54 protein-coding genes (2 of these 54 cut by a window edge) are annotated in these 55,682 nt (G+C 69.8%); 28 read left to right on the top strand and 26 right to left on the bottom strand.

The window, feature by feature from the left end; translation table 11 throughout:
- The 3 genes in view from ABD932_RS11220 to ABD932_RS11210 are tightly spaced (at most 15 nt apart) and all read right to left on the bottom strand, a layout consistent with a single transcriptional unit that may run on beyond the window.
- A protein-coding gene (locus ABD932_RS11220) for a hemolysin family protein (RefSeq protein ID WP_345011285.1) crosses the window boundary here: on the bottom strand, window positions 1–1,135 show its 5' portion. It extends 167 nt beyond the left edge of the window; only the first 1,135 of its 1,302 coding nucleotides appear in the window; its start codon is at window positions 1,133–1,135; its stop codon lies off the left edge, out of view.
- Window positions 1,132–1,629, bottom strand: coding sequence for an rRNA maturation RNase YbeY (gene ybeY, locus ABD932_RS11215; RefSeq protein WP_345011283.1), 498 nt, complete (start codon window positions 1,627–1,629; stop codon window positions 1,132–1,134). Before ybeY ends, ABD932_RS11220 begins: the two co-directional genes overlap by 4 nt.
- 15 nt (window positions 1,630–1,644) lie before the next feature.
- Window positions 1,645–2,712 carry a PhoH family protein gene (locus ABD932_RS11210; RefSeq protein WP_345011281.1) on the bottom strand — a complete coding sequence of 356 codons (1,068 nt, stop codon included), beginning with the start codon at window positions 2,710–2,712 and terminating at the stop codon, window positions 1,645–1,647.
- Window positions 2,713–3,165: 453 nt separating this feature from the next.
- Between ABD932_RS11210 and ABD932_RS11205 the strand changes: the two genes are divergently transcribed.
- Window positions 3,166–3,642, top strand: coding sequence for a hypothetical protein (locus ABD932_RS11205; protein WP_126392134.1), 477 nt, complete (start codon window positions 3,166–3,168; stop codon window positions 3,640–3,642).
- Window positions 3,643–3,704: 62 nt separating this feature from the next.
- Here the strand turns inward: ABD932_RS11205 and ABD932_RS11200 are convergent, their stop codons facing one another.
- The gene (locus ABD932_RS11200) at window positions 3,705–4,043 is read right to left on the bottom strand and encodes a P-II family nitrogen regulator (RefSeq protein WP_345011279.1); all 339 of its coding nucleotides are present in this window, start codon (window positions 4,041–4,043) and stop codon (window positions 3,705–3,707) included.
- Between the two features lie 153 nt (window positions 4,044–4,196).
- On the opposite strand from ABD932_RS11200, the gene ABD932_RS11195 reads away from it, so the two are divergent.
- Together ABD932_RS11195 and era are read left to right on the top strand one after the other, a co-directional pair.
- Window positions 4,197–5,390, top strand: coding sequence for an RNA-guided endonuclease InsQ/TnpB family protein (locus ABD932_RS11195; RefSeq protein ID WP_345011277.1), 1,194 nt, complete (start codon window positions 4,197–4,199; stop codon window positions 5,388–5,390).
- 134 nt (window positions 5,391–5,524) lie between these two features.
- On the top strand, window positions 5,525–6,484 hold the full coding sequence (era, locus tag ABD932_RS11190; RefSeq protein WP_175647400.1) for a GTPase Era: 960 nt from the start codon (window positions 5,525–5,527) through the stop codon (window positions 6,482–6,484).
- Window positions 6,485–6,636: 152 nt separating this feature from the next.
- On the opposite strand, the gene ABD932_RS11185 is transcribed toward era, so the two are convergent.
- On the bottom strand, window positions 6,637–7,485 hold the full coding sequence (locus ABD932_RS11185) for a helix-turn-helix transcriptional regulator (protein ID WP_345011274.1): 849 nt from the start codon (window positions 7,483–7,485) through the stop codon (window positions 6,637–6,639).
- A gap of 119 nt (window positions 7,486–7,604) precedes the next feature.
- On the opposite strand from ABD932_RS11185, the gene ABD932_RS11180 reads away from it, so the two are divergent.
- Window positions 7,605–8,459: an NAD-dependent epimerase/dehydratase family protein gene (locus ABD932_RS11180; protein ID WP_345011271.1), complete on the top strand. Its 855-nt coding sequence runs from the start codon at window positions 7,605–7,607 to the stop codon at window positions 8,457–8,459.
- A gap of 16 nt (window positions 8,460–8,475) precedes the next feature.
- Here ABD932_RS11180 and ABD932_RS11175 read toward each other — a convergent pair whose 3' ends face one another.
- From ABD932_RS11175 to ABD932_RS11160, 4 genes are all read right to left on the bottom strand, one after another.
- Complete coding sequence (locus tag ABD932_RS11175) at window positions 8,476–9,726, bottom strand: MFS transporter (protein WP_345011269.1); 1,251 nt, start codon at window positions 9,724–9,726, stop codon at window positions 8,476–8,478.
- Entirely contained in the window at window positions 9,723–11,066 is a 1,344-nt protein-coding gene (locus tag ABD932_RS11170) for a GH1 family beta-glucosidase (protein WP_345011267.1), read from the bottom strand. The genes ABD932_RS11175 and ABD932_RS11170 overlap by 4 nt, the downstream gene beginning before the upstream one ends.
- Window positions 11,067–11,135: 69 nt before the next feature.
- Entirely contained in the window at window positions 11,136–11,402 is a 267-nt protein-coding gene (locus tag ABD932_RS11165) for a protealysin inhibitor emfourin (protein WP_345011265.1), read from the bottom strand.
- A gap of 21 nt (window positions 11,403–11,423) precedes the next feature.
- Window positions 11,424–12,494: a M4 family metallopeptidase gene (locus ABD932_RS11160; RefSeq protein ID WP_345011263.1), complete on the bottom strand. Its 1,071-nt coding sequence runs from the start codon at window positions 12,492–12,494 to the stop codon at window positions 11,424–11,426.
- A 319-nt stretch (window positions 12,495–12,813) separates the two neighbouring features.
- Here ABD932_RS11160 and leuA point away from each other — a divergent pair, with 319 nt between their 5' ends.
- Window positions 12,814–14,535: a 2-isopropylmalate synthase gene (gene leuA, locus ABD932_RS11155; protein ID WP_345011261.1), complete on the top strand. Its 1,722-nt coding sequence runs from the start codon at window positions 12,814–12,816 to the stop codon at window positions 14,533–14,535.
- A gap of 296 nt (window positions 14,536–14,831) precedes the next feature.
- The gene (locus ABD932_RS11150) at window positions 14,832–15,530 is read left to right on the top strand and encodes a TerB family tellurite resistance protein (RefSeq protein ID WP_345011259.1); all 699 of its coding nucleotides are present in this window, start codon (window positions 14,832–14,834) and stop codon (window positions 15,528–15,530) included.
- Between the two features lie 10 nt (window positions 15,531–15,540).
- Here ABD932_RS11150 and ABD932_RS11145 read toward each other — a convergent pair whose 3' ends face one another.
- The gene (locus ABD932_RS11145; RefSeq protein ID WP_345011257.1) at window positions 15,541–15,969 is read right to left on the bottom strand and encodes a DUF6234 family protein; all 429 of its coding nucleotides are present in this window, start codon (window positions 15,967–15,969) and stop codon (window positions 15,541–15,543) included.
- 207 nt (window positions 15,970–16,176) lie between these two features.
- Here ABD932_RS11145 and ABD932_RS11140 point away from each other — a divergent pair, with 207 nt between their 5' ends.
- From ABD932_RS11140 to ABD932_RS11125, 4 genes are all read left to right on the top strand, one after another.
- Window positions 16,177–18,252 (top strand): MMPL family transporter, encoded by a 2,076-nt coding sequence (locus ABD932_RS11140; RefSeq protein WP_345011255.1) that lies wholly within the window; start codon window positions 16,177–16,179, stop codon window positions 18,250–18,252.
- 68 nt (window positions 18,253–18,320) lie between these two features.
- Window positions 18,321–19,550, top strand: coding sequence for a sensor histidine kinase (locus ABD932_RS11135; RefSeq protein ID WP_345011253.1), 1,230 nt, complete (start codon window positions 18,321–18,323; stop codon window positions 19,548–19,550).
- Entirely contained in the window at window positions 19,547–20,206 is a 660-nt protein-coding gene (locus tag ABD932_RS11130) for a response regulator (protein WP_345011251.1), read from the top strand. Before ABD932_RS11135 ends, ABD932_RS11130 begins: the two co-directional genes overlap by 4 nt.
- Before the next feature lie 48 nt (window positions 20,207–20,254).
- Complete coding sequence (locus ABD932_RS11125; RefSeq protein ID WP_345011249.1) at window positions 20,255–21,460, top strand: sialidase family protein; 1,206 nt, start codon at window positions 20,255–20,257, stop codon at window positions 21,458–21,460.
- A gap of 214 nt (window positions 21,461–21,674) precedes the next feature.
- On the opposite strand, the gene ABD932_RS11120 is transcribed toward ABD932_RS11125, so the two are convergent.
- The 5 genes from ABD932_RS11120 to ABD932_RS11100 are packed head-to-tail and all read right to left on the bottom strand — an operon-like array spanning window position 21,675 to window position 28,219.
- A complete protein-coding gene (locus ABD932_RS11120; RefSeq protein WP_345011247.1) occupies window positions 21,675–22,610 on the bottom strand; it encodes a dihydrodipicolinate synthase family protein in 936 nt (311 codons plus the stop codon).
- Window positions 22,610–23,629 (bottom strand): oligopeptide/dipeptide ABC transporter ATP-binding protein, encoded by a 1,020-nt coding sequence (locus ABD932_RS11115; RefSeq protein WP_345011245.1) that lies wholly within the window; start codon window positions 23,627–23,629, stop codon window positions 22,610–22,612. The genes ABD932_RS11120 and ABD932_RS11115 overlap by 1 nt, the downstream gene beginning before the upstream one ends.
- Window positions 23,626–25,617, bottom strand: coding sequence for a dipeptide/oligopeptide/nickel ABC transporter permease/ATP-binding protein (locus ABD932_RS11110; RefSeq protein WP_345011243.1), 1,992 nt, complete (start codon window positions 25,615–25,617; stop codon window positions 23,626–23,628). The genes ABD932_RS11115 and ABD932_RS11110 overlap by 4 nt, the downstream gene beginning before the upstream one ends.
- A complete protein-coding gene (locus tag ABD932_RS11105; protein WP_345011241.1) occupies window positions 25,614–26,573 on the bottom strand; it encodes an ABC transporter permease in 960 nt (319 codons plus the stop codon). The genes ABD932_RS11110 and ABD932_RS11105 overlap by 4 nt, the downstream gene beginning before the upstream one ends.
- 17 nt (window positions 26,574–26,590) lie before the next feature.
- Entirely contained in the window at window positions 26,591–28,219 is a 1,629-nt protein-coding gene (locus ABD932_RS11100; RefSeq protein WP_345011239.1) for an ABC transporter substrate-binding protein, read from the bottom strand.
- Between the two features lie 280 nt (window positions 28,220–28,499).
- Here ABD932_RS11100 and ABD932_RS11095 point away from each other — a divergent pair, with 280 nt between their 5' ends.
- From ABD932_RS11095 to ABD932_RS11080, 4 genes are all read left to right on the top strand, one after another.
- Window positions 28,500–29,216 carry a FadR/GntR family transcriptional regulator gene (locus ABD932_RS11095; RefSeq protein WP_345011237.1) on the top strand — a complete coding sequence of 239 codons (717 nt, stop codon included), beginning with the start codon at window positions 28,500–28,502 and terminating at the stop codon, window positions 29,214–29,216.
- A gap of 293 nt (window positions 29,217–29,509) precedes the next feature.
- Window positions 29,510–29,920, top strand: a complete 411-nt coding sequence (locus ABD932_RS11090) for a VOC family protein (RefSeq protein ID WP_345011235.1) — start codon at window positions 29,510–29,512, stop codon at window positions 29,918–29,920.
- 26 nt (window positions 29,921–29,946) lie between these two features.
- Window positions 29,947–32,346 (top strand): ATP-binding cassette domain-containing protein, encoded by a 2,400-nt coding sequence (locus ABD932_RS11085; RefSeq protein WP_345011233.1) that lies wholly within the window; start codon window positions 29,947–29,949, stop codon window positions 32,344–32,346.
- A 218-nt stretch (window positions 32,347–32,564) separates the two neighbouring features.
- Entirely contained in the window at window positions 32,565–32,975 is a 411-nt protein-coding gene (locus ABD932_RS11080) for a helix-turn-helix transcriptional regulator (protein WP_345011486.1), read from the top strand.
- A 47-nt stretch (window positions 32,976–33,022) separates the two neighbouring features.
- On the opposite strand, the gene ABD932_RS11075 is transcribed toward ABD932_RS11080, so the two are convergent.
- Window positions 33,023–33,964, bottom strand: a complete 942-nt coding sequence (locus tag ABD932_RS11075) for a hypothetical protein (protein WP_345011231.1) — start codon at window positions 33,962–33,964, stop codon at window positions 33,023–33,025.
- Entirely contained in the window at window positions 33,961–34,482 is a 522-nt protein-coding gene (locus tag ABD932_RS11070; protein WP_345011229.1) for a SigE family RNA polymerase sigma factor, read from the bottom strand. The genes ABD932_RS11075 and ABD932_RS11070 overlap by 4 nt, the downstream gene beginning before the upstream one ends.
- Before the next feature lie 82 nt (window positions 34,483–34,564).
- Between ABD932_RS11070 and ABD932_RS11065 the strand changes: the two genes are divergently transcribed.
- A complete protein-coding gene (locus tag ABD932_RS11065) occupies window positions 34,565–35,020 on the top strand; it encodes a protein-tyrosine phosphatase family protein (protein WP_345011227.1) in 456 nt (151 codons plus the stop codon).
- Here ABD932_RS11065 and bla read toward each other — a convergent pair.
- Window positions 35,013–35,891: a class A beta-lactamase gene (bla, locus tag ABD932_RS11060; protein WP_345011225.1), complete on the bottom strand. Its 879-nt coding sequence runs from the start codon at window positions 35,889–35,891 to the stop codon at window positions 35,013–35,015. The two genes, ABD932_RS11065 and bla, sit on opposite strands and share 8 nt — an antisense overlap.
- A 153-nt stretch (window positions 35,892–36,044) precedes the next feature.
- Between bla and ABD932_RS11055 the strand changes: the two genes are divergently transcribed.
- Window positions 36,045–37,187, top strand: coding sequence for a glycoside hydrolase family 113 protein (locus tag ABD932_RS11055; protein ID WP_345011223.1), 1,143 nt, complete (start codon window positions 36,045–36,047; stop codon window positions 37,185–37,187).
- Window positions 37,188–37,266: 79 nt separating this feature from the next.
- Here ABD932_RS11055 and ABD932_RS11050 read toward each other — a convergent pair whose 3' ends face one another.
- Entirely contained in the window at window positions 37,267–38,754 is a 1,488-nt protein-coding gene (locus tag ABD932_RS11050) for an alpha/beta hydrolase (RefSeq protein ID WP_345011221.1), read from the bottom strand.
- 94 nt (window positions 38,755–38,848) lie between these two features.
- Window positions 38,849–39,394: a GNAT family N-acetyltransferase gene (locus ABD932_RS11045; RefSeq protein ID WP_345011219.1), complete on the bottom strand. Its 546-nt coding sequence runs from the start codon at window positions 39,392–39,394 to the stop codon at window positions 38,849–38,851.
- Between the two features lie 181 nt (window positions 39,395–39,575).
- On the opposite strand from ABD932_RS11045, the gene ABD932_RS11040 reads away from it, so the two are divergent.
- The 6 genes from ABD932_RS11040 to ABD932_RS11015 all read left to right on the top strand — a co-directional run bounded on the left by ABD932_RS11040 (window position 39,576) and on the right by ABD932_RS11015 (window position 46,219).
- Window positions 39,576–40,367 carry an SCO2525 family SAM-dependent methyltransferase gene (locus ABD932_RS11040; protein ID WP_345011217.1) on the top strand — a complete coding sequence of 264 codons (792 nt, stop codon included), beginning with the start codon at window positions 39,576–39,578 and terminating at the stop codon, window positions 40,365–40,367.
- Window positions 40,368–40,513: 146 nt separating this feature from the next.
- Window positions 40,514–42,364: an SCO2524 family protein gene (locus tag ABD932_RS11035; RefSeq protein WP_345011215.1), complete on the top strand. Its 1,851-nt coding sequence runs from the start codon at window positions 40,514–40,516 to the stop codon at window positions 42,362–42,364.
- 3 nt (window positions 42,365–42,367) lie between these two features.
- A complete protein-coding gene (locus ABD932_RS11030) occupies window positions 42,368–43,285 on the top strand; it encodes an SCO2523 family variant P-loop protein (protein WP_126392104.1) in 918 nt (305 codons plus the stop codon).
- Window positions 43,282–44,262, top strand: coding sequence for an SCO2522 family protein (locus ABD932_RS11025; RefSeq protein WP_345011213.1), 981 nt, complete (start codon window positions 43,282–43,284; stop codon window positions 44,260–44,262). Before ABD932_RS11030 ends, ABD932_RS11025 begins: the two co-directional genes overlap by 4 nt.
- Window position 44,263: 1 nt before the next feature.
- Window positions 44,264–45,235: an SCO2521 family protein gene (locus ABD932_RS11020; RefSeq protein WP_345011211.1), complete on the top strand. Its 972-nt coding sequence runs from the start codon at window positions 44,264–44,266 to the stop codon at window positions 45,233–45,235.
- A gap of 102 nt (window positions 45,236–45,337) precedes the next feature.
- Entirely contained in the window at window positions 45,338–46,219 is an 882-nt protein-coding gene (locus tag ABD932_RS11015) for a DUF6879 family protein (RefSeq protein ID WP_345011209.1), read from the top strand.
- Here the strand turns inward: ABD932_RS11015 and ABD932_RS11010 are convergent.
- Entirely contained in the window at window positions 46,203–46,397 is a 195-nt protein-coding gene (locus tag ABD932_RS11010; RefSeq protein WP_345011207.1) for a DUF397 domain-containing protein, read from the bottom strand. The genes ABD932_RS11015 and ABD932_RS11010 overlap by 17 nt on opposite strands.
- Window positions 46,379–47,212: a helix-turn-helix domain-containing protein gene (locus ABD932_RS11005; protein WP_345011205.1), complete on the bottom strand. Its 834-nt coding sequence runs from the start codon at window positions 47,210–47,212 to the stop codon at window positions 46,379–46,381. The genes ABD932_RS11010 and ABD932_RS11005 overlap by 19 nt, the downstream gene beginning before the upstream one ends.
- A gap of 317 nt (window positions 47,213–47,529) precedes the next feature.
- Between ABD932_RS11005 and ABD932_RS10995 the strand changes: the two genes are divergently transcribed.
- Genes ABD932_RS10995 through ABD932_RS10980 form a run of 4 tightly spaced genes read left to right on the top strand, consistent with a single transcriptional unit; the run spans window position 47,530 to window position 50,049 of the window.
- Window positions 47,530–47,745, top strand: coding sequence for a hypothetical protein (locus ABD932_RS10995; RefSeq protein ID WP_345011201.1), 216 nt, complete (start codon window positions 47,530–47,532; stop codon window positions 47,743–47,745).
- Window positions 47,746–47,775: 30 nt separating this feature from the next.
- Window positions 47,776–48,399 carry a DUF1266 domain-containing protein gene (locus ABD932_RS10990; RefSeq protein ID WP_345011199.1) on the top strand — a complete coding sequence of 208 codons (624 nt, stop codon included), beginning with the start codon at window positions 47,776–47,778 and terminating at the stop codon, window positions 48,397–48,399.
- A 26-nt stretch (window positions 48,400–48,425) separates the two neighbouring features.
- A complete protein-coding gene (gene recO, locus ABD932_RS10985; RefSeq protein ID WP_126392095.1) occupies window positions 48,426–49,172 on the top strand; it encodes a DNA repair protein RecO in 747 nt (248 codons plus the stop codon).
- 40 nt (window positions 49,173–49,212) lie between these two features.
- Window positions 49,213–50,049 (top strand): isoprenyl transferase, encoded by an 837-nt coding sequence (locus ABD932_RS10980; RefSeq protein ID WP_345011197.1) that lies wholly within the window; start codon window positions 49,213–49,215, stop codon window positions 50,047–50,049.
- 274 nt (window positions 50,050–50,323) lie between these two features.
- Here the strand turns inward: ABD932_RS10980 and ABD932_RS10975 are convergent, their stop codons facing one another.
- From ABD932_RS10975 to ABD932_RS10960, 4 genes are read right to left on the bottom strand one after another with little or no spacing between them, the layout of a single operon-like run.
- Complete coding sequence (locus ABD932_RS10975) at window positions 50,324–50,734, bottom strand: Fur family transcriptional regulator (RefSeq protein ID WP_345011195.1); 411 nt, start codon at window positions 50,732–50,734, stop codon at window positions 50,324–50,326.
- A 58-nt stretch (window positions 50,735–50,792) separates the two neighbouring features.
- Window positions 50,793–51,695 (bottom strand): metal ABC transporter permease, encoded by a 903-nt coding sequence (locus tag ABD932_RS10970; protein ID WP_250093159.1) that lies wholly within the window; start codon window positions 51,693–51,695, stop codon window positions 50,793–50,795.
- Window positions 51,695–52,486 carry a metal ABC transporter ATP-binding protein gene (locus ABD932_RS10965; protein ID WP_345011192.1) on the bottom strand — a complete coding sequence of 264 codons (792 nt, stop codon included), beginning with the start codon at window positions 52,484–52,486 and terminating at the stop codon, window positions 51,695–51,697. Before ABD932_RS10965 ends, ABD932_RS10970 begins: the two co-directional genes overlap by 1 nt.
- Window positions 52,483–53,448, bottom strand: coding sequence for a metal ABC transporter substrate-binding protein (locus ABD932_RS10960; protein ID WP_345011190.1), 966 nt, complete (start codon window positions 53,446–53,448; stop codon window positions 52,483–52,485). The genes ABD932_RS10965 and ABD932_RS10960 overlap by 4 nt, the downstream gene beginning before the upstream one ends.
- A 162-nt stretch (window positions 53,449–53,610) precedes the next feature.
- Here ABD932_RS10960 and ABD932_RS10955 point away from each other — a divergent pair, with 162 nt between their 5' ends.
- Both ABD932_RS10955 and ABD932_RS10950 read left to right on the top strand, forming a co-directional pair.
- Window positions 53,611–54,993, top strand: a complete 1,383-nt coding sequence (locus ABD932_RS10955; RefSeq protein WP_345011188.1) for a glycine--tRNA ligase — start codon at window positions 53,611–53,613, stop codon at window positions 54,991–54,993.
- Window positions 54,994–55,142: 149 nt separating this feature from the next.
- On the top strand, window positions 55,143–55,682 hold the 5' portion of the coding sequence (locus tag ABD932_RS10950) for a DUF4394 domain-containing protein (RefSeq protein WP_345011186.1). 372 nt of this gene lie beyond the right edge of the window; the window shows 540 of its 912 coding nt (coding positions 1–540); its start codon is at window positions 55,143–55,145; the stop codon falls past the right edge of the window.

Below are 55,682 nucleotides of genomic sequence, written 5' to 3'. Positions count from 1 at the left end.
CCTTCGCCAGCAGCCCGCCGACCGTCTCCACGTCCTCGTCGTCGTACTCGTCGAGGCCGTACAGCTCGCCCAGGTCGGTGATGTCCAGCCGGGCGGTGACCCGGTAGCGGTCCTCGGCCAGATCCTCCACCGGCGGCAGCTCACGGTCGTACTCGTCGGTGATCTCGCCGACGATCTCCTCGAGGATGTCCTCGATGGTGACGATGCCGGCGGTGCCGCCGTACTCGTCGATGACCACGGCGACGTGGTTGCGTTCCTTCTGCATCTCGCGCAGCAGGTCGCCGGCGTTCTTGGTGTCGGGCACGAAGAACGCGGGCCGCATCGCCGTCGACACCAGCTCGCTCTCCGCGTCCCGGGAGATGTGCGTCTTGCGGGTCAGGTCCTTCAGATACACCATCCCGACCACGTCGTCCTCGCTCTCCCCGACGACCGGTATGCGCGAGAAGCCGGAGCGCAGGGCGAGGGTGAGGGCCTGGCGGATGGTCTTGTAGCGCTCGATCACGACGAGGTCGGTGCGCGGGACCATGACCTCGCGCACCAGCGTGTCGCCCAGCTCGAAGATCGAGTGCACCATACGGCGCTCCTCGTCCTCGATCAGCGACTCCTTCTCGGCGAGGTCGACCAGTGCGCGCAGCTCCGCCTCGGAGGCGAAGGGGCCGCGGCGGAATCCCTTGCCCGGGGTGAGCGCGTTGCCGATGAGGATCAGCAGATAGGGGATCGGTCCCATGATCCGCGCGAGGGGCAGCAGGACGTACGCCGCCGCGGTCGCCGTGTTCAGCGGGTGCTGGCGGCCGATGGTGCGCGGGGAGACCCCGACGGCGACGTACGACACCAGCACCATGACCGCTATGGCGACCAGGAGCGCCTCGGTGGTGCTGTCGAACTCCTGGAGGCTGGCGTACGTGACGATCGCGGCGGCGGCCATCTCGCAGGCCACCCGGACCAGCAGCGCGACGTTCAGATAGCGGGTCGGATCGGCGGCGACCAACGCGAGCTTCTCGCTGCCGCGCCGCCCGCTGCGTACGGCCTCCTCGGCGCGGAAGCTGGAGACACGCGCCAGGCCCGCCTCCGCGCAGGCGGCGAGCCAGGCGACGACCACCAGGGCGATCGCGCCGGAGATGAGGGGGACGCTCATGACACGGTCGGGGCGGGGGAGGGCCCGGTCAGGCCCTTCTCCGAGCGCCAGCCGTCCACGATGGCGGCCTGCAGGCCGAACATCTCGGCCTTCTCGTCGGGCTCCTCGTGGTCGTACCCGAGCAGATGCAGCACACCGTGGACGGTGAGCAGTTGGAGCTCCTCGTCCATGGTGTGCTGCGTGGGTGCCTCGGCCCCCTGCTTGGTGGCGACTTCGGGGCACAGCACGATGTCGCCGAGCAGCCCCTGGGGCGGCTCTTCGTCGTCCTTCGACGGCGGACGCAGCTCGTCCATCGGGAAGGACATGACATCGGTGGGCCCGGGCAGGTCCATCCACTGGATGTGCAGTTGCTCCATGGCGTCGGCGTCCACGACGATCACCGAGAGCTCGGAGAGCGGGTGGATGCGCATCCGCGCGAGTGCGTAGCGGGCGATGTCGAGGATCGCCTGCTCGTCGACCTCGGTTCCGGACTCGTTGTTGACGTCGATCGACATGGTCGCGCGTGTTCTCTACTTCCCCTTGTGCCCGGCCTTGCCGCCGCGGCCCTTGTGCGTGCCGTTCTGGGTGCCGTGCTTGCTGTCGTACAACTCGTACGCGTCGACGATACGGCCGACCAGCTTGTGCCGGACGACATCGTGCGAGGAGAGCCGGGAGAAGTGGACGTCGTCCACGCCGTCCAGGATGTCCTGCACCTGCCGCAGACCGGACTTGGTGCCGTCCGGGAGGTCGACCTGGGTCACGTCACCGGTGATGACTATCTTCGAGTCGAAGCCGAGACGGGTGAGGAACATCTTCATCTGCTCGGGGCTGGTGTTCTGGGCCTCGTCGAGAATGATGAAGGCGTCGTTCAGCGTCCGGCCACGCATGTACGCCAGCGGCGCGACCTCGATGGTCCCGGCGGCCATGAGCCTGGGGATGGAGTCGGGGTCGAGCATGTCGTGCAGCGCGTCGTACAGCGGGCGCAGGTACGGGTCGATCTTCTCGTAGAGCGTGCCCGGCAGGAACCCGAGCCGCTCGCCCGCCTCCACCGCGGGGCGGGTCAGGATGATGCGGTTGACCTGCTTGGACTGCAGGGCCTGCACCGCCTTGGCCATGGCGAGGTAGGTCTTGCCCGTACCGGCGGGGCCGATGCCGAAGACGATCGTGTGCTTGTCGATCGCGTCGACGTACCGCTTCTGGTTGAGGGTCTTGGGGCGGATCGTGCGGCCGCGGGAGGAGAGGATGTTCTGGGTGAGGACCTCGGCCGGAGTCTCCTCCGGGCCCTCCCCGTTCTCACTTGCCCTGAGCATCGCGATCGAGCGTTCCACTGCGTCCTCCGTCATCGGTTGTCCGGTGCGGAGCACCAGCATCATCTCGTCGAACAGACGCTGGACAAGGGCGACTTCATGGCTGTCGCCGACCGCGCTGATCTCATTGCCCCGGACATGGATGTCGGTCGCCGGGAAGGCCTTCTCGATCACGCGCAGAAGCGAGTCGCCGGACCCCAGGACGGTCACCATGGGGTGCTGGGCGGGGACGGTGAACTGTGCTCGTGCGTGCCCCTGCGCGGGGGTGTGAGCTGTGGGTGTCTGAGTCATGGGCCGGCTCTGTAGGCCTGCTCATCCTCCTCGATACGACTCGCCTGCCACGTGGGCGGCCTGGCGATTTCAAGAGTACGCCGGGGGACTGACAACGCCGTAGGCCTTTTCTCGGTGGCCGTTTTCACCGGCGGGCCGAGCTTCTCGCGACTCCTCGCGTCCGGTACTCGTCCGGTCACGCTCCGCTGTCCCCTGGCCGCTGTCCCCTGGCCGCTGTCCCCTGGCCGCTGTTCCCGGCGGAGCCTGCCCGAGGGAGAGCGCTTGTTGTCGTCCGGAAATCACCCTTGCCGGGCCCCGCCCCACGCGTATCAATGGAAACAGCAGTTCCGACGGACCGTCAGATTCACCCCCATGCGGCGTCCCGCACCACGCTCGCCTGCGGCCGACGGCCTGCTCATGCACCTCCCGTCCATCCCCACATGGCAGTCCCCCACGGGAAGGGAGCTCATCCCCATGAGACGAACGCGCATCGGAGCAGGTGCGGCGCTGGTGGCCGGTGCCCTCGCGGTCACCGGACTGGCCTTCGCGCCCGCAGCCCTCGCCGTCACCCCCGAAACCGCCACGATCACCGCCGACTGCGGCAGCTTCGGCGGCGGCGAGGCCACCCTCACGGCGACGCAGAACGGCACCGCCGCCACCATCACCGTCAACTCCTCCGCGATCACCGCGCCGATCGCGCTGGGGGAGGACTCGATCTCCTCGACACTGACCCTGGTGAAGGCGAGCGGCGGCACCACCGCCTTCACCGGCACGGAGAACCCGGCGATGGCCGCCGGCGACCCCGTCCAGGTCGGCCCGCTCAGCGGCACCGTCGCCTCCGGGGACAGCCTGGAGGCCTTCGGCGGCTCGCTGCAGATGACCGTCTTCGGCATCACCATCACGTGCACGGCGACCGGGCCGCAGTCGCCGGGCCCGTTCGTGTTCGACTGACACACACGGCGCGCGTGACGCGCTGACGTTCTGAAGGGGGGCGCGGTCCCGGCGCCCGGCGCTTACAGCGCGTCGGGGCCGCGCTCGCCCGTCCGCACCCGTACGACCGTGTCGACCGGCAGCGCCCAGACCTTGCCGTCGCCGATCTTGCCGGTCTGGGCGGCCTTCACGATGGCGTCGATGACGTCGTCGGACGCCGCGTCGTCCACGACGACCTCGATCCGGACCTTCGGCACCAGGTCCACCTGGTACTCCGCGCCGCGGTACACCTCGGTGTGGCCGCGCTGACGGCCGTAGCCGCTCGCCTCGGTCACGGTCAGACCGTGCACACCGATCTCCTGGAGAGCGGTCTTGACCTCGTCGAGCCGGTACGGCTTGACGATCGCGGTGATCAGCTTCATCGGATCCTCCGAGGAAACCCCTGCCCACGGGCGGGGAGGAATCGGACTCCTGCGGAGCAGGACAGAGAGAGTCGAATCGCCGTCGGGGCGATTCGGTGTCCATTGTCGATGATCCGCCACTCACTCACAAGGCTGGATGCTAGTTTGTGAGGCATGCCGACTCACGTGAAGCGGGCGTTCAAGTACCGCTTCTATCCGACAGATGCGCAGGCAGCAGAGCTGTCGCGCACGTTCGGCTGTGTGCGGAAGGTCTACAACATGGCGCTCGCGGCCCGTACGCAGGCGTGGACGCTGCGGGCTGAGCGGGTCAACTACAACGCGACCTCGGCGATGCTGACGGCGTGGAAGAAGACCGAGGAACTCGCGTACCTCAACGATGTCTCCTCCGTCCCGCTCCAGCAGGCGCTGCGGCACTTGCAGATGGCGTTCACGAACTTCTTCGGCAAGCAGGCGAAGTACCCGCGGTTCAAGTCGCGGAAGAAATCCCGCAAGAGCGCCGAGTACACCTCCAGCGCGTTCCGGTTCCGCGACGGCGAATTGACTTTGGCCAAGACGGCGGAGCCGCTGAACATCGTCTGGTCCCGTCCCCTGCCCGAGGGGGCGCAGCCCTCGACGGTGACCGTGTCGCAGGACGCGGCCGGGCGCTGGTTCGTCTCCCTCCTTGTCGAGGATCCTGGCGTGAAGGCGTTTCCCGCCACCGACGCGGCGGTGGGTGTGGATGCCGGGTTGGATCACCTGCTGACGCTGTCCACCGGGGAGAAGGTCGCCAATCCTCGGCACGAGCGGCGGGAACGCGCCCGTCTCGCCAGGGCTCAGCGGGAACTCGCCCGCAAGGCCAAGGGGTCGGCGAACCGGGAGAAAGCGCGCCGGAGGGTCGCCCGCATCCATGCCAGGATCGCCGACCGGCGACGCGACACCTTGCACAAGCTCACCACTCGGCTCGTTCGTGAAAACCAAACGATCGTGATCGAGGACCTCACTGTTCGGAACCTTCTGAAGAACGGCAGGCTCGCTCGCGCCATCAGCGATGCGGCGTGGAGCGACTTCCGCAGCACGCTGGAGTACAAGGCCAGGTGGTACGGCCGCGAGGTGATCGTGGTCGACCGCTGGTTTCCCTCCTCCAGGCTGTGCTCGAACTGCGGAAGCCTGCAGGACAAGATGCCGTTGCACATCCGTACCTGGACGTGCGGCTGTGGCGTCACCCATGACCGCGATGTGAACGCGGCGCGGAACCTTCGGGCCGCCGGGCTGGCGGTATCGGCCTGTGGAGCCGGTGTAAGACCTCAACGGAGCACTCCGGGCGGGCAGCCGGCGATGAAGCAGGAAACCCCACGGCGCAAGCCGTAGGAATCCCCCTCCTTCAGGAGGGGGAGGAAGCCAAGCCTGCTTCTTGACCTTCTTTTCTCCGGAAGCCCACACGGCGGGATCGTGTGGCGGGGTGGTCGCTCCCTTGTGCGGCAGGGCCTTGTGGATCAGGGAGAATGGGCGCCATGAGCGTTCGCCACCAGTCATCCGAGCCGTCCGAGGCCCCCCACCGCGCCGGCTTCGCCTGCTTCGTGGGCCGCCCCAACGCGGGCAAGTCCACCCTTACGAATGCTCTGGTCGGCCAGAAGGTGGCGATCACCGCGAACCAGCCGCAGACGACGCGGCACACGGTGCGCGGGATCGTGCACCGGCCCGACGCCCAGCTGATCCTGGTCGACACCCCGGGCCTGCACAAGCCGCGCACGCTGCTGGGTGAGCGGCTGAACGACGTCGTACGCACCACCTGGGCCGAGGTCGACGTGATCGGCTTCTGCCTGCCCGCGAACGAGAAGCTGGGTCCCGGTGACCGTTTCATCGCGAAGGAACTGGCGTCGATCAAGAAGACGCCGAAGATCGCGATCGTCACGAAGACCGACCTGGTGGATCCGAAGACCCTGGCCGAGCAGTTGATCGCGATCGATCAGCTGGGCAAGGAGCTCGGGTTCGAGTGGGCCGAGATCGTTCCCGTCTCGGCGGTCGGCGACAAGCAGGTGGGTCTGCTGGCCGATCTGATCGTCCCGCTGCTGCCGGAGGGGCCCGCCCTCTATCCCGACGGTGAGCTCACCGACGAGCCCGAGCAGGTCATGATCGCGGAGCTGATCCGTGAGGCCGCGCTGGAGGGTGTGCGCGACGAGCTGCCGCACTCCATCGCCGTCGTGGTGGAGGAGATGCTGCCGCGTGAGGACCGGCCCGCCGACAAGCCGCTCCTCGACATCCACGCCTTCGTCTACATCGAGCGGCCCAGCCAGAAGGGCATCATCATCGGGCCCAAGGGCAAGCGGTTGAAGGAGGTCGGGATCAAGTCGCGGAAGCAGATCGAGGCGTTGTTGGGGACGCCGGTGTTCCTGGACCTTCATGTGAAGGTGGCGAAGGACTGGCAGCGGGATCCTCGGCAGTTGCGGAAGTTGGGGTTCTGAGGGTTTTCTCGCCCCCGCCGCCCCTACCCGTCCCGTCCCTGGGGGCTGCCGCCCCCAGACCCCCGCTTCGGCCCTGAAGGGGCCTCGTCCTCAAACGCCGGACGGGCTGAACTTGCCTGGGCCTGCGTCGAGAAGTGACGGCCCCCGTGCTGTTATTTCCGGCTTGGTGCCATGTCCTGCAGGCCCACCACCCGCAACAATTGCAGCCGCTCGTACGCCTCCGTCCCCGGTCGTGCCGTGTGCACGATCAGGAGGTGGTGGTGCTGGTGGCTGAGCATGACCTCGCAGTCCAGTTCCAGCAGGCCGACCAAGGGGTGCAGGAAGCGCTTCGTGGCGCGGTTGCGCAGGGACACCTGGTGTTCGTCCCAGAGGCGGGCGAACTCCTCGCTGGATGACCTGAGTTCGGCGACCAGGGCGGCCGGTTCCGGGTCGTCCGGGCGCGCGGCGGCCACCGCGCGCAGGCTCGCGACGTGGCCGCGGGCGTGTTCCGCGCGGTCCTCCTCCGGGAACAGGCCGCGTGCGTCCGGGTCCAGGAAGAACAGGCGGGCCAGGTTGCGGTCGCGCGGAGGGCGGGACATCACGTCGCCGACCAACGCCCTGGCCATGGCGTTCTGGGCGAGTACCTCGCCGCAGTCGGTCACCACCTGCGCCGGGGTGTCGTGCAGGCGGTCCAGGATCAGCAGCAACCCGGGACGGACGTGCCCGGACGCCGTCTCGCGGCGCGGCGGCTCCTCGCCGGCCAGGTGAAACAGGTGATCGCTCTCGACGTCGGCGAGGCGCAGCGCCCGGGCCAGCGCCGTCAGCATCTGGCGGGACGGGCGCGGCCCCCGGGACTGCTCCAGCCGCGCGTAGTAGTCCACGGACATCCCGGCCAGCGCCGCCACCTCCTCCCGGCGCAGCCCCGGCGTACGGCGGCGGGTGCCGGCCGTGAGGCCCACGTCGGACGGGTCGAGGCGGGCACGGCCGCGGCGGAGGAAGTCGGCGAGTTCGGCTCGGTTCACCCCTCCAGGCTGCGGCACGCCGCCCGGCTTATCCAGGGACTGCCGATCCCCTGATCAACGGGTCTCTCCCGCGCGCGCCGGCTCCGTCCGAGGGTGGTCGGTGACGAGAGGAGCGGAACATGCTGACTTTGGTGACAGGGACGACGGGTCAGGTCGGGCGGCGCTTCGTGCCGAGGCTGCTGGCGCAGCGGCGGCCGGGGGAGGAGGTACGGGTTCTCGTGCGTGACGCCTCGCGCGGCGAACACTTCGCGGAACTGGGCGCCCAGGTCGTCGTAGGGGATCTGCGGGACTCCGAGGCGCTCGGCAAGGCCGTCGCCGGGGTCGACGCGGTCGTGAACGTCGCCGCGTCCTTCCGCGGGGTGCCCGACGAGGAGGCGTGGGCCGTCAACCGGGACGCGGCCGTGGAACTGGGGCGGGTCGCGCTGGCCGCCGGGGTGGGGAGGTTCGTGCAGGTCAGCACGGGGCTGGTGTACGGCGTCGGACGGGGCCGCCCGCTCACCGAGGACGACGAGACCCGGCCCGGCGGGGCGATGTGGGGTGCGTACCCCGAGTCCAAGGCCGCGGCCGAGCGGGAGCTGCTCGCCCTGGAAGGGCTGGACGTGCGCGTCGCCCGCCTCCCCTTCGTCTACGGCGAGGGCGATCCGCACCTCGCCCAGTCCCTGATGTGGGCCCGGAACTGGGCTGCGACCCAGCGGCTGCAGATGGGTCATCACGCGGACGTCGCCCAGGGGCTGCTGCGGATCCTGCACGCGCCGGGCATCGCCGGCCGGATCTACAACATCGCCGACGACGCCCCCGTCACGGCGGTCGAGCTGCACCAGCTCAACGGAGTCGAGGTTCCCGAGGAGCTGTATGACCGCACCGATCCCGACCCGTGGCTCGTGATCACCTCCACGGAGCGGATCCGCCGTGAGCTGGGGTATCGGCCGCTGTATCCGTCGGTGTACGCCGCGCGGGAGGCCGGAGCGCTCTAACCCCACCCTCGGCTCTCTAGTCCACCCCTCGAATACGGCCCACCAGCACCGCCCCCGCCAACCCGGCCACCGCCGCCACCAGATACAGCACCCGGTATCCCCCCAGGTAGGTGACGATCGGGGCGGCGAGGGCCGGGGCGGCCACCTGGGGCAGGGCGTTCGCCACGTTGATGACGCCGAGGTCCTTGCCCCGGTCCAGCGCCTTCGGCAGCACGTCCGTCATCAACGCGAAGTCGACCGACATGAACACCCCGAGGCCGAGCCCCAGCAGCGCCGCCACGACGATCGCGCTCGGCCAGGTCTGCCAGGCGGCCAGCAGGAGTGTGGCGGCGGCCATCAGCAGCCCGGACCACATCACGAACGGCTTCCGACGCCCCACCCGGTCCGACCAGACGCCGCCCACCACGACCGTGGCCAGCAGGGTCACGCTGTTCACCGCGGTCAGGATGAGCACGCCCTGCTCGGGGTCGTCGTGGTGCAGGCGGTCCCGCAGGTAGTAGAGGAGATAGAGGATCACCAGCGCGTTGCTGAGGTTGATCAGGAAGCGGGTCAGCCAGGCCCAGCCGAAGTCCGGGTAGCGGCGCGGGCTCAGCCAGAAGCCGCGTACGAACGCGCCCCAGGACCAGGCCGGCCGGTCCGCGACCCCCAGCCTCGGATCCCGGTGCCGCAGGACGTACGGCAGCACACCCGCCAGCGCGAACACCGCGCACGCCGCATACCCCGCCGCGATCCCGCCCGTCGCCGTCGCCAGACCCGTACCGGCGACCGCCCCGAGAATCTGCGCCGCTCCCAACCAGCCGCCCACCGCGCCCCGTTGGAGCCGCGGCACCCGGTCCGGTACCGCCGCCGTCACCGCCGCGAAGGCCGCGTTCAGGGTCAGCTGGACCAGGCACCAGCCGGCCACCATGGTCCACAGCCCGCCCGCACCGGCGAGCAGCAGCAGCGACAGCGCGCCGCCCGCCGCACCGGCCACGATCCACGGCCTACGGCGGCCCCAGTGGGCCGTGGTGCGGTCCGACAGCGCGCCGAAGAGCGGGTTCGCGAACAGGGACACCACGGCCCCGACGCCGGTCACCCACGCCAGCAGCGTCTCCTTCGACATGCCCGTGCCGGGCGCGAAGTCCTCCGCCTGCTGGGCCAGCAGGATCTGCAGCGGGCCGTACCAGCCCACCCAGATCGCCACGTTGGCCAGCGAGAGCGCCGCCGTCCAGCCGCCGCCGACCCGGTCGACGGGCTCGGCGAGGGCATGCGGTGGGGCCGCGGTCATCTCTGGGCCCGGAGCAGCTCCTGGAACCAGCCGTACGACGCCTTGGGCGTCCGCGTCAGCGTCGTGGCGTCCTCGAAGTCCACGTGCACCAGCCCGAACCGGCGCGCGTACCCCTCCGCCCACTCGAAGTTGTCGAGCAGCGACCAGACGAAGTACCCGCGGACGTCCACACCCGCCTCCACCGCCCGGTGCAGCGCGCGGAGGTGGCCGTCCAGGTAGGCGATCCGCTCCTGGTCGTCGACGCCCTCGTACGAGCAGCCGTTCTCGGTGATGACGATCGGCGGGAGCCGGTCGCCGTAGCGGTCACGGAAGCCGGTGAGCAGCTCGGTGAGGCCCTCGGGGACGACCGGCCAGCCGAAGTCCGTCGTCGGCACGCCCTCGATCTCCCGCACCGAGAAGGGAAGTTCGGCGGGCATGCTGATCCCGCCGAACTCGATCTCGGTGCCCTGCGGGGCGCCCACGCGGGTCGGCGCGTAGTAGTTGATGCCGTAGAAGTCGAGCGGCTCCCCGATGACCTTGAGGTCCGCCTCGACGTCCCCGGGCATCAACTCGCCGACTCCGTGCGGGTATTCGCCCAGCAGAACCGGGTCGGCGAACAGCCGGTTGAGCAGGAGGTCGTAGAAGTCGGCCGCCTCCACGTCCGCCTGCTCCTCCGAGGCCGGCCATGTCGGCCCGTGCGAGTTGGCGATGCCGATGTCCGTGGCGCCGGCCGCGCGCAGGGCCTGGACGGCCCGGCCGTGGGCCAGCAGCTGGTGGTGGGCGGCGGGGAGGGCGTCGAAGAGGAGCTGCTTGCCGGGGGCGTGGGTGCCGAGGGCGTGGCCGAGGAGGGTGTGTTCGGCGGGTTCGTTGATCGTGATCCACTTCTGGACGCGGTCGCCCAGGCGCTCGGCGACCACCGACACGTACTCGGCGAAACGGGCGGCGGTGTCCCGGTCGAGCCAGTCCAGGGCGACCGGCAGATCCCAGTGGAAGAGCGTCGGCACCGGCCGTACGCCCGCCGCGCACAGCTCGTCGACCAGACGGTCGTAGAAGTCGAGGCCCTTCGGCGCGTTCACCCGGGGCCACGAGATCGAGAAGCGGTACGCGCTCACGCCCAGGTCGGCCAGGAGCGCCACGTCCTCGCGGTAGCGGTGGTAGTGGTCGCAGGCCACCGCGGCCGTGGAGCCGTCCTTCACCTTGCCCGGCTCGGCCGTGAAGGCGTCCCACACGGATGCTCCGCGCTCGTCCGTCGCACCCTCGATCTGGTGGGCCGAGGTCGAGACGCCCCACAGGAAGCCGGCCGGGAACTGCGGTATCGGGTTCGTCGCGCCGCGCGCATCAGTCACCATGCGCCGGATCATCCGTACCGGCGGTAACGGAAGTCAACGCCCCGGCGTGAACTGCCCGTTACCACCCTCCGCGTGAGCCCGTCACGCTCCTTCCTTCAGCACCCTGGAGATCAGCTTGCGCTGCTCGTCCGTGAGCCGGGGATCCGAGCAGTACACCGTCTTGCCGTCGACGGTGATCTGGTAGCTGAAGCCGTCCGGAACCCCGATCGGTGGCGTGCCCCGGCCGGACGCGACCGCGCGCTCGGCCAGGGCGTGCCACTCCTGGGCGTCGGGCCGCCCCGAGGTGTCCACCTCGGCGAGCCGCTCGATGCCCGCGAATCCACCCGTGCGCCGTACCTGAATACGCATGGGTCCCTGTCTAGTACGGACTTACGGGATCCGCACCCCGACCTGCTCCCACGCCTTCGACACGGCCTGGAGCTCCTCGCCGCCGTCGCCGAAGCGCTCGCGCGCGGCCTTGACGGTCAGCGCCGCGAAGTCGGTGAACATGGCCCGGTCCGTCAGCTCGCCGCCGGTCAGGACGTCGTACCAGATCTGTCCCGCCTTCTCCCAGGCGTGGCCGCCGAGCGCGGTGGCGGCCAGGTAGAAGGCGTGGTTGGGGATGCCGGAATTGATGTGGACGCCGCCGTTGTCGCGGCCGGTGCGGACGTAGTCGTCCATGGTCGCGGGCTGCGGGTCCTTGCCGAGCACGTCGTCGTCGTACGCGCTGCCCGGCTCCTTCATGGAGCGCAGGGCCTTGCCGGAGACGCTGGGGGCGAGCAGGCCCGCGCCGATCAGCCAGTCGGCCTCGGCGGCGGTCTGGCCGAGGGTGTACTGCTTGATCAGGGCGCCGAAGACATCCGACATGGACTCGTTCAGGGCGCCGGGCTGGCCGTAGTAGGTCAGGTTGGCCGTGTACTGCGTGACGCCGTGGGTGAGCTCGTGGCCGATGACGTCGATCGGGATGGTGAAGTCGAGGAAGATCTCGCCGTCACCGTCGCCGAACACCATCTGCTCGCCGTTCCAGAAGGCGTTGTTGTAGTTCTCGTCGTAGTGGACGGTGGCGTCCAGGGGCAGGCCGTCGCCGTCGATGGAGTGCCGCTGGTAGGCCTTGAGGAAGAGCTCGAAGGTCGCGCCGAGGCCGGAGTAGGCCCGGTTGACGGTGGCGTCCTGGCCGGGGTCCTGGCCCTCGCCGCGGACCTTGGTGCCGGGCAGGGCGGCCTTGTGCTCGGCGTCGTAGATGGTGCGCAGCGGCTGGTCCGACGGTGCCTTCGCCGTCGGGGCGGCCGCGAGGGCGAACTCGGTCGTGACGCGGCGCCTGCCGCGCAGCTCGCTGTCTCGCATCAAGGTCCGCTGGGCGGGACCGGAGAGTGCGGGGTCGTCGTTCCGGGCCAGCTTGTCGAGGACATGTGGCGGTACGACGGTGCAGAAGACGGGCACGAAGCCCCCGTTGGTCGTCATGCCCGGCACACTTGCACTGAGTTATGCCTCTGTCACTACCCGCAACCATGATTGGTGAAATATGCGGACAGGGAGCCGCACGCTCCGTGACGAAGTGGTATGGCGCACTTTTTGCCCCATTCGTTCCGGGGGTCCCGCATACTGATACGGCGCCCCGCATCCGAAGGGGCTCGGCTAGCATGCGGAGCATCATGCGTTTCGGGCTGCTTCTTCTTAGCTGCCGCGGCGAGGGCCTGTAGTCCAGGTCGACTCCCTCCCCGCGGAGCTTCGCGTTGCGTCGTCGGCCGTCCTTCCGGACATCCTGAGGAGCCCCGCAAACATGGCGAACCGCCAGCAGCCCAGTTCCATGCCGATCCACAAGTACGGCCGCTACGAGCAGGTCGACATCCCGGACCGCACCTGGCCGGACAACCGCGTCACCGTCGCCCCCCGCTGGCTCTCCACCGACCTGCGCGACGGCAACCAGGCCCTGATCGACCCGATGTCGCCCGAGCGCAAGCGCCGGATGTTCGACCAGCTGGTCAAGATGGGCTACAAGGAGATCGAGGTCGGCTTCCCGGCCTCGGGTCAGACGGACTTCGATTTCGTACGGTCGATCATCGAGGAGCCGGGCGCGATCCCCGACGACGTCACCATCTCCGTACTGACCCAGGCCCGCGAGGACCTGATCGAGCGGACCGTCGAATCGCTGAAGGGCGCCAAGCGGGCGACCGTCCACCTGTACAACGCCACTGCGCCGGTCTTCCGCCGGGTCGTCTTCCGCGGCTCCAAGGACGACATCAAGCAGATCGCCGTCGACGGCACGCGCCTGGTCATGGAGTACGCGGAGAAGCTGCTGGGCCCGGAGACCGAGTTCGGCTACCAGTACAGCCCCGAGATCTTCACCGACACCGAGCTGGACTTCGCGCTGGAGGTCTGCGAGGCGGTGATGGACGTCTACCAGCCCGGCCCGGGCCGCGAGATCATCCTCAACCTGCCCGCCACCGTTGAGCGTTCGACGCCGTCCACGCACGCCGACCGCTTCGAGTGGATGAGCCGCAACCTCTCCCGCCGCGAGTACGTCTGCGTCTCCGTCCACCCGCACAACGACCGCGGTACGGCCGTGGCCGCCGCCGAGCTGGCGCTGATGGCCGGCGCCGACCGCGTCGAGGGCTGTCTGTTCGGGCAGGGCGAGCGCACCGGCAACGTCGACCTGGTCACCCTGGGCATGAACCTGTTCTCGCAGGGCGTCGACCCGCAGATCGACTTCTCCGACATCGACGAGATCCGTCGTACGTGGGAGTACTGCAACCAGATGGAGGTCCACCCGCGCCACCCGTACGTGGGCGACCTGGTCTACACGTCCTTCTCCGGCTCCCACCAGGACGCCATCAAGAAGGGCTTCGACGCCATGGAGGCCGACGCGGCCGCCAAGGGTGTGACGGTGGACGACATCGAGTGGGCCGTTCCCTACCTGCCGATCGACCCCAAGGACGTCGGCCGCTCCTACGAGGCGGTCATCCGCGTCAACTCGCAGTCCGGCAAGGGCGGTATCGCGTACGTCCTGAAGAACGACCACAAGCTGGACCTGCCGCGCCGGATGCAGATCGAGTTCTCCAAGATCATCCAGGCGAAGACGGACGCCGAGGGCGGCGAGGTCACCGGCGGTGACATCTGGGCGGTGTTCCAGGACGAGTACCTGCCGAACCCGGAGAACCCGTGGGGTCGTATCCAGGTCAAGAACGGCCAGTCGACGACGGACACGGACGGCGTGGACACGCTGAAGGTGGAGGCGACGGTCGACGGCGTCGACACCGTCCTGTCCGGTACCGGCAACGGTCCGATCTCGGCCTTCTTCGACGCGCTGGACGCCGTGGGTGTGGACGCGCGGCTGCTGGACTACCAGGAGCACACGATGAGCGAGGGCGCGTCCGCGCAGGCCGCGTCGTACATCGAGTGTGCGATCGACGGCAAGGTGCTGTGGGGTATCGGGATCGACGCCAACACGACGCGGGCGTCGCTGAAGGCGGTCGTCTCCGCCGTCAATCGGGCTGCTCGCTGACGGTTCCTTCCACCGAGGGAGGGGCGCGACCACGGAAGTGCCGCGGTGTGTTGTCGGTCGGCTGCGGCGCCGTCGTGGCTGGTCGCGCCCACGCGGCGGAGCCGCAAGTCGACACAGCCCGCGCCCCTGGAGGTTGCCCCGTCCGCCGTTTCTCGGTGGGCGGGGTACCTCTGTTTCCGGCCATTGACCTGTGCAGGTCACGGAAAGGTCTCGTTCGGGGTACTGACTCCGCGTCCGTGATGTGGCTAACATCACGCAAGCGCGGCGATGTTGCCGCGGCGTTACGGAGGTGCGACGTGCTGCCAGGACGGGGACAAGACGGCCGTGCCGCCAGGGTTGCGCGCATCCTGGGCACCCGCACCGCGTGGTCGCCGGTCGGCGACGGCGAGTTCTTCTGCCCCGGATGCGGGGGCGACCGCAACTACCAGCGGCTGACCGGGCACCGCCGCTTCACTCTGCTCGGCGTGCCCGTCCTGCCGCGCGGTGAGACCGCGCCCGTCGTGGAGTGCGCGGCCTGCCGCCGTCACTTCGGCACCGACGTCCTGGACCACCCGACCACGACCCGCTTCTCCGCGATGCTCCGCGACGCCGTGCACACCGTCGCCCTGGCGGTGCTGGCGGCGGGCGGCACCTGCGCCCGTCCGGCCCTGGAGGCCGCGGCGGTCACGGTGCGCGCGGCCGGCTTCGACGACTGCACGGAGGAACAGCTCAACGCCCTCGTCGAGGCGCTGGCGGCGGACACCGGGCGGGTCTTCTCCGAGCCGTGCGGTGCCGGGCTGGCCATAGAGCTCCATGAGGCCCTCGACCCGCTCGCCCCGCATCTCGCCCCGGCCGGCCGCGAGTCCATCCTGCTCCAGGGCGCCCGCATCGCCCTGGCCGACGGCCCGTACACGCCCGCCGAGCGCGACGTTCTCGCGACGGTCGGCGCGGCCCTCACCATCTGCGCCGAGGACGTGACCCGGCTGCTGGCCGCGGCGGCGCGGACGCCTTCCTGAAACGGGACGCTCAGCGGTACGCCGCGGGCGCGGACACGGCCGTGTGGGCCCGGTCCTCGCGCCGCTCGTCGAACTGTGCGCCGCTCACCGCGACGACCAGCACGACCATCCCGACGAGCACCTGAAGCGAGGCGCTGACGAAGGCCCGGAGCAGACACAGCAGCGCGGCGGTCAGCAGCACGATGCCGCCGGCGATGCCCACGTAGAGCCAGTCGGTCGTGAACGTGACGTCGGAGTTGTCCGCGCCCGGGTCGAACGGCTTCCAGTCGCCGCTGACGTCGATGCCGAGCACGAAGGCCAGGACGGCCCCGAGGACGTCCAGGACGAGCAGTCCGACCGCCAGGGCGATGTCCCCCGCGACGGGCAGCCGCCGGCGTCTCCCGGGCGGGGGCGGCACATCGGCGCCGCGGAAGTGTGGGAGGCCGGTCGGGGCAGTCATGGGGGCAAGCCTTCCCGGAAGGCAGCGCCGGTGCCTGAGTACGGATACTCAGGTGCCGCGTCCCGCAGTACTCCCCAGGGAGTAATCGCGGCATCGCACCGCCCCCGGCAGTAGCCCCCAACTCGCCCTTCCGTCCGACGAATCGGCCCCGCCGCGCCGGGAGTCTGGAATCGACCCAGACACCCGGACCGGAGGGAGGCCCGTCAGATGGGGGCCGTAAGGACAGCAGTGCGGCGCAGGCGTGCCGTGCCCTGGCTCGTGCTCGGGCTGTGGATAGCCGTGCTCGCGCTCGCCTCGCCGTTCGCGTCGAAGCTGGCGGACGTCCAGCGTGACCGCGCCATCGACTACCTGCCGGCGAGCGCCGACTCCACGCAGGTCGCCAAGATCCAGGACCGGCTGCCCGGCGGCGAGGCCACCGAGATGGTCGTCGTCTACCACCGCGACGGCGGGCTGACCGCCGCCGACAAGGCCACCGCCGCCGACCAGATCGACCGGATCGCGAGTGCCCACAAGCTCACCGGCGAGCCCCAGGGCATCCCGTCCCGGGACGGCACCACCCTGATGTACCCGGTGGCCAGCACCGAACCGGGCCAGGACGAGGAGGCCCGCGACGAACTGGTCAACGCCGTACGGGACATGGCGAAGGGCGGCGACGGGCTCGGCGTCGACGTCGGCGGCGAGGGCGCGCTGGCCACGGACGCGAGCGAGGTCTACAACTCGCTCGACGGACCGCTGCTCTACACCACCGCCGGCGTCGTCGCCCTGCTGCTGATCCTCATCTACCGCAGCCCGTTCCTGTGGCTCGTGCCGCTCGCCGTCGCGGGCATGGCCGACTATCTGTCGATGGGCGTCGCCTACGGCCTCAACCAGGGGTTCGGGACGTCTGTTTCCGGCCAGAGCTCCGGGATCATGACCATCCTCGTGTTCGGGGCGGGCACCGACTACGCGCTTCTCCTCGTCTCCCGCTACCGCGAGGAGCTACGGCGCATCGAGCGGCCGTACGACGCGATGGTCGCCGCGCTGAAGGGCTGCGGGCCCGCCGTGCTCGCCTCCTCCGGCACCGTCGCCGCCGGGCTGCTGTGCCTGCTCGCCGCCGACCTCAACTCCAGCCGGGGCATGGGCCCGCTCGGCACCGTCGGTGTGCTGTGCGCGCTCGCCGCCATGCTGACCCTGCTGCCCGCGATCCTCGTGCTGCTCGGCCGGCGCGTGTTCTGGCCGCTCGTGCCGCGCTTCGGCAGCACGCCCAAGGCCCGCCGGTCCCTGTTCACCGCGATGGGCAGCTCCGCCGGACGCCGGCCCCTCACCGTCCTCGCGGGCGGCGCCGTCCTGCTCGGCGCACTGGCCCTCGGTGTGCTGAACCTGCCCGGCAGCCTCAAGCAGGAGGACTCCTTCACCAGCAAGCCCGACGCGGTCGCCGCCATGGAGACGCTCGCAAAGGCCTACCCCGAGCGCGGCACCCAGCCCATCAGCGTCATCACGCCGGAAGACCGCGCCGCCGAGACGCTCGCGTCGATCCGCGAAACCCGGGGCGTCGACAGCGCACAGAAGGGACGTACCGGAGACGGCTGGACCGAGATCTCCGTCCTCGCCGCCGCACCACCCCAGTCGACCGGCGAGACGGCCACCATCGAGGCCCTGCGCGACAAGCTCGACGGCTCCTACGTCGGCGGGCCCAGCGCCGAGCAGATCGACCTGAAGGACACCAACGCCCGGGACCGTCTGGTCGTCGTGCCGATCGTGCTGCTGTCCGTGCTGCTCATCCTGGTCGCCCTGCTGCGCTCGCTCGTCGCGCCGCTGATCCTGGTCGCGGCCGTGGTCGCGGTGTGGGGCGCGGCGCTCGGCATCGGCGGGCTCGTCTTCGGGCCGCTCTTCGGCTTCGAGGGCACGGACCCGGGACTCGGCCTGCTGTCCTTCGTGTTCCTGGTGGCCCTCGGCGTCGACTACGGCATCTTCCTGATGCACCGGATGCGCGAGGAGTGCCTGAACGGCGCCGAACCGGCCACGGCCGCGCTCACCGCGCTGCGCACGACGGGCGGCGTCATCGCCTCCGCAGGGCTCGTCCTCGCCGCGACCTTCGCGGTGCTCACCAACATGCCGTTGGTCCCGCTCGTCGAGCTGGGCTTCGTCATCGCGGTGGGCGTGCTGCTCGACACCTTCCTGGTCCGCACCTACCTGGTCACCAGCGCGAGCGTCGCGCTGCGCCGCAAGGTGTGGTGGCCGGGCGGGCTCTCCCGGGCGCCGGAGCCCCCGGTCCGGCGGGAACGCCAGCCGGAGCCGGTGTGAGCCTCCCGCGCACCGTCAGGGCGTCCCTCCTCTCCCGGAGGGGCGCCCGCGTGGCGGAGGATGAGCCGGTGCAGCAGACGACGAAGGCGGCGGGCCGGCCCCGGGTGGGCGAGCGGGTGATGGCGGCGATCAACCGCGACCCCCGCACCGCCCCGCACGCCACCCGCAACGACGCACTGCTGGCCGCGGCGCTGGCCGCCCTCGCCACGGCCTTCGCCCTGGTCGGCGGCAAAGGGCTCCGCCCCGACGCACTCGGCTGGACCCTGCTGTTCGCGGCACATGTGCCCCTCGTATGGCGCCGCCGCCGTCCGCTGCTGGTCCTGCTCGCGGTGCTGGCCTGCATCGCGCCGTACCACGCGCTCGACAACAACCACGTGGCGCCCATCCCCGCCACCATGGTGGTCCTGTACACGGTCGCCGCGACCGGCACGGTCCGCCGCACGCTGCTCACCGGCGCCTCCGTCCTCGGTGTGACGCTGATCCTCAACGCCCTCACCAACCCCGACGGCGTACGCGAACTGCTGCGGATCTCCGGCTGGGTCATCGCGGTCCTCTTCTGCGGCATCGACGTCCGCTACTACCGCCAGTACGTCGCCGCCATCGTCGAACGAGCCGAACGAGCCGAACGCACCCGCGAGGAGGAGGCCCGCCGCCGCGTCGCCGAGGAACGCCTGCGCATCGCCCGGGACCTGCACGACCTGCTCGCCCACAGCATCACGCTCATCGGCGTGCAGACCTCGGTGGCCGCCCATGTCCTGGCCGCCGACCCCGAGCGGCTGGACCGCGAGACCGTCGCGAAGGCCCTGGACGACATCGCCGGGACCTGCCGCACGGCACGCGGCGAACTCCGTACGACGCTGGACGTGCTGCGCGAGCAGGGGGTCGCCGGCGAGGCACGCGGCCCGCTGCCCGGGCTCGACGGCCTGCCGGACCTGGTGGAGGCGGCGCGGCTGGCCGGGGCGCGGGTGGAGTCGGCGGTACGGGTGAGCCAGGCACCGCCCGCCGTGGGCGCGGCCGCGTACCGCATCGTGCAGGAGGCGCTGACGAACGTCGTACGGCACGCGGGGCCCGAACCCGCCGTACGCGTCGAGCTGTACGAGGAGCAGGGCGCCCTGCGCGTGTCGGTCACCGACGAGGGCCCCGAGGGCGCGGACGCGGCCCCCGGCTACGGCCTCGTCGGCATGCGGGAACGGGCCCGCAGTGTGGGTGGCACACTCGACGCCGGACCGCGACGCGAGGGGGGTTTCGAGGTGAGGGCCGTACTGCCCGTCGGAACGGACCGGGAGGGAGAGCGATGATCCGCGTCCTGCTCGCGGACGACCAGACGCTCGTCCGGGAGGCGTTCGCCATGCTGGTCGAGTCGGCCCCGGACATGGAGGTCGTCGGCCAGGCGGGCACCGGCCGCCAGGCCGCGGAACTGGTCCGCAGCTCACGCGCCGACCTCGTCGTGATGGACATCCGCATGCCCGACCTGGACGGCATCGAGGCGACCCGGCTCATCGCGGCCGACGAGGACCTGGCCGGGGTGCGCATCCTGGTCCTCACCACCTACGACACCGACGAGAACATCGTGGACGCGCTGCGCGCCGGCGCCTCCGGATTCCTCGTCAAGGACACCCGGCCCGCCGAACTCCTCGACGCCATCCGCACGGTGGCGGCGGGGGAATCGCTGCTGTCCCCCGGGCCGACCGCACGGCTGATCGAGCGGTTCCTGCGCAGCCCCTCCGCGCCCACTGCCGACGGACCCGAATGCCTGTCCGAACGTGAACGCGAAGTGCTGACGCTGGTCGCGCGCGGCCTCAACAACACGGAGATCGCGGACGCGTTGGGACTGAGCCCGCTGACGGCGAAGACCCACGTCAGCCGGATCATGGGGAAACTGGGGGCGCGGGACCGGGCGCAGTTGGTCATCGTGGCGTATGAGTCAGGGATGGTGACACCGGGGAACCTGTGACGGACAGGTCAATGCTGACACCCCGTCAAGGGAACTCAAGGGAACTCGATGACCATCCTGAGTCGCACACTCAGTCGTACTTTCCTAGTCACCGCAGCACTCCTGACCGCCCCCCTCACCACGGCCGGCCACGCCTCGGCGGGCGACGCCGGCTGCACGTCCTCCGTCCCGTACGTGTCGGGCGAGGGCGGCTACGACACCTACCGCATCCCGGCGGCCGTCACGACCCCGCGCGGCACGGTCCTGGCCTTCGCCGAGGGCCGGCACGACGGTGCGGGGGACACCGGCGACATCGATGTCGTCGTCAGACGTTCCATCGACGGCGGCTGCACCTGGGGCCCGCTGACGCTGGTCGCCGCCGGGGACGGGGACACGCGGGGCAATCCGGCGCCCGTGGTGGATCCGCGCACGGGCACGGTCGTGCTGGTCACCTCCTACAACAGCGGTGCTGTGACGGAGGCGGAGATCATGCGGGGCGAGGCGACGCCGGAGGAGAGCCGGCGGGTGTTCGTCCAACGGAGCCTGGACGACGGTCGGCGCTTCTCCTCACCCCGGGACATCACGCGGCAGGTGAAGCCGGCGAACTGGCGCTGGTACGCGACGGGGCCGGGGCACGCGATCGCCCTCAGGAAGGGGCCGCACGCCGGGCGGCTGGTCGTCCCCTCGAACCACTCTGTGGCGCCGGCGTCCGGCTCGTCCGACACCGGTCAGGAGCCCAAGTACTACGGCGGGCACGCCATTTACAGCGACGACGCCGGGCTCACCTGGCGCACGGGCTTCGTGGACGACTCCTACGACGGTCGCAGCAACGCCAACGAGTCGACGGCGGCCGAACTTCCCGACGGCAGGGTGTACTTCAACTCGCGTGATCAGCTCGGCACGAGTGCGGGGAACCGGCTCGATGCGTACTCCAGCGACGGCGGTGAGACGCTGGACCTCCCGTACGCCGTCCAGCCCTCTCTGAACGACGTCCCCGTGGTGGAGGCGAGTGTCCTCCAACTCCCCGGCCGTGGGGCCCCGTTGCTCTTCTCCGGGCCCTCCGTCCCGACCGCGCGGCAGGCGATGGCCGTGTGGCGGAGCGTGGACGGTGGGGCCACCTTCACGAAGGCGCTGACGCTGTCCCGGCAGCGGGCGGCGTACTCCGATCTGGTGCCGCTCGACCGGCATGCGGTGGGGATTCTGTACGAGACGGGGGTGGCGGGGGCGTACGAGACGATCGAGTTTCGCCGGTTGGCGGTGGCTGATCTGGGATAGCGGGCTCGGGCCGGGAGGTTTTTCGCCCCCGCCGCCCCTACCCGTCCCGTCCCTGGGGGCTGCCGCCCCCAGACCCCCGCTTCGGCCCTTAAGGGGCCTCGTCCTCAAACGCCGGACGGGCTAAGAACCAGCCCCTCCGGCGTTTGAGGAGCGGGGTCTGGGGCGGAGCCCCAGAAGGACGGGAAGGGTAGGGGCGGCGGGGGCGAGAAACGCCTTACAGCAACCCCGCCCCGGCCAGATACTTCCCCACCCGCTCCACCTCCTCCGCCGCCAGCGGCACCTGCGGCTCCGCCGTCGCCGGGCAGTCGATGATCCCCCGCAGATGCAGCGCGGCCTTGAACGCACCCAGCGCCGAAGAACCGCCCCCCATCCGCTCGGGATCGCCCACGGTGACCAGACCGAACAGGGCGCACAGCCGCTCCTGTTCGGACCGCGCCCCCTCCCAGTCGCCGGAACGGCACAGCCGGTCGAGGCGGACGTAGCCGTGCGGATCGACGTTGGCGAGACCCGGCACCGCCCCGTCGGCACCGATCGCGAGCGCCGCGTCGACGACGAGCTCCGAGCCGGTCAGCACGCTGAAGCCCTGCACGTCGGGGCGGGTGCGGGCGCCGGTGACGACCTCGCGGAACCCGGCGAGGTCGCCACTGGAGTCCTTCAGGCCCGCCAGGGCGCCCTCAGCGGCGAGCTCGAGGATCACGTCGGCGGGCAGCTTGGTGTGGACGGCGACCGGGAGGTCGTACGCGATGACCGGCACCGGGGAGCCCGCCGCGATCAGGCGGTAGTGGCGGGCGATCTCGGCACGGTGGGTGCGGGCGTAGAAGGGCGCCGTCGCCACCACCGCGTCCGCACCGGCGGCGGTGACCTCCCGCACATGGTCCAGCACCCTCGGCGTGGTCATGTCGATCACGCCCGCCAGCAGCGGAAGCTGCCCGGCGACATGCCCGGCCACCGCCTCCACCACCAGCCTGCGCTGCCGGTCCGTCAGATACGCCGCCTCCGACGACGAACCCAGCACGAACAGACCGTGCACCCCGCCCTCGACCAGGTGGTCGACCAGTCTGAGCAGTGAGGGGACGTCCACCTCGCGGTCCGGCGTCAGGGGCGTGCAGACGGGCGGGACGACACCGGTGAGCGGGGTGGGGAACGTCATCAAGGCTCCTTGGAAAGGTGACTCTGTCGTACGAGGTCGCGGGTGGCCTCGCCCTCCTCCACTGGATGGTGACACCTGTAACGATGCTCCGGGCGAGACGTGGCCGAGAAGTCCGGCATCACGTCCGCGCACACCCCGTCCGCCTTCCAGCACCGCGTCCGGAACGGGCACCCGCTCGGCGGCCGCGTCGCCGACGGCACCGGGCCGGTCAGCGGGATCGGCTCGATGGGGTCCAGCAGGCCGGGCGTCGCGGAGAAGAGGGCGCGGGTGTACGGGTGCCGGGAGCCGTCGGTGACATCGGCCGCCGGTGCCTCCTCGACGATCCGGCCCAGGTACATCGTGATCACGCGGTCACTCATCCGCCGTACCGTCTGGATGTCGTGCGAGACGAAGACCAGGGCCAGGCCCAGCCGCTCCTTCAGGTCCAGGAGGAGGTTCAGGATCTGGGCGCGGACCGACACGTCCAGCGCGCTCGTCGGCTCGTCGGCCACCACCAGGTCGGGGTCCAGGGCCAACGCCCGCGCGATCGCCACGCGCTGGCGCTGACCGCCCGACAGCTGGCCGGGCAGCGCGTCGGTGAGGGCGCGTGGGAGGCCTACGAGAGACATCAACTCCCTTACGCGATCCTCGCGTTGGCGCTTCGTGCCGCGCTCGTGCACGTCCAGCGGGTCGCGCAGTATCTGCCGGACCGGCAGGCGACGGTTCAGGGCCGTCGACGGGTCCTGGAAGATCATCCCGGTGCCGGCACCCACCGCCGTCCTGCGCTCGGCCGGGGTCATGGTCCACAGGTCGCGTCCGCGGAAGGCCACCGTCCCCGCCGTCGGCCGCTGCACTCCCACCAGCACCTTCGCCAGCGTCGACTTCCCGCACCCCGACTCGCCGACCACGCCCACCGTCTCGCCGGGCGCGATGACGAGATCGGCGCCGGTCAGGGCGTACACCTTGTCCCGGGTGAACAGCCCGCCGCTGCGCGCCTTGTGCACGACGTGCGCGTCGGCCAACTCCACCAGTGCGTTCACTGGACGACCCCGCTTTCGGAGCGGTCGATGGGAGCCAGCACCACCGCCGGGTGATGGCAGGCCGCCGTATGTGTCGGTGTTCCCACCAGGTCCGGTGCCGTCGTCCGGCACTCCTCGCTCGCCAGTGGGCAGCGGTCCGCGAAACGGCAGCCCGCGGGGAAGTCGGCGGGGGAGGGGACCACGCCCTTGATCTGCGTCATCCGCTCCTGGGCCGACTCCAGCGACAGCACGCTGCCCAGCAGGCCGCGTGTGTAGTGGTGCGCGGGTGCCTCCACCAGGTCGGCGGTCACGCCCGTCTCCACGATCTGGCCGCCGTACATCACGACCACCCGGTCGGTGACGTCCGCGATCAGCGCGAGGTCGTGCGAGACCAGGATCAGGGCGAAGCCCAGCTCCTCCCGCAGCCTCAGCAGCAGCTCTATGATCTGCGCCTGCACGGTGACGTCCAGCGCGGTCGTCGGCTCGTCGGCGACGATCAGCCTCGGGTCGCGGGACAGGGCCATGGCGATCAGGACGCGCTGACGCTGGCCGCCGGAGAGTTCGTGCGGGTAGCTGCGCAGGGTGCGTTCGGGGTCGAGGCCGACCAACGTCAGCAGTTCGTGGGGGGAGCGGCGGCCGCCGCGGCGTACGACCTGCTTGAGCTGCGAGCGGATCGTCATCGCCGGGTTCAGGGACGACAGGGCGTCCTGGTAGATCATCGCCATCTCGTGGCCCAGGAGCCGTCGCTTCACGCGCATCGGCTCGCCCACCAACTGCCGCTGGTTGAACCGGACATGGCCGCGCACCCGGGCGCCCTTCGGCTCCAGGCCCATCACCGCCAGGGCCGTCAGCGACTTGCCGCAGCCCGACTCGCCGACCAGGCCCAGCACCTCACCGGGCTGTACCTCGAAGCTGATCCCGTCGACGATGTCCACGCCGCCGTGCCGGCCCTCGAAGCCGATGGCGAGGTTCTCCACCGCCAGCACCGGCTGCCCGGCCCGGTCCGGCAACGGCCGCGCCCTCGACCGCAGCCGCACCGCCGCCTCCGTCAGCCCCGGCAGCTGCAGCACCTCGCCGCTGCCCGGCTCCGGAGCCTCCAGCCGGTCCTCGGCGTCCTGGACGTCGACCTCGCGTGCCGAGGGCGCCGCCCACGCGTCCGACACGCCCTCGGAGAGGATGTTCAGGGAGAGGACGGTCACCAGCATCAGCAGGCCCGGGAAGACGGTCGCCCACCAGCCCCCGGTCAGCACCATGTTCTTGCCGTCCGCGATGACACTGCCCCAGGACGGGTCCGGCGGCCGCACGCCCGCCCCGATGAAGGACAGCGACGCCTCGAAGACGATCGCCTCGGCCACCTGGACCGTGCAGAACACCAGCACCGGGGCGGCGCAGTTGATCGCCACGTGCCGCAGCACGATGTGGGGCGTCCGTGCCCCGATCACCCGCTCCGCCGTCACATAGTCCTCGCCGTACTGGTCGAGGACGTTCGCCCGGACGACCCTCGCCACGGGTGGGGTGAAGAGGAAGGCGATCGCGCAGATCAGGACCGTGATCCCGCCGCCGAAGACCGCGACCAGTACGGCGGCCAGCGCGATGCCCGGGAACGCCATCACCACGTCCAGGCAGCGCATCAGCGTCTCGTCGACCGCCTTGCGGGAGGTCGCCGCGACCGCGCCGATCAGGGCGCCGACGACGAGCGCGAGCCCGGTCGCGCCGAGCCCGATCGCCAGCGACCAGCGGGCGCCGTACATCAGCCGGCTGAGGATGTCCCGGCCGAGGCTGTCCTGGCCCATCCAGTGCTCGGCGGAGGGATGCCCGGTGCCGTCGACGGGGGCCTGCTGGTCGAGCGGGTCGTGCGGCGCGAGCAGGGGCGCGAACAGGGCCATCAGGACCACGACGGCCAGGAAGCAGACGGCCACCTTCGACAGCAGCGGCAGCCTGCGCCAGCCGCGCAGCCGGATGCCGGGCCGGGACAGCGCCTCGGCCAGGCGCTTGCGGTTGAACGTCACGTCGCCTCCCGCAGTCGCGGGTTGACCAGCAGATACAGGATGTCGATGACGAGGTTCACGACCACGAACCCGGTCGCCGTCGTCAGGACGACGCCCTGGACGACCGCCGGGTCACCGTTCTTCACGGCGTCGATCATCAGCTTTCCCATCCCGGGAAGGGAGAAGATCGTCTCGATGACGACCGCGCCGCCGAGGAGATAGCCGACCCGCAGGCCGAGGACGGTCAGCGGGTTGATGAGCGCGTTGCGCAGGACGTTCCGGCCGACGACCACCACCGGCGGCAGCCCGCTGCCGATCGCCGTCCGCACGTAGTCCTTGTCCAGTTCCTCCACCACCGCCGTCCGCACGATCCGCGTCAGCTGCGCCGCCACCGGCAGGGACAGTGCGAAGGCGGGCAGGGTCATGGTCTTCAGCCAGCCGGTGAAGGAGTCCGCCGGGTTGATGTAGCCGCCGGTCGGGAACCAGCCGAGGTCGACGGCGAGGTACTGGATCATCAGCAGCGCCAGCCAGAAGCCGGGGGCGGCGACCCCGGTGAGGGAGACGACGCGGATGATCTGGTCGGGGAGGCGGTCGCGGTAGATGGCCGCCGTGACGCCGCCGAGCAGCGACAGCACGACCGCGATGCCGAGGCCCAGGAAGGTGAGCTGGAGGGTCAGCGGCAGCGCGGTCATGACCTGGTCGACGACCGGCGCCCGGGTCAGGGCGCTGGTGCCCATGTCGCCGTGGATCAGGTCGCCGATGAAGGCGACGTAGCGGACGGGGAGGGGATCCAGCAGGCCGTTCTCCTCGCGGAAGTCGTGCAGCTGCTGGGCGGTGGGGTTGGCGCCCTGGAAGAACGCGGACGCCGGGTCGACGTCCGAGAACCGCATGACCAGGAACACGAACAGCACGATGCCCAGCATCAGCGGCACGAGCAGCGCGACGCGACGGGCCAGGATCCGGACGACGGTGACCACTCAGGGACTCCTGGGGCCTAGGACCACTTGGCCTGGAGGAGGTTGATGCCGGGATACGGCTGCGCCCTTATGCCGGTGAGCTGCTTCGGGTTCCAGGCCGTCATCAGCTCGTTGTGGACGACCGGGTAGAGCACGGCCTGCTCGGCGACGACGTCGATGTAGTCCTGGACCATCGTCCTCTTCTTGTCGGCGTCCGGCTCCTGGGTCGCCCGGTCCATGTCCTTGAAGAGCGCCTTGGCGACGGAGTTGCCGGCCCACCGCGTGTACTGCATCCACAGGTTCTCGGGACCGTAGTTGTAGTGCATGATCAGGTCGGCGTCGAGGCCGAACTGGTTGGGGTTCGAGGCGGCGGCGACGACCTGGTAGTCCTGCTTCTGGTCCATCTTGGTGAAGACGGCCGTGGTCTCCTGCGGGGAGAGGGTGGTCTTGACACCGATCGCGTCCCAGGACGCCTTGACGGTCGGCAGACAGTCGACGATCCAGCTCACGTTCACGGCCAGGATCTCGATCTCCAGCCCGCTGACCCCGGCCTCCTTCAGCAGCGCCTTCGCCTTGTCGGGGTCGTAGTCGTAGACGGTCTTCGCGCGCCGGTAGCTGGGATTGGCCTCGTTGAGGAAGGACGACGACGGCTTTCCGTGCCCCTTGAGCGCGACCTCGATCATCTTCTCGGTGTCGATGGCGTAGTGCAGCGCCTGGCGGACGCGTACGTCGTCGAAGGGCTTGTGCTGGGTGTTGAACATCAGGAAGAGGTTGTTCATCCCGGCGCCGCCCGCGACCGTGAGCCCACCGCTCTCCAGCTGCCCGATGTTGGCGTACGGGATGTTGTCCGCGATCTGGGCGCCGGCACTCGCCCCCGAGATCCTGGCCACGCGCGGCGCCGCGTCCACGATCGTCAGCCAGTTCATCTTCTTGAAGGCCGGCTTGCGCGGGCCGTTGTAGTCGGCGAACGCCTCGAAGGTGGTGTTGGACTTCGGGTGGTGCGCGGTCTGCCGGTACGGCCCCGAGCCGATCGCCTTGCCCTTGATGGCGTCCTCCCAGGCGCCCGGCTGGGAGAAGACGTGCTTCGGCATGATCTTGGCCAGGGTGAGCCGCGAGATCCCGTCCGGGAAGGGGAACTTGAGCACCAGCTCGACGTTCTGCGCGTCGATCTTCCGCACTTCCTTCAGCCAACTCGCGAAGAACCCCTTGGCGAGGGTCTGGGTCTTCGGATCGAGGATCCGGTCGAACACGAAGACCACGTCGTCGGCGGTGACCGGCTTCCCGTCGTGGAACTTGGCGCCGGCGCGCAGGGTGAACTTCCAGGACGTGGCGTTCGGGTCGGCCGGCACCTGGGTGGCGAGCGCGGCGTACGGCTCCCGGGAGATCGGGTCGGTGTCGAGGAGCCCCTCGTAGATGTGGTTGTTGGCGGCCATGCAGAAGGCGGACGCCGTCTGGGTGGGGTCCCAGCTGCCGTCGTTGCCGTAGCCGATCACCGCGGTCAGCGTCCGGTTCTGGCCGCCGCCCCCGCCGGTCTCGTTGGTGGACTCCGGCCCCGACGAACAGGCCGACAGCGACGCGGAGACGGCGGCGGCCGCGCCCAGCGCGCCGGTGTACTTCAGGAACGACCGGCGGTGCAGCGCCGGCACGTCGTGGGTCACGTCGCGCACGGTTCCTCCAGCGAAGAAGAGCTCGGAAAGGGGCTCGGAAGGATCTCGGAAGGATCTCGGAAGGATCTCGGAAGGTCTGAGGAGATACGACGTCCTACGTCCTGACGGTCAGCGCGACCATAGGTGGGGTGGTGGGGGCGGTCAAGGGATCTCACACGAATGGCGCATCTGCCACAGGTCGGACCAATGGCGCTGTGAAATGGCGCGAGTTGACCCCCTGTCAGCTGCGGATCGGGCAGACATGGGATGTGGGACGTCCGCTGCGCGTACCATGCGCCGCATGCCCGGGCAGCCCAGGAACAGCCGTACGTCCGAGGAGTCCAGGAACAGCCGCATCCAGCGCAGGGTCATGCAGCTGATCATCGACCGCAGGCTCCAGGCCGGCGCCCTGCTGCCCACCGAGGCCGAGCTCATGGAGGACCTCGGCGTCAGCCGCAACTCCGTCCGCGAGGCGCTCAAGGCACTCCAGGCCCTGGACATCGTGGAGATCCGGCACGGCTACGGCACGTACGTCGGCCAGGCCTCGCTGACCCCGCTGATCGACGGGCTGACCTTCCGCACGCTCGCCCGGCACGACCACGACGACTCGGGGGCGCTGGCCGAGATCCTCCAGGTGCGGGAGGTGCTGGAGGAGGGGCTGATCCGGCGGGTGGCGGCGACGGTCACCGAGGGGGAGCTGGATCGGCTGGAGGGGGTGGTGGCGAAGATGGAGGAGGCCGGCCGCGCGGGGCGTTCGTTCCCCGAACTGGACCGTGAGTTCCACGAGTTGCTGTACGCCTCGTTGGGCAACGACCTGGTGCCGCAGCTGCTTGCCGCCTTCTGGACGGTCTTCCGGCGTGTCTCGGGCGCCCGCGGCCGGCCCGACGCCCCGTCGCCCGAGCTCACGGCCCGGTGGCACCGCGACATCGTCACCGCGCTGCGGGCGCGTGACGTGGAGGGGGCGCAGCGGGCGATGGCTGTGCATTTTCGGGGGATCGCGGCGCGGGGGGTCGGCTGACGGCTGGGGTCGGGAGGGTTTTCGCCCCCGCCGCCCCTACCCGTCCCGTCCTCCAGGGGCTCCGCCCCTTCGACCCCGCCAGGGGGCTCTGCCCCCTGGACCCCCGCTCCTCAAACGCCGGAGGGGCTGGTTTCAGCCCGTCCGGCGTTTGAGGACGAGGCCCGTTCAGGGCCGAAGCGGGGGTCTGGGGGCGGCAGCCCCCAGGGACGGGACGGGTAGGGGCGGCGGGGGCGAAAAAAGAGCGGTCAGGAATCAAGAAGCGCCGCCCCCCACCCGCCGATAGCGTGACGGCCATGGACATCTCGATTCACGCCAGCTTTCTCCCCCAGGACGATCCGGACGCCGCCCTCGGCTTCTACCGCGACATCCTCGGCTTCGAGGTCAGAAACGACGTCGGCTACGGCGGCATGCGCTGGATCACGGTCGGCCCGGCCGGCCAGCCCGGCACCTCCATCGTGCTGACTCCCCCCGCCGCCGACCCCGGCGTCACCGACGACGAGCGCAAGGTCATCGCCGAGATGATGGCCAAGGGCACCTACGGCGGCATCGTCCTGGCCACCCCCGACGTCGACGCGACGTTCGAGCGCGTGCAGGCCGGCGGCGCCGACGTCGTCCAGGAGCCGATCGACCAGCCGTACGGGGTCCGCGACTGCGCCTTCCGCGACCCCGCGGGCAACATGATCCGAATCCAGCAGCGGGGCTGAGCCACCCACCGGAGGGAGAGCACACGATGAGCAGGGCCAGGGCCACGAGGACGGACGCGCAGTCGCCCGCGCCGCACGCCGCCGACAGCCATGAGCTGATCCGCGTGCACGGCGCGCGCGAGAACAACCTCAAGGACGTCAGCATCGAGATCCCCAAGCGCCGGCTGACGGTCTTCACCGGCGTCTCCGGCTCGGGCAAGAGCTCGCTGGTGTTCGACACGATCGCCGCCGAGTCGCAGCGGCTGATCAACGAGACCTACAGCGCCTTCCTGCAGGGCTTCATGCCGAACGTGGCCCGCCCCGAGGTGGACGTCCTGGACGGCCTCACCACCGCGATCACCGTCGACCAGCAGCGCATGGGCGGCGACCCCCGCTCCACCGTCGGCACCGCCACCGACGCCAACGCGATGCTGCGCATCCTGTTCAGCCGGCTCGGCAAGCCCCACATCGGCCCGCCCAGCGCGTACTCCTTCAACACCGCCTCGGTCCGGGCGAGCGGCGCGATCACCGTGGAGCGCGGCGCGAAGACCAAGGCCCAGAAGGCGACGTTCGAGCGCACCGGCGGCATGTGCAACCGCTGCGAGGGCCGTGGCTCGGTCTCCGACATCGACCTCACCCAGCTCTACGACGACTCCAAGTCGCTGTCCGAGGGCGCGTTCACCATCCCCGGCTGGAAGTCGGACAGCCAGTGGACCGTGCAGCTCTACGCCCAGTCCGGCTTCGTCGACCCGGACAAGCCGATCCGCCGGTACACCAAGAAGGAGATGCACGCCTTCCTCTACGGCGAGCCGACCAAGATCAAGGTCAACGGCATCAACCTCACCTACGAGGGCCTGATCCCCAAGATCCAGAAGTCGTTCCTGTCCAAGGACAAGGAGTCGATGCAGCCCCACATCCGGGCCTTCGTGGAGCGTGCGGTCACCTTCACCACCTGCCCCGAGTGCGACGGCACCCGGCTCAGCGAGGGCGCCCGGTCCTCGAAGATCGGGAAGGTCAGCATCGCGGACGCCTGCTCCATGGAGATCCGCGACCTCGCCGAATGGGTCCGCGGGCTCAAGGAGCCGACCGTGGCGCCGCTGCTCACCGCGCTCCAGCACACCCTCGACTCCTTCACGGAGATCGGCCTCGGGTATCTCTCCCTCGACCGGTCCGCCGGCACCCTGTCCGGCGGCGAGGCGCAGCGCGTGAAAATGATCCGCCACCTCGGCTCCTCGCTCACCGACGTCACCTACGTCTTCGACGAGCCCACCATCGGGCTGCACCCGCACGACATCCAGCGCATGAACGACCTGCTGCTGCGCCTGCGCGACAAGGGCAACACGGTGCTCGTCGTGGAGCACAAGCCGGAGGCCATCGCCATCGCCGACCACGTCGTGGACCTCGGCCCCGGCGCCGGCACGGCGGGCGGCACCGTCTGCTTCGAGGGCACCGTGGAAGGGCTGCGGGCGAGCGACACCGTCACCGGGCGCCACCTCGACGACCGCGCCAGGCTTCGCGACACCGTGCGCAAGGCCACCGGCACGCTGGAGATCCGCGGCGCGACCACGAACAACCTCCAGAGCGTCGACGTCGACATCCCGCTCGGTGTGCTCTGCGTGGTCACCGGCGTCGCCGGCTCCGGCAAGAGCTCCCTCATCCACGGGTCCATCCCGGCGCCGGAGGGCGTGATCTCGGTGGACCAGACGCCGATCCGCGGCTCGCGGCGCAGCAACCCGGCGACGTACACCGGGCTGGCGGACCCGATCCGCAAGGCGTTCGCGAAGGTCAACGGCGTGAAGCCGGCCCTGTTCAGCGCCAACTCCGAGGGCGCCTGTCCCACCTGCAACGGCGCCGGGGTCATCTACGTCGACCTCGGGATGATGGCCGGCGTCGACACCCCCTGCGAGGACTGCGAGGGGAAGCGGTTCCAGGCGTCGGTGCTGGAGTACCACCTCGGCGGACGGGACATCAGCGAGGTGCTCGCGATGTCGGTGACCGAGGCCGAGGAGTTCTTCGCGAGCGGCGAGGCCGCCACCCCGGCCGCCCACCGGATCCTGGAGCGGATGGCGGACGTCGGACTCGGCTACCTCACCCTCGGCCAGCCGCTGACCACGCTGTCCGGCGGCGAGCGGCAGCGGCTGAAACTGGCCACGCACATGGGCGACAAGGGCGGCGTCTACGTCCTCGACGAGCCGACCACCGGCCTCCACCTCGCCGACGTCGAGCAACTGCTCGGCCTGCTCGACCGGCTCGTCGACTCGGGCAAGTCGGTCATCGTCATCGAGCACCATCAGGCGGTCATGGCGCACGCCGACTGGATCATCGACCTCGGCCCCGGAGCCGGCCACGACGGCGGCCGGATCGTCTTCGAGGGCACCCCCGCCGACCTGGTCGCCGAGCGCTCCACCCTCACCGGTGAGCACCTCGCGGCCTACGTCGGCGGCTGACCCCGATGTGCTTCACCACGTCACCGGCCAGGTCCTTCGTCGCGGCCCGCTCCCGGGAGGTGGCCCGTTCCCGGGAGACGGCCCTCTCCCCGGGGCGGGCACGGGAGTGGACGGGTCGGGAAGGGGTTCGGGATGATGCGGGTGTGCGATCCAACCACTCCACGCCCGAGGAGCAGCGCCTGCGGACCCTCGCCGCGCTGCGTCGCGTCCGCGACCGGATGGACCGTGAGTACGCACAGCCGCTGGACGTCGAGGCGCTCGCGCGCGGCGTGCACATGTCGGCCGGGCACCTCAGCCGCGAGTTCCGGGCCGCCTACGGCGAGTCGCCGTACGGCTACCTCATGACGCGCCGCATCGAGCGCGCGATGGCACTGCTGCGCCGGGGCGACCTCAGCGTCACCGAGGTGTGCTTCGAGGTCGGTTGCTCGTCGCTGGGCACCTTCAGCACGCGCTTCACGGAGCTGGTCGGCATGTCGCCGAGCGCCTACCGCCGGCAGGCGGCGGACCCGACGGCCGACACGACGGCGGGGCTGCCGTCGTGCCTGTACAAGCAGGCGACCAGGCCGCTCAGGAACCGCGAAGCGCCGGGCGACCGCGAAACGCCCGTCGGCGAGCAGCAGGCATCCTGACGGGCCGGGGGCGCCGTCCCCAGTGCGGCGCCCCCGGCCCGTGGTTGTTACGGAAGGGTCTGCTGGTAGTACTTGTCGCCGTCGGAGTCGTAGACCAACTTGCCGTCGGCGTCGTAGCCCTTGATGTGCGGTGCCACGGTGACCTGCCGGCTCAGCTCACCGGACGCCACGAAGAAGCCGTCGTCGAGGGCGGCCTCGCTGCTGGAGCCGCCGTAGGAGACCGTCACCTCGGCCACCGACGGCTTGACGATGCCGACCACACCCCAGCGGAACGGCAGTTTCCAGTTGCCGCGGTCGATGATCGACTGCTGGTACAGCTTGCCGGAGTTGGGGTTGACGTACACGGGGCCCTCGTCCTCGATGAGGCCGGTGTCGTCGCCGAAGCCGGAGATGCCCTGGGTCTCGCCGTCGTTGATGCGGCACATCAGAGAAATCCGCTCCGGGTCCTTTTCCCGCACCGCGACGACGAACATCCCGTCACCGGCGGCGTTGGAGTCGCCGGTGCTGCGCATCGCCAGCAGGATCCGGTAGTCGTCCGCCGTGCCCCCGCCCGCGTCGCCCGAGGGCGCGAGGCCCCCCGTGTCGTAGGCGAGGCAGTTCTCCAGCCCGTCCGCCGCCTGCTCGAAGGTGATCCCGTCGAACAGCTGCCGTGCCGTGCCCGGCCGCTCGGGCCGGTTCGCCGTCGCGGACGGCGTCGGCGAAGGGGCCCGCGTGGCACTGGCCGAGGGCCTCGGGTCCGTCGCCGTGCCCCCGCCCTTCCCGCCACCGCCCAGCGCGTACGCCCCGACCGGCATCGCCGCCAACGTCACCAGCGCCGCCCCGGCCGCCGCCACCCGGCGCCGCCGCTCGACCACGCCCTGCCGCCGGATCGCCGGATACGGCGCCGGCGACGGCCTGATCGTGTACGCGTCCTCGGCGAGCAACTTCCGCAACCGCTCCTCGAAGCCCTGCTCGCCCGGCGCGCCCTGTTGCTGCTCCTCGTCGCTCACCTGCCACCTCCCTGCCCCTCCGGGACCCGCGCGAGCCCCGGGAACGTACGCAACTTCGCCAGCCCCTTCGACGCCTGGCTCTTGACCGTGCCGACGGAGCAGCCGAGCACGTCGGCGACCTCTGCCTCGGACAGGTCCTCCCAGTAGCGCATGACCACCACCGCCCGCTGTTTGGCCGGCAGTTGGGCGAGTGCGCCGAGCAGCGCGCCGCGCTCGTCCACGCCCGCGTAGCCCGCGTCGCGCCCCGCCACCTCCGGCGGCGCGTCGGTCAGCGCCTCGGTGACGCGCCGCTTGCGGAACCGGTCGCTGTTGCAGCTGACCAGCATCCGCCGCACGTACGCCTCCGGATTGTCGGCGCGCGACACCCGCCGCCATGAGCGGTACGCCTTCGCCAGCGCGGTCTGCGTCAGGTCCTCGGCATGGTGCGCGTCACCCGTGAGCAGATACGCGGTCCGCACGAGATGGGACCACCGCGCCCTGACGAACTCCTGGAACTGGGCCTCTGGTTCGGCCTGCATCAAGCACCCTCCCTCGCCCTCCAGACCACGGATACGCAGGATTCGGTTGCCCGGCCGCTCGGGCACCTTTCGAATAGGGGCCATGGAAGCCGAGCAGCACATGGAGAGCGGGAAGCGGTGGGACGAGAACGACGCCGGAGTCCTCCGGCTGCCGTCCGGACGCCTGGTCCGGGGCCGGGGCCTGCGCCGTCCCCTGGACCCGACGGCACCGGCCCCCGCATACGCCCTTTACCTGCTCGGCAGACGACCACCCGAGGTCCCCTGGGAGTCCCACTGGCTCCGCTGGCCCGACTTCAGGCTCCCGGCCGACCGCGCCGCCGCCCGCACCGCGCTCACCGAGGCCTGGGAGCGAGCCGCCACCGCACGGGTCGAGATCGCGTGCGGCGGCGGCCGTGGTCGTACGGGTACGGCGCTGGCGTGTCTGGCGGTCCTGGACGGCGTACCGGCCGAGGAGGCCGTGGACTTCGTACGGCGCAACTACGACCGGCACGCCGTGGAGACGCCCTGGCAGCGCAGGTACGTGCGGCGCTTCAGGTGAGCGTTTCCGCCAACAGCTCGGCCGTCTCGACGATCAGGGCGTGGTCGTACGCCGCGTCCTGCTCGGGCTGTGTCGTCTGGACCACCAGCACGAGCGGGGTGCCGTCATCGGTCCAGGCGATCCCCGCGTCGTTGTTCGCGCCGTAGAAACCGCCGCCCGTCTTGTCGGCGATCGTCCAGGTCTTGGGCAGGCCGGCGCGGAAGCGGTTGAAGCTGGTCGTGTTGTTCAGCAGCCAGTGGGTGAGGAGGTCGCGGTCCGGGCGGTTCAGGGCGTTGCCGAGGACGAGTCGGGCGTACGTCCGGCCGATCGCGCGCGGGCTCGTGGTGTCCGTGACCCGCCACGGCTCCGCCGAGTTGAGCTCCGTCTCCCAGCGGTCGAGGCGGGTCACCGGGTCGCCGAGGGAGCGGGCGAAACGGGTGATGGCGGTCGGGCCGCCGAGCTCGCGCAACAGGAGGTTGCCGGCCGTGTTGTCGCTGAAGCGGATGGCCACGTCGGCGAGTTCGGCGACGGTCATGCCGGTGGCCAGATGAGCCTCGGTCTGCTTGGAGTTCTCCACCAGGTCGGCCTCGGTGTAGTGGATGCGCTTGTTCAGCACCTCGCCGTGCCGGTCCAGGTCGCGCAGGACGGCCGCGGCGGCCAGGGGCTTGAACAGGGAGCAGATCGGAAACCGTTCGTCCGCGCGGTACCGGACGGTCCGCTTCGTGGCGAGGTTGTGCGCGAACACGCCCAGGCGGGCGCCGTGTTGTTCCTCCAGCGCACGGAGGCGCGCGGAGACGTCGCCCTCGCTCCCGGTGGCATGGGCGGGGGCGCTCGCCAACAGGGCGGCCGCGGTGGCGGCGGTGCCGGCCGTGAGGAGCGTGCGTCGGGTCATCGGGGACCTGGCGGGGACCAAGATCTTGCTCTCCTTCGCTCATGAGTCGTCGACGATCTCTCCAGTGATCGACGCCCTGTCTCATCCCTTGGTTGCGACGCCGTAGACCATCGGCCGACGGCGCGGCGGGCGCGCGCTCGCCACAGTGGCCGTATGGAGAAGACCAACGGGATCAGCCGGGCACGGTTTCTGGCGGGGGCGGCGGCCGTCGGACTGACGGGGGCGGTGCTGCCCGCCGGACCGGCCGCGGCGACCGGAACGAGTGGACAAGGCCGACGGCACAGGGGACTGAAACACCGGGGTGTCGTCTACACCGTCGGCGCGGGGGAGACGCCCGGAACCGCGTGGAGCGCGGCCAGGATGCGCCGGGACGTCCGGGTCATCCGCGACGACCTGCACGCCGACACCCTCGACGTCACCGGCGACGGCGTCGAGCGCCTCACCGCCACGGCCGCCGAAGCCGCCGAGCGCGGGCTGCACGTGTGGCTCCAGCCGACCCTCGGCGACGTGCCGGAGCGGGAGATCCTGGAGAGCATCGCCGAGTGCGGCCGGTTCGCGGAACGGCTGCGCCGGCAGGGCGCGAGCGTCGACTTCAGCGTGGGCTGCGAGTTCTGGCTGTTCGTGCCCGGAATCGTGCCGGGGGAGACGGTCCTCGACCGCGTCGCCAACCTCCAGAAGGGCACGGTCGACATGGCGAAGATGCAACGCCGCCTGGCCCGCTTCACCGCGAAGGCGGCGGCGGTCGGCCGCTCCGTCTTCCACGGCCGCCTGAGCTACGCCGCCGCCCAGGACGAGGACTTCGAGCCGGTGGACTGGACCCTCTTCGACGTGGTCGGCATCGACTACTACTCCTACCACCGTCAACCAGCCGACTATGTCCGGGAGTTGAAGCGCTACCTGCGCTGGGGCAAGCCGCTGGCCATCACCGAGTTCGGCACGTGCGCGTACGTCGGTGCCCCCGAATCCGGCGGCATGGGTTGGTACATCGTCGACTACGACAAGAACCCACCGGAGATCAAGGGCGACCTGGTGCGCAGCGAGCACACACAGGCCGCCTACCTGGCAGATCTCCTGGACGTCTTCGAGTCGATGAACCTGTACGCGGCAATGGCCTTCGAGTTCGTCACCCCCGACGCTCCCCACCGCACCGACAACCCGCGCTACGACCTGGACCTGGCGAGCTACAGCATCACCAAGACCATCAAGGACCACCCCGACGACCCCAGTTCGGAGTGGCATTGGGAACCGAAGGAGGCGTTCCGCACTTTGTCACGCCGGTACAGGATGTGCCCCTAGGGGCGCGGGGAACTGCGCGACCAGCCACAACGGCGCAGCAGACAACCCGCAACCCATCGCGCCAAATCCAATGAACCACTCACTCGCAGTACAGGTCCGCGCGGGGCCGCTTCCCAGTCGCGAGGAACCGTGAAACCACCGCGTCCCCACAAGCGTTGCCGTTGTCCAGATACGAGTCATGACCAGTGGCGTCAACGGTGACCATGACGGCCCGCCTCCCGAAATCCTCGCGGAGCTTCACCGCCCCGCTCAACGGCGTGGCCACATCCCGCTCGTTCTGCACGAGCAGCACATTGGACGGCCCCCGATCCGTCACCCGCAGCGGCGCCTCCTTCGGCAGCCAAGGCCACGCGGCACACACCATCGCGTTCCTCGGCATGCCCGCGGTCAGCGGGTACTTGGCCCGGCTCTCGGCGACGCCCTTCTCGTACACCGCGGCCGACCTCGGCCAGGCGGCGTCGTTGCAGATGGTGGCGGCGCCGACGGCGGTGTAGTTCTGCAGGGCCGACTCCGGCGGGGCGGGCGGAGCCGCCGGCACCGTGCCCTTCTGCGCGGCCAGGATCAGCTCGGCCAGCACCGGGTAGTCGTCGGGGTCGTAGAAGCTGTCCAGCATGGTCTGGCGCAGGACGTTGCCGTTCAGCTCCTCCGGGTTGGCGCCGGGCCACAGGATCGGCTCGCGGTCCAGGCGGGCGGCGAGGCGCAGGAAGAGCGGCCTTACCTCGGCCGCCGTGTCGGCGAGCCGGTACGGATTGCCCGGCGTGGACGCCCACTTGGCGAACTCGGGGAAGTTGTCCTCGACGCCCACCTCGAACGCCTGGAGCCAGGTGCGCTCGGCCCGCACGGGGTCGGCGTTGTCGCTGCTGTCCAGCACGATGCGATCGGTGCGGTGCGGGAACAGCTCGGCGTAGGCGGAGCCGACGTACGTACCGTACGAGACGCCCCACGCCGACAGTTTCCGCTCGCCGAGCGCGGCCCGGATGCTGTCGATGTCGCGGGCGTTGTTGAGGGTGCTGATGTGCTTCATCAGCTCGCCGCCGTTGCGGGCGCAGGCGTCGGAGATGCGTCGGGCCGTGGCCATGTTCGCGGTGACGGAGCCGTCGGGGGCGGGCCAGGGGAGCAGGCTCGTGCGGGCGAGGTCCTCGTGCCCGACCTCGCAGTTCACCGACGTCGAGGGGGCGTTGCCGCGCGGCGCGAACCCGATGAGGTCGTAGGCGTCCCGCACCGACTGCGGCAGCTTCTGCCCTTTGCCCGAGGGGTCGCCGAGGCTGTCACCGCCGGGCCCGCCGGCGATCAGCAGCAGCGCGCCGCGCCGGGCGGACGGCTTCTCGCTGGGGATGCGGGAGACGGCGATGTCGATCTTCCGGCCGCCTGGGTCGGCGTAGTCCATCGGTACGGAGAGGGTGGCGCACTCCTGCCGCGGATCGAGCCCCTCGCCCGCGCACTTCTTCCACTTCGGCTTCAGCGGCGCCGCCGTGTCGGTCGCGGACGCGGTGAGCGGGGTGACGACTCCGAAGACGACTGCGGAGGCGGCGGCGATCAGGGCGGCACTCTTCGTGATCTGCTTCATGCACAGCAGCCTGACCGACCTTGACGGAGCGTCACATCCTGGTAACTCCCCTATGTTCACTGGGGTTTACCCGGTGGGGTCAGCAGGGTGGGGTTTACCCCCGCCCCGGCCCCATGCCCAGTCCCAGCACCATGATCAGCCGGTCCTCCCCGGGCCCCAGATAGTCCCGGAACACCCCGCCCTCGGCGGCGAACCCCAGCGACCGGTACAGCATGATCGCCGCGGCGTTCGTCGGCTCGACAGTGAGCCGCACCTCGCGGACCCGCTCCCGGCGCAACTGCCGCAGCACCTCCAGCATCAGCCGCTTGCCGAGCCCCCGGCCGCGCTGGTCGGCGCTGACGGCCAGGCTCAGGACCCAGCACACATAGCCGTCCGAGGTGGTGACGAAGAGGACGTAGCCGTGCAGGCACTCGCCGTCGTCGAGGACCAGGATGCGGTCGCCGTGCACGTCGAGATGCTGGCGGAGCACGAAGTACGGGTAGGGGTCCTCGGGGAAGACCTCTCTGTCCACGCGGAGGAGTTCGGGCAGGTCCGCCTCGGTGACACCCCGCATCGTCAGCGGCCGATCGCTGCTGTCGGCGAAGAACGCCTGGTCAGTGCGGTGACCCAGAACAGGGAAACGTTCCTCCGGCACGGCCATCAACTGCCCCCTATGGGATGGAATGGAGTCACCCGTGCGGGTGAGCACCCGTTGCCCGCCGTTTCAGGCGCTCGGTTGGAGATCCGCCCATCTTGAGCAGGGCCAATCCGGCGGTTCAAGGCCGTGACTTGGCTATGCCTCGACGCGCTCCCAGTGCGCCTTCTTTTGGTACCGTGAGTGAATGACCCAGAGATCGTCGGGGGACGCCCAGCTGAACGCGCAGGTGCACTGGGCCGAGTTCGACCCGATCGCCTACGTGCAGCACAACTACAGTGTCTTACAGGCGGAGGACGCTGAGATCCTGCACCTGATCCGGGATCATTTCGTCGATCATTTCCGGAAGCAGGGTGGCGGTCCGGTTTCCGGTATCGACGTAGGTGCCGGAGCCAATCTCTATCCCGCACTGGCCATGATGCCGTGGTGCGAGGAGATCACCCTCTTCGAACGCTCGCCCGCCAACGTCAAGTACCTGGAGAGCCAGGTCGACGCCTATGACACGAACTGGGACCAGTTCTGGGGCGCCCTGTGCGAGCACGAGGCCTACGGCTCCCTGGGCGCGGACCCGCGCGAGAGGTTCCGCAAGGTCGTCCATGTCGAGGAGGGTGACCTCTTCGGCCTGGCGCGGTACGCGGGCCGGTGGTCCATGGGGACCATGTTCTTCGTCGCGGAATCGATGACCACCGACCACGACGAGTTCGCGCTCGGTGTCGAGCGGTTTCTGCGCGCCCTGGCCCCCGGTGCCCCCTTCGCCGCCGCCTTCATGGAACATTCGAGGGGCTATCACGCGGGCGAACATTTCTTCCCGGCCTGTGACGTGGGAGAATCCGAGGTGCGTGCGAGCCTTGAGGCATTCGCGCGTGACTTCAAGGTGCAACGGCTCGAATCCGAGGCCGAGGTACGCGACGGATATTCGGGAATGATCGTCGCCTACGGCTGGCGCCGGAATTCGGACGCGGACATTCCGATCCGCTGACGGATCCGTTGTCCGATCCGAAGACCCGATCCACTGAACGAACCGCTGACAGAACCACTGATCGAAGAATCGTCATGGTGAATCTTCACAACAGAAGAGGGTTATTCCTCAGGTAATGGCAGTGCGGCCTGTGTGAGGGGCATGGGATGCAGATCAAGCCACGCCAGCATCTGCTGGACATCTGGCAGGCAATCGCCCGCCACTCTTTCGACGCGGGAGGGTGGCAATGGGGCGACTGGGGCAAGGAGAGCAGTGTCGCGGACGCGGAGCGGTTGCTCTGCCTGCTGTACCCCGCCACCGAGATCCCGGCGTTCCGGCTGGACGACCCGGACACCACGCAGGAGGACGTCCAGCAGGCCCTGAAGCGGGCCGGCGGACGCCTGGAGGTCCCGGCCAGCCTCGTCACGGCCGCGGCCGACTTCATGCGGGCGCACACCGGTGAGGACAAGAGGCCCACCTTCGCCGGGGGTTACTACTTCGGCTCCGCCGACAAGACCAAGCCGCTCACCGAGGAGCAGCGCCAACTCGGCGTCGTCGACTCGTTCTCCATGTCGGTCACCCTGTGCCTCGCCACGCTCGGCTTCCTCAAGGTCTACGAGACCAGGACCCGGCGCAGCGACATCAAGGAGACGATCGCCGAGCTGCGCCAGGACACCAGCATCCGGCTCACCGCCGCCATGGTGAGCCTGCTGCGCTCCTTCACCGTCAACGTCTTCGACACCGACTCCTCGCAGGGCGCCACGCTCTGCGAACTCCTCGGTCAGGGACGGCTGTCGCAGCGCCAGGTGCTCAACAAGTTCCAGAACCGCTTCCGTTCGCTGCGCGCGGCGATCAACGAGAGCGTCTTCCTCGGTATCGACGTCCAGGAAGGCCTCAAGGACGAGAACCAGCTCTTCGAGTGCGGCTGGGCGTGGAGCATGGTGAAGGACGCCCCCGAGGTCGAGACCAGCGAACCCATCGGACCGCAGCCCGAGGGCGTCGCCAACGCGGTGCCGTATCTGTACTTCACCGTGGTCGCCCTCGACGGTATCCAGGACCTGTTCTCCGACCGCACCCTCACCCTCGGCCTGCTCAACACCGAACAGCAGAAGCTCGCCGAGGCGCTCCGACTGCGCTGGGAGCTGACCCAGCAGTACTGGTCCGGCATCGCCCGCTTCGACGCCGACCGCTGGCCCCTGGAGGACATTCCCTGGCGTACGACGGGCCAGAAGCTGGAGTCCGCGTACTTCTCCCTCTCCGTCGCCGCCATCCTCGTCCACGACCTGATGCGGCGCCGGGCCACCGACGACGACCTGACCCGTACCGTCGCCGTCGTGGAGCGTCTCGCCGAGCGCGGCCGCATCACCAGCCGGATGACCCGCGAGGACCCCATGGTCCACGAGCTGCACAACGTGGGCGTCGCCCTGCCGTTGCAGGGCAGCGAGCGGGTCGGCCCGCCGATGACGTGGTCCATGACCGACTTCTCGGCGCAGCTGCTGAAACGAACCGTCCAGCTGTGCACGCTGTCGCGCAACCTCGCCTCGCACGACCGGCTGCTCAGGCTCGCCGAGGGCATCTTCGACCACATGTGGAAGCGCCGCATCCGGGACGGCGAGGGCGTCGGCCTGTGGGACAACATCCACGCGGCTTATCCCGAGGCGGAGATCCACAAGCGGCGCGTACCGGTGTCCTGGAGCATCACCGAGCGGGTCACCGAGGTCATGGTGCAGGCTCACCAGATGTACCAGCAGCCACCGATCCGCAGCCTCGAACTCACCGAGCTCTCCAGGGCGTTGCTCAGTGAGTCGGCCCACCTGCTGGGCAACGAACAGATGGAACCCGCGCCCAAGGACGACGGCCGGCACGGGATGCAGCTCAGGAACATCGAGGTCAAGTTGCGCCGAGCCCGCACCCTCGTGGACGAACAGCCGGGCACGGCCTACGCGTTGACGCTGGAGGTGCTGGGACAGCTCGACGCGCTCGCCCGGGCCCGCGAAGCCGCGGACCGGGGAGTGTGAACCGTGCTGATCTTCGCCGCCTCCGACAAGGGAGGCACGGGCCGCTCCGTGACCAGCGCCAACCTCGCCTACCACCGCGCGCTGGCCGGGGACGACGTCTGCTACCTGGACTTCGACTTCGGCTCGCCCACCGCGGCGGCCGTCTTCGACGTGGTCGACGCCCGCCAGGACACCGAGGACCGCGGCCTGCACGCCTATCTCATAGGCGAGGTGAGCGAACCGGCCCGGATCGACGTCTGGTCCGAGACCGAGCACCAGGTACTGCGCTTCCCGCCGCCCGGCTGCGGCCGCCTCGTGCTGATGCCCGGCGACGTCAGCGGCGGCGAGTTCGCCACCGGCGAGGAGAACCTGCGCCGGTGCGTCGACCTGCTGATGACGCTCTACTACGAGTTCGACCTGGTCGTCATCGACCTCAGCGCCGGCCGCTCCTACGCCGTCGACATGGTCCTGGAGGCCACCGCACAACCCGAGATGAGCGAGGTCACGGCCCGCTGGCTGGTCTTCCACCGCTGGACCCGCCAGCATGTGGGCGCCGCCGCCAGCCTGGTCTTCGGCAAGCGCGGCATCCTCGCTGGCGGAGTCGACCGGGGCCACGACGAGGAGGAACTGCGCAACTCCATCCGCTTCGTACGGGCCGCCGTACCCGACCCCGAGTCCCCGCTGTGGTCCCAGGTCTCGCCCACCCAGTCGGCATGGATGCGCAAGACCGACGGCGACCTCAAGCAGCTCGCCTCCAACCACGGCATCGGCTACAGCCAGGTCCTCGGCTCCGTACCTCTCGAACCGGTCCTGCAATGGCGTGAGCAGCTCATCACCGACGAGGACGTGCTCGACAGCCAGATCGCCAACGAGGCGACCTGGCAGGCGCTGAACCAGCTCGCCGGACGCCTGACCGACGACAAGTACTGGGAGCAGGCGTGACCGAAGCCGTGTTCCAGGAGACCACCGCGGAGCTGCGCACCCAGTCCGTGCCGCTGGCGCACCTCTCGCTGGAGCTGGGCCACCTCTACATGGAGGACTTCGAGGCGGGCCCCAAGCGCCTCGGCGAGCACTTCGCCGAGGTACGGATCTGGGTGGACGCCGTACGGGCGTCGATGGCCCGCCGCAGCAAGCGCCCGCGCATCAGCACCTGCTTCCTCATCGACGACTACTTCACCCGCTTCTCCACCCCGGCCGAACTCATCCCCATGGTGCTGAAGGAGGCCGAGAAGGCGGGGCTGGTCATCGACTACCTCGCCCGTGAGTCGGCCTGCGCGGTCGCCGACCGCATCGACCTCGCGGAATCGGTCATGCACCGTCTCGTCGAGTCACCGCCGCCCGGCAGCTACGGCTCCCGCCCGCCCGTCAGCCAGACCGGCTGGCTCGCCAACGGCCAGCGCACCCCCACGATGCCCGGTCCCGCCCTGAGCAAGGCCAAGGGCTGGGAGCCGCCCCAGGAGACCGCGGCCCGCAACCACTCGGTCTTCATGGACGTCGAGCTGTGGTCCGAGAAGGACGGACGGCGGCTGTGGTCCTGCCCGTTCCTGGCCGCCGTATGGCAACTGGCCCGCCTCGGGCTCCTACGGCACCTCGGTGAGCCCGTGCTGGTGCCGAAGGAGTGGCAGGGCGAGGACTTCCCGCACGACTGGGACCGGCTCGACCCCCTGCTCAGGCTCACCGACACCAAGGTGCCGTTCAGCGCGTACCGCACCTGCACGCTCATGCCGAACCGCTTCCTCGCCGTCGAGGACGCCGTACGGCTCATCCTGGATCAGATAGACGTCGACGCCGGGGCCCTGAAGCAGGTCGAGGAGCGGTCCGCCGCCGAGGGGATTCCGGTGCCGGCGGCGGTCGCGCAACGCGCCACCTACGTCTTCTACGAGGAGCCCGGCGACTCCTCCGAGGCCGAGGAGACCTGAGATGACGGCGGCCCCCGGACAGCCCGCACGCTCGGTCCTCGCCTGCGGCGAGGTACGCACCTGTCTGCTCCCGTCCTTCCAGGCACTGGATCGCCGGGCCGCCGCCCAGTTGCTCAGGCTCCGTGCCGACGTCAACGTGCGGATCTCCGAACGGCCCACGATGTACGCCCTCTCCCCGGAGATCCTGACCGGCGTGGACTGCCGGCTGCCCACCTCCAACGGCAGCAAGGTCCGGGCCGTCGGTACGGTGGCCGCCCGCGCGGCGCTGACCGAGGGCCGTCTCCTGCAGTCGACCGCGTACTTCAGCCTCCCGGCCGCCGGGCCCGACATCCGGCGCCCCTGGGGCCAGTACCTGGTACGCCCCGGCCTGGTCGAACCGTTCGGCAAGCTGCCCCAACAGGCCGCCGCAGAGGGCGTGTTGCGTGGGGCGGGGCGCGGCGAACTCGACCTGGGGATGATCGCCGAGGGCCTGCTGGCGCAACTCCGCCGCCACGCTCTCCTCGACCGCCGCGTGCCGTTCAAGTCCAGCCCCACGAGGCTGCGTTGGGTGGCCCGGCGCGAACCGGAGGGCGAGCGGGCGTCCCTGGTGAGCTTCATCGTGGCCGAGGGCGGACTGCGGACCATGGAGCTACGGCTGCCGGAGCACATCCCAGCCGCATCCGCAGCGGGCATTTGCGAGGATCTCGCCTTGCACGACTGGCTTTTGACGACCGTTCAGCACATGCTTGACAACAGCCGTCTCGGCACGGCGGACGGGCCTTCGGTCGTGGAGGCGCTGCAACCGGTCGTGGTTCATCTGCTGCACCTGTGGATGCCGCGGGCGCATGTGGACCCCGCGCTGGGTCATCTGTGGGACGTACTGGAACAGAAGCCGGGGTTCTCCCGACAGTGGGAGAACCTGAGCCGGCGCATCAGAGACCGACTGGCCCTCCAGGCCGTGGCGACGCCGCAGCAGGCGCTCAGCGCGGGCTGAGGGACGGAACCCGAACCACATACAGACGGGGGAGAAGAAATGAGCGGAGCGCCCTTAGGAACAGGCAGTAACGGAGGACAGGCACCGAGCCAGGAGCCACGCATGCCCAAGATGTTCTGGCGGATCCTGTTCACCGCCGGGGCGGCGGGCGGCACCTTCCTGCTGACCAGCCTGCTGAGCGAGAACGACGGGAACATCTGGCAGTGGACGGCGTCCATCGTCATCGGCAGCGCGGCGCTGATCGTGCAGTTCCTGATCGACTTCGGCGAGCGGTTCGAGAAGGTCGACACCCGCTTCAACGAGATCCTCGCCGCGACGACGCTGTTCAGCCAGGTCGACGGTTCCGTGCTGCGCTCCGACGAGGTGACCCGGCTGGTCCTCGGGTACACCAAGGTCCGCGAGCGGGGCGGCGACATCGTGCAGGCCTTCGCGGAGAAGGAACTGGGCCGCCTCGCCAAGACGATGGAAGGGCTCGGCAGCGGCAGCGCGGACTGCCCCGGCGAGAACAACGAGTGGCTGATCGACATCACCGACTGCGTCAAGATGACCCTCGACGCCACCAGCACCTCGGTGGACCGGGCCTTCTGGAACAGCGGGTCCGCCGAGCGGTATCTCGCCGCGCAGGAGAAGGCGATCAAGAGGCGGGGCGTGGAGATCCGGCGCCTGTTCGTCGTGCGGGACGAGGCCGAGGTCACGCCGGAGCTCAGAGCGCTCTGCGAGAGGCAGCGCAGGCGTGGCATCGACGCGCGCATAGCGGTGCGGTCGCTGATGGAGTCCAACCCCAGGGTGGACGACTTCATCGTCTTCGACGGCGAACTCTGCTACGAGACCAAGCCGGACCAGGAGTCCAACCCGGACGGGACCTGGCTGAGCGCCGAGCCGGACCACATCGAGGACCGCGTCACCCAGTTCGCCAAGCTGTGGGCGGAATCGGAGCGCCAGACGGGCCCCGAGCCGCAGCCGACGGTCACTTCAGGAGCGTGAGGAAACCGCTCCAGGCGGGGGCGGGGATGAGGAGTACGGGGCTGTCCGAGGCGAGTTTGGTGTCTCGGACGGGGATCACGCCGGGGACTCCGTCGGCTACCTCGACGCAGTCGCCGCCCTGCCCGTTGCTGTAACTGCTCTTGAACCAGCTGGCGTTGCTCAGGTCGTACTCGCGCATCGTCTGTAGTCCTCAGCCGCCGACTCGATCAGGGCCAGGGACGCCGACGGCGACAGTGCGGTGCCCCTGAGTAGATCGTATGTGCGCTGGGTGCGCTTCACCATGGCCGGATCGTCGATGAGCGTCCCCGAATACTCCGTCTCTGTATAGGCGACCGGCGGGGCATCCTCGAACTCCATGAGCTTCAGGGACCCGCCCATCGACGCGTGCGCTCCAGCCGCGTACGGGAGCACCGTCACCCACACCGTGCGCTCGCGCATCAGCTGCGCGATGTGCTCCAGCTGCTCGGCCATCGCCTCCAGACCGCCTACCGGGGTGCGCAGCACGTTCTCGTGCAGGATCGCCCAATACTCCGGCCTTGTAGCGTCCTTGAGGATGTCCGCCCGTTCCAGGCGGGCCGTAACCTTCTCCTCGACGTACCCGTCGGTGACGAAGGGGTTGGCCGCCAAGGTGACCGCCTGGGCGTACGCAGCCGTCTGCAACAGCCCCGGCACCACCGTGGGCGCGAACTCACAGATCTTCGTCGCCAGCCGCTCCAGCTCCACGACCGCCGCGAAGTAATCCGCGTACCGCTTGTCGTTGATGAGCTGCCGCCACGTCCGCTCGAAAAAACCGTCGGTTTGCAGGACCTCGTCAATGCGCTGCGCGACATCAAGCTGAGGCTTACGAATCGCCTGTTCGAATTGGCCGATATAGCCACCGGATACGAAGACTCGTGACCCCAGTTCCACTTGAGTCATCCCCGCGTTCTCCCGGCGTCGCTTCAGCTCGCTTCCGAAGAACTCCCATGCCGCCAACCGCGAATCGTTGGCCATGGCCAACCCCCTTGTACTGCCCCGTACTTGTAGAGCACAGACTCCTGCCGAGTGTAGGCGTCGCAGGTCACCATGGAAGTGCAAAGAGTGAAACCCGAATAGGAGGGGAGTTCAGTGACGGCACGACACTCGGCGCGCTGCGTCGAAGAAGCGGAGGAAGCAGTGAAGGAATTGCGGGCGGTGCTGGAAAAGGCAGGAATTACGCTCCCGACACTCCGGCTCGACCCGGCGAGTCTCGCGCGTGAAGCCCCTTGCCCGCTCGTGGAATTGGGTCGATGTTCCGTCGAGACGGTGCAGCGGCTCACGGCGGTTCTGCGATGAAGCCGCCGATCGGCTCGTACGTCGTCGACACCCGTTCGGGTCGGATCGGCATCGTGATGGGGCATGAGGGGCCGTATGTACAGCTGAGACCGTACGGGGGCGGGAAGGAGTGGGACGCCGCCCCGGGGGCCGTACGCAACGCCACCCCCGCCGAGCGGCTCCGCGCGGCGACCGCGTACGCCAACGCACGCAGCCGGGGTGAGGTTCCTTGACGTAGGGACGGGCGCATAGGGTGCGGCGGCATGGGTCTGTGGAGATGGAGGAGAAGAGGGGCCAAGGCGTCCCGCCGCTACCCCGTGCCGCTCACCATGCACCAGTTGTGGATGGTGTCGCTGAGCGCGCCGGTGAGCAGGGACCGGGGCGTCTCGCGCACCACGCTGTACCCGTTCGCGCGGATCGACGGGGACGGGGCCCGGCGCTGGTTGGCCGAGCAGTGGGAGATCACCACGCGTGAGCAGCTTGTCGGCCGGCTCGACGGGCTGTCCCGCAGCGGGTACCGGGCACGGGCGTACCGCCTCACCGGCGTCGCGCCGCTCGCCTGGGACGCCGCCTTGTACGTGGACATCGCCCGCCGTGGCTTCGCCTGCGGGCTGATCGACGAGTCCGACGCCTGGACCGCGCTGAAGAACATCGTGCCGAGGGTGGTGGGGACGTACGGCTCGTGGAGCGAGTACGCCGATCACTATCTGCTCGGGCGGCAGGTGTGGCGGGACGGACTGCGCGGCGGGGAGGACTCCTCCGGCCTGCCGGCGTCGCAGTCGGTGGCCGACGCCCATCTACAGGCCCTTCTGGACCCGGCGAACCGCGCCAGCCCATGGAACATGGCCCCCTGGGACGCCATAAGCCACCCCGACCGCACCCGCTGACCCCTGCCGTACGCGAGAATGAGCCCATGAGTCTGTTCCGCGACGACGGCATCGTGCTGCGCACCCAGAAGCTGGGTGAGGCGGACCGGATCATCACCCTGCTCACGCGCGGTCACGGGCGGGTACGGGCCGTGGCCCGGGGTGTGCGGCGTACGAAGTCCAAGTTCGGTGCCCGGCTCGAACCCTTCTCCCATGTCGACGTGCAGTTCTTCGCGCGGGGGAGCGAGCTGATCGGGCGGGGGCTGCCGCTGTGCACGCAGAGCGAGACGATCGCGCCGTACGGCGGTGGGATCGTGACGGACTACGCGCGGTACACCGCCGGGACGGCCATGCTGGAGACGGCGGAGCGGTTCACGGATCACGAGGGCGAGCCCGCGGTGCAGCAGTACCTGCTGCTGGTGGGGGCGCTGCGGACGCTCGCGCGCGGTGAGCACGCCCCGCACCTTGTTCTCGACGCGTTCCTGCTGCGGTCGCTCGCCGTCAACGGCTACGCCCCGACCTTCAGCGACTGTGCGAAGTGCGGTATGCCCGGACCGAACCGCTTCTTCTCGGTCGCCTCCGGGGGCTCGGTCTGTGTCGACTGCCGGGTGCCCGGTAGCGTCGTTCCGTCGCCGCAGACGCTGGAACTGCTGGGTGCGTTGCTCACGGGAGACTGGGAGACCGCGGACGCCTGTGAGTCGCGGTACGTCCGCGAGGGCAGCGGGTTGGTGTCGGCGTATCTGCACTGGCATCTCGAACGCGGGCTGCGTTCGCTTCGTTACGTAGAGAAGTAAGCCGGAAGAGAAGTTAGCCGGAAGAGGAGACGAGAAGCACATGGTGGTAAGCGGGATCCTGGGGCGCCGGCGACGCGAGTACAAGGCGCCGGAGCCGCACCCGTCCGGTGCCCGCGCGCCGAAGCTCCCCGGCGAGCTGGTTCCGAAGCATGTGGCGATCGTCATGGACGGGAACGGCCGCTGGGCGAAGGAGCGGGGGCTGCCGCGTACCGAGGGGCACAAGGTCGGTGCCGAGCGGGTGCTGGACGTTCTGCAGGGCGCCGTCGAGATGGGCGTCGGGGCGATCTCGCTGTACGCCTTCTCCACCGAGAACTGGAAGCGGTCGCCGGACGAGGTGCGCTTCCTGATGAACTTCAACCGCGACTTCATCCGCAAGACCCGTGATCAGCTCGACGAGCTGGGGATCCGGGTGCGGTGGGTCGGGCGGATGCCGAAGCTGTGGAAGTCGGTCGCCAAGGAGCTTCAGGTCGCGCAGGAGCAGACCAAGGGCAATGACAAGCTGACCTTGTACTTCTGCATGAACTACGGCGGGCGGGCCGAGATCGCGGACGCGGCGCAGGCGCTCGCGGAGGATGTGAAGGCGGGGCGGCTGGACCCGTCCAAGGTCAACGAGAAGACCTTCGCCAAGTACATGTACTACCCGGACATGCCGGACGTGGACCTGTTCCTGCGCCCGAGCGGCGAGCAGCGCACCTCCAACTACCTTCTCTGGCAGAGCGCTTACGCCGAGATGGTCTTCCAGGACGTGCTGTGGCCGGACTTCGACCGGCGTGATCTGTGGCGGGCGTGCGTGGAGTTCGCCTCGCGGGATCGGCGGTTCGGTGGGGCGATCCCGAACGAGGAGCTGCTGGCGATGGAGGGCCGGACGGAGGACTGACGGTGCGCTGGGGCGCGCGAGAGGGTTTTCGCCCCCGCCGCCCCTACCCGTCCCGTCCTTCTGGGGCTCCGCCCCAGACCCCGCTCCTCAAACGCCGGAGGGGCTGGATTTTGCTGGCGGCGCTGATTTTTGGGGCCGCCACCTCTGGACGCCGGCCCGTGTATTTCAGCCCGTCCGGCGTTTGAGGACGAGGCCCCTTCAGGGCCGAAGCGGGGGTCTGGGGGCGCAGCCCCCAGGGGACGGTCACCCCCGCGGACCCGCACTGTTCAACGGCTCAACCTGCGGCGCAATCCGCGCACGTACCGAAGATCTCCACCGTGTGCGCCACGTTCACGAACCCGTGCTCCGCTGCGATCGCGTCCGCCCATTTCTCCACCGCCGGGCCCTCGACCTCCACCGCCTTGCCGCAGACGCGGCAGACGAGGTGGTGGTGGTGTTCGCCGGTCGAGCAGCGGCGGTAGACCGACTCGCCGTCGGAGGTGCGCAGGACGTCGACCTCGCCGGCGTCGGCGAGGGACTGGAGGGTGCGGTAGACCGTGGTCAGGCCGACCGAGTCGCCCTTGTGCTTGAGCATGTCGTGGAGATCCTGCGCGCTGCGGAACTCGTCGACCTCGTCGAGGGCCGCTGCCACGGCTGCCCGCTGCCGGGTTGCGCGGCCCTTCACGGGCGGTCCAGCGGTCGTCACCGTTGCCTCCTCACGTCTGCACTTGCCGGGCCATTGTGCCAGCCCGGACCCACAGCGGTCAGACGCCGACCTTTCCGTCGGACTCCCTGCTGGCCGGAATCGCGCACTCCGCCGGGTCGCCGGCGGGCTCCGCCGCGGCCATGGCACGGGCTCTGCGGCGGGCCAGCGGGGCCGCCAAAGCCGTCAGCGCGATGAACGCGCCGATGGTCAGCAGCACGATGGTCGCGCCGGGCGGGACGTCCTGGTAGTAGGACGTGACCGTGCCGCCGATCGTCACCGTGACGCCGATGCCGACGGCGATCGCGAACGTCGCCGCGAAGCTGCGGCTCAACTGCTGGGCCGCCGCCACGGGGACGACCATCAGCGCGCTGACCAGCAGCAGGCCGACCACCCGCATGGCGACGGTCACGGTCACCGCCGCCGTGATCGCCGTCAGCAGGTTGAGGGCGCGCACCGGAAGCCCGGTGACCCTCGCGAACTCCTCGTCCTGGCTCACCGCGAAGAGCTGGCGGCGCAGACCGAGGGTGACCAACACCACGAAGGCGGCGAGCAGGACGATCGCCGTCACGTCCGACTCGCTCACTGTCGAGAGCGAGCCGAACAGGTACGACGTCAGGTTCGCGTTCGAGCCCGTCGGCGCGAGGTTGATGAACATCACGCCGCCGGCCATACCGCCGTAGAAGAGCATCGCGAGGGCGATGTCGCCACGGGTGCGGCCGTACCAGCGGATCAGCTCCATCAGGACCGCGCCGAGGACGGAGACCAGCGTCGCCATCCACACCGGGGACCAGGAGAGCAGGAAGCCCAGGCCGACGCCGGTCATCGCGACGTGGCCGATTCCGTCGCCCATCAGGGCCTGGCGGCGCTGGACCAGATAGATGCCCACGGCGGGTGCCGTGATGCCGACCAGGACCGCGGCGAGCAGCGCCCGCTGCATGAAGTCGTAGTTCAGGAAGTCCATCAGCTCAGCAGTCCCGTCCGGATCGGTTCGGCGTCGTGAGCCGCGTGCGGGTGTACGTGGTCGTGGCCGGGCAGCGCGTGCTGGCCGACGGCCTTCGGGGGCGGGCCGTCGTGCAGCACGCAGCCGTCGCGCAGGACGACCGCCCGGTCGATCAAGGGCTCCAGCGGGCCGAGTTCGTGCAGGACGAGGAGGACCGTCGCGCCCGCCGCGACCTGTTCCCGGAGCGTGTGCGCGAGCACCTCCTGGCTGGCCAGGTCCACGCCCGCCATCGGCTCGTCCATGATCAGCAGTTCAGGGTCGGAGGCCAGGGCGCGGGCGATGAGCACCCGCTGGTGCTGGCCGCCGGAGAGGGCGTCCACTGAGTCCTTGGCACGGTCGGCCATGCCGACGAGCTCCAGGGCACGGCGTACGGCCGTGCGGTCGGCCTTGCGGAAGACGCCGAAGCGGGTGCGGGACAGGCGGCCGGACGAGACGATCTCCGTCACCGTGGCCGGGACGCCGCCCGCGGCCGTCGTGCGCTGCGGAACGTACCCGACCCGCGCCCAGTCGCGGAACCGTGCCCGCGGGGTGCCGAACAGCTCGATCTCGCCGGCGCTGACCGGCACCTGGCCGATGACGCTGCGCACGGCCGTCGACTTGCCGGAGCCGTTGGCGCCGAGCAGCGCGACGACCTCACCGCGGTGCACGGTGAGGTCGATGCCGCGCAGGACGGGGCGCGAGCCCAGCTCGGCGCGGACGCCGCGCAGCGAAATGACGGGCTCGGTCATGCCGTCCTCCGTGGGGTTGGTCATTTGGCTCCCAGGGCGGTCTTCAGGGCCGCGAGGTTGGCCTCCATGACCCCGAAGTAGTCGTCGCCCTTGGACTTGTCGGTGATGCCCTCCAGCGGATCGAGCACGTCCGTCTTCAGGCCGGCGTCGTCGGCGAGGGTCTTCGCGGTCTTGTCGGACACCAGTGTCTCGTAGAACACGGTGGTCACGCCGTCGGCCTTGGCCTCCTGCTGGAGTTCCTTGATCCGGGCCGGGCTGGGCTCGCTCTCCGGGTCGAGGCCGGAGATGGCCTCCATGGTCAGGCCGTAGCGCTCGGCGAGATAACCGAAGGCGGCGTGATTGGTGAAGAAGACCTTGGTCGTGGTGTTCTTCAGACCGTCCTCGAACTGCGTGTCGAGGCCGTCGAGCTTCTTGACCAGGGCGGCGGTGTTCTTCTTGTAGTCGGCCGCGTGATCCGGGTCCGCCTTCTCGAAGGCCGCGCCGACGCCCTCGGCGATCTCGGCGTACTTCACCGGGTCGAGCCAGACGTGCGGGTCGAGGGCGTGCTCCTCCTCCTCTTCGGAGTGTGCCTCCTCGCCCTCGTGCTCGTGGCTGTCCTCGAGGCTGCCGTGGTCCTCCAGCTTGGTCAGGGCGGCGGCGTCGATCTTCGTCTTGGCGCCGGACTGCGTCACGGCCTCGTCGACGGCCGGCTGGAGACCCTTGAGGTACAGCGCCGCGTCGGACTCCTCTATCTGCGCCCGCTGCTGCGCGCTGACCTCCAGGTCGTGCGGTTCCTGGCCGGGCTGGGTCAGACTGGTGACCTTCACATGGTCGCCGCCTATCTGCTCGGCGAGGAAGGCCATCGGGTAGAACGACGCGACCACGTCGAACTTCTCCGTGTTGCCGGCGGCCGCGCTGTCCGAGGAGCAGGCGGACAGCGTGCCGAGACCGAGGGCGGTCACGGCGGCGATGGCAACCCCGGATATGTGGTGTCGTCGTACGTTCATGACACTCATTTTCAGCAAATATGGAAACCATTGTCAACAAACGTGAGCGGCTGTCCACAGAGGGCAACCGATTTGGTTGAGGGCCAGCCCCCGCCGGTACCCTGAAGCATTCGCTGTGAAGCGCCTCGCTTCGTCGCCCGTCGTCGTAATGAAGAGAGCACCGTGGCCGCCGACAAGATCGACACCATCGTCAGCCTGAGCAAGCGCCGTGGCTTCGTATTCCCCTGCAGTGAGATCTACGGCGGCCAGCGCGCCGCCTGGGACTACGGGCCGCTGGGTGTCGAGCTCAAGGAGAACCTGAAGCGCCAGTGGTGGCGCTACATGGTGACGTCGCGCGAGGACGTGGTCGGTATCGACTCGTCCGTGATCCTGGCCCCCGAGGTCTGGGTCGCCTCCGGCCACGTCGCCACTTTCACGGACCCGCTCACCGAGTGCACCTCCTGCCACAAGCGGTTCCGCGCGGACCACCTCGAGGAGGCCTACGAGGCGAAGAAGGGCCACCTCCCGGAGAACGGCCTCGCCGACATCAACTGCCCGAACTGCGGCAACAAGGGCCAGTTCACCGAACCCAAGCAGTTCTCGGGTCTGCTCTCCACCCACCTCGGCCCGACCCAGGACAGCGGCTCCATCGCCTACCTGCGCCCGGAGACCGCCCAGGGCATCTTCACCAACTTCGCCCAGGTGCAGACCACTTCGCGTCGCAAGCCGCCGTTCGGCATCGCGCAGATGGGCAAGTCCTTCCGCAACGAGATCACGCCCGGCAACTTCATCTTCCGCACCCGCGAGTTCGAGCAGATGGAGATGGAGTTCTTCGTCAAGCCGGGCGAGGACGAGAAGTGGCAGGAGTACTGGATGGAGCAGCGCTGGAACTGGTACACCGGCCTGGGCCTGCGCGAGGAGAACATGCGGTGGTACGAGCACCCGAAGGAGAAGCTCTCCCACTACTCCAAGCGCACCGCTGACATCGAGTACCGCTTCCAGTTCGGCGGCAACGAGTGGGGCGAGCTGGAGGGTGTCGCCAACCGCACCGACTACGACCTCGGCGCGCACTCCAAGGCCTCCGGCCAGGACCTCTCCTACTTCGACCAGGAGGCCGGCGAGCGCTGGACGCCGTACGTCATCGAGCCGGCGGCCGGTGTCGGCCGCGCGATGCTGGCGTTCCTGCTCGACGCGTACGTCGAGGACGAGGCGCCGAACGCCAAGGGCAAGATGGAGAAGCGCACGGTGCTGCGCCTGGACCACCGTCTGGCGCCGGTGAAGGTGGCCGTGCTGCCGCTCTCCCGCAACCCCGAGCTGTCCCCGAAGGCCAAGGGCCTCGCGCAGGCGCTCCGCCAGAACTGGAACATCGAGTTCGACGACGCCGGTGCGATCGGCCGCCGCTACCGTCGCCAGGACGAGATCGGTACGCCGTACTGCGTGACGGTCGACTTCGACACGCTGGACGACAACGCGGTGACGGTCCGCGAGCGTGACTCGATGAAGCAGGAGCGCGTGTCGCTGGACCAGATCGAGGGCTACCTGGCGGGCCGCCTGCTCGGCGCCTGAGGGATCTAGGGATCTACGGAAAACCCCGGTTTCGTTACGGACGTAACAGACGTAACGAAACCGGGGTTTTGCCCATCCAGGGCGCATACGGCTCCGAAGGGGAGGCATGCGCGGCCCGCAGGGGGCCACGCGTCTCTTACGGGGGCATCATGCGCAAGCAAGCAGTCATCGGCGTGACCACGCTGGCCCTGGCCGTCGGGACCATCGGTTTTGTCGCCGCGAAGGACGACAGCGGGTCCTCTCCGGCGCTCTCCACCCAGTCCGGCACCGCGGCCGGGCGGCCGCAGGCATCCGGTGACCGGCTCGTCGCGGTCGGGCTGACCGGCGACCAGCGTCTCGTCCGCTTCCGCGTCGACCGGCCCGGCGTCGTCCTCCCGCTCGGCAAGGTGAGCGGCCTCAACGGCGACAGCAGGCTCGTCGGCATCGACTACCGGGTGCAGAACAACACGCTGTACGGCGTCGGCGACAAGGGCGGCATCTACACGATCCGTGAGATCGGGGCCAAGGCCACCAAGGTCTCGCAGCTGAGCGTCGGCCTCCAGGGCACCAGCTTCGGCGTCGACTTCAACCCGGCCGCCAACCGGCTGCGCGTCATCAGCGACACCGGCCAGAACCTCCGCCACAACATCGACGACCCGGCGGGCGCCCCCGCCGCGGGCACCACGGCCGCCGACGGCACCCTCACCAAC

Source organism: Streptomyces shaanxiensis (assembly GCF_039537145.1).
GTDB lineage: Bacteria > Actinomycetota > Actinomycetes > Streptomycetales > Streptomycetaceae > Streptomyces > Streptomyces shaanxiensis.
The sequence above is the reverse complement of the archived record's forward strand: the minus strand, read 5'-3'. Positions and strand labels throughout refer to the sequence as shown.

Bases quoted from the DNA above. Each gene is read 5' to 3' on its own strand.
- ybeY (WP_345011283.1), bottom strand. From the start codon at position 1,629: ATGTCGATCGACGTCAACAACGAGTCCGGAACCGAGGTCGACGAGCAG.
- ABD932_RS11210 (WP_345011281.1), bottom strand. From the start codon at position 2,712: ATGACTCAGACACCCACAGCTCACACCCCCGCGCAGGGGCACGCACGA.
- ABD932_RS11205 (WP_126392134.1), top strand. From the start codon at position 3,166: ATGAGACGAACGCGCATCGGAGCAGGTGCGGCGCTGGTGGCCGGTGCC.
- ABD932_RS11200 (WP_345011279.1), bottom strand. From the start codon at position 4,043: ATGAAGCTGATCACCGCGATCGTCAAGCCGTACCGGCTCGACGAGGTC.
- ABD932_RS11195 (WP_345011277.1), top strand. From the start codon at position 4,197: ATGCCGACTCACGTGAAGCGGGCGTTCAAGTACCGCTTCTATCCGACA.
- era (WP_175647400.1), top strand. From the start codon at position 5,525: ATGGGCGCCATGAGCGTTCGCCACCAGTCATCCGAGCCGTCCGAGGCC.
- ABD932_RS11180 (WP_345011271.1), top strand. From the start codon at position 7,605: ATGCTGACTTTGGTGACAGGGACGACGGGTCAGGTCGGGCGGCGCTTC.
- ABD932_RS11175 (WP_345011269.1), bottom strand. From the start codon at position 9,726: ATGACCGCGGCCCCACCGCATGCCCTCGCCGAGCCCGTCGACCGGGTC.
- ABD932_RS11170 (WP_345011267.1), bottom strand. From the start codon at position 11,066: ATGATCCGGCGCATGGTGACTGATGCGCGCGGCGCGACGAACCCGATA.
- ABD932_RS11165 (WP_345011265.1), bottom strand. From the start codon at position 11,402: ATGCGTATTCAGGTACGGCGCACGGGTGGATTCGCGGGCATCGAGCGG.
- ABD932_RS11160 (WP_345011263.1), bottom strand. From the start codon at position 12,494: ATGACGACCAACGGGGGCTTCGTGCCCGTCTTCTGCACCGTCGTACCG.
- leuA (WP_345011261.1), top strand. From the start codon at position 12,814: ATGGCGAACCGCCAGCAGCCCAGTTCCATGCCGATCCACAAGTACGGC.
- ABD932_RS11145 (WP_345011257.1), bottom strand. From the start codon at position 15,969: ATGACTGCCCCGACCGGCCTCCCACACTTCCGCGGCGCCGATGTGCCG.
- ABD932_RS11140 (WP_345011255.1), top strand. From the start codon at position 16,177: ATGGGGGCCGTAAGGACAGCAGTGCGGCGCAGGCGTGCCGTGCCCTGG.
- ABD932_RS11130 (WP_345011251.1), top strand. From the start codon at position 19,547: ATGATCCGCGTCCTGCTCGCGGACGACCAGACGCTCGTCCGGGAGGCG.
- ABD932_RS11125 (WP_345011249.1), top strand. From the start codon at position 20,255: ATGACCATCCTGAGTCGCACACTCAGTCGTACTTTCCTAGTCACCGCA.
- ABD932_RS11120 (WP_345011247.1), bottom strand. From the start codon at position 22,610: ATGACGTTCCCCACCCCGCTCACCGGTGTCGTCCCGCCCGTCTGCACG.
- ABD932_RS11095 (WP_345011237.1), top strand. From the start codon at position 28,500: ATGCCCGGGCAGCCCAGGAACAGCCGTACGTCCGAGGAGTCCAGGAAC.
- ABD932_RS11090 (WP_345011235.1), top strand. From the start codon at position 29,510: ATGGACATCTCGATTCACGCCAGCTTTCTCCCCCAGGACGATCCGGAC.
- ABD932_RS11085 (WP_345011233.1), top strand. From the start codon at position 29,947: ATGAGCAGGGCCAGGGCCACGAGGACGGACGCGCAGTCGCCCGCGCCG.
- ABD932_RS11080 (WP_345011486.1), top strand. From the start codon at position 32,565: ATGGACCGTGAGTACGCACAGCCGCTGGACGTCGAGGCGCTCGCGCGC.
- ABD932_RS11070 (WP_345011229.1), bottom strand. From the start codon at position 34,482: ATGCAGGCCGAACCAGAGGCCCAGTTCCAGGAGTTCGTCAGGGCGCGG.
- ABD932_RS11065 (WP_345011227.1), top strand. From the start codon at position 34,565: ATGGAAGCCGAGCAGCACATGGAGAGCGGGAAGCGGTGGGACGAGAAC.
- bla (WP_345011225.1), bottom strand. From the start codon at position 35,891: ATGACCCGACGCACGCTCCTCACGGCCGGCACCGCCGCCACCGCGGCC.
- ABD932_RS11055 (WP_345011223.1), top strand. From the start codon at position 36,045: ATGGAGAAGACCAACGGGATCAGCCGGGCACGGTTTCTGGCGGGGGCG.
- ABD932_RS11050 (WP_345011221.1), bottom strand. From the start codon at position 38,754: ATGAAGCAGATCACGAAGAGTGCCGCCCTGATCGCCGCCGCCTCCGCA.
- ABD932_RS11045 (WP_345011219.1), bottom strand. From the start codon at position 39,394: ATGGCCGTGCCGGAGGAACGTTTCCCTGTTCTGGGTCACCGCACTGAC.
- ABD932_RS11040 (WP_345011217.1), top strand. From the start codon at position 39,576: ATGACCCAGAGATCGTCGGGGGACGCCCAGCTGAACGCGCAGGTGCAC.
- ABD932_RS11035 (WP_345011215.1), top strand. From the start codon at position 40,514: ATGCAGATCAAGCCACGCCAGCATCTGCTGGACATCTGGCAGGCAATC.
- ABD932_RS11020 (WP_345011211.1), top strand. From the start codon at position 44,264: ATGACGGCGGCCCCCGGACAGCCCGCACGCTCGGTCCTCGCCTGCGGC.
- ABD932_RS11015 (WP_345011209.1), top strand. From the start codon at position 45,338: ATGCCCAAGATGTTCTGGCGGATCCTGTTCACCGCCGGGGCGGCGGGC.
- ABD932_RS11010 (WP_345011207.1), bottom strand. From the start codon at position 46,397: ATGCGCGAGTACGACCTGAGCAACGCCAGCTGGTTCAAGAGCAGTTAC.
- ABD932_RS11005 (WP_345011205.1), bottom strand. From the start codon at position 47,212: ATGGCCAACGATTCGCGGTTGGCGGCATGGGAGTTCTTCGGAAGCGAG.
- ABD932_RS10995 (WP_345011201.1), top strand. From the start codon at position 47,530: ATGAAGCCGCCGATCGGCTCGTACGTCGTCGACACCCGTTCGGGTCGG.
- ABD932_RS10990 (WP_345011199.1), top strand. From the start codon at position 47,776: ATGGGTCTGTGGAGATGGAGGAGAAGAGGGGCCAAGGCGTCCCGCCGC.
- recO (WP_126392095.1), top strand. From the start codon at position 48,426: ATGAGTCTGTTCCGCGACGACGGCATCGTGCTGCGCACCCAGAAGCTG.
- ABD932_RS10980 (WP_345011197.1), top strand. From the start codon at position 49,213: ATGGTGGTAAGCGGGATCCTGGGGCGCCGGCGACGCGAGTACAAGGCG.
- ABD932_RS10970 (WP_250093159.1), bottom strand. From the start codon at position 51,695: ATGGACTTCCTGAACTACGACTTCATGCAGCGGGCGCTGCTCGCCGCG.
- ABD932_RS10965 (WP_345011192.1), bottom strand. From the start codon at position 52,486: ATGACCAACCCCACGGAGGACGGCATGACCGAGCCCGTCATTTCGCTG.
- ABD932_RS10960 (WP_345011190.1), bottom strand. From the start codon at position 53,448: ATGAACGTACGACGACACCACATATCCGGGGTTGCCATCGCCGCCGTG.